Below are 54408 nucleotides of genomic sequence, written 5' to 3' on the forward strand. Positions count from 1 at the left end.
AAATTGGCGGCATGAAAACCAACCCGGATACACCTTAGATCAGCCGCTGAGCTGTCCGAAAAACCGGGACCACTTCATGATAGCCATTTGCCCAAATACCTTCGGAGATGAAGCGATCCAACTGATCCTCGCCATCCCACTGAGCACCTACAAACCAGTACGGACGGTCATTCTTAACTTCAGGCATGAATTTCCTCTTTTTTATTCAGTGGGCGCTAACGGCTGTTTGCCAAGAGGTTCTGACGTAACCGAAAGACGATCATAAACTTAAGCCAAACACTTTTAGACAGGAGCCGCAATCATCGGAGCCGCCGACCAACTCAGATTTCCCGCGCGAACCAGCGGATGCGACCGATGATGTGGATTTCTTCGGCGCTGCGCTCATAGGGACTGTAGAAGCCGTTGTCCGAGATCACCCGCACGGCAGGTGGATCGCTGTTCGGGATGTGCTCGAGCCGCTTGGCCACCAACCCAATGCCGTCATCCAGCACGAAGATCCCGGGCGGGTTCGGCGCGCGGCGGGTCATGTCGACCAGCACCGTGTCGCCGTCTAGCAGGGTCGGTGCCATGCTGTCGCCCTCCACATGCATGATCCGCAGCTGCGACGGGCTGGCCTTGAGGCTGCCCTTTATCCAGGACCGGCGGAAGTGGTATGCGCGGCCGGGTGTGTCGTGATCCTCGGTCACCACCGCACCCCCGCCCATCGACGGACGCGGGCTGGCATGTGCGATCGCAACGAAGGTTTCATCCGGGTTCTCGATGAAGGGCGGCTCGCCTTCGACCTCGCCGATGCCGTGGATCAGCCATTCCCTCTCGACCTTCAGAACGCGGGCGACCTCCGCCAGCTTGTCGATGCCGGGCCGCGCTGAGCGACCGCGCAGGATGTCGTAGACGAAGGAGCGATTGACCCCGGCCATCTCTGCGACATGGGCGGGGCTGAGCCCGAGTTGTTGAGCGCGAGCGCGGAGGCGGTCTGAGAGCGTGTGGTGCTCGGTCATGTTTTCCCCAGAGAGCTGTGGATCAAATAGGATAAAATAGGATTGATCCGAGGGCGTCAAGGATTTAGAACAAAACCTAAACATTCAATGGCGGGAATCGGGGGTCGGATGGAGATCGAGAAGGCGTACTTTACTCTGCCGGAGATCCTCGGTCGCTGGTCCATCTCCGAGGCCGACCTGATCTATCTGGCGGAGAACGACAAGCTGCGGCTGTCGGTGCGTGTCTTCGGCGTGCCCTTGGAACTGGGCGACTACGAGCAGACCCATGAGGGCGAGCACTTTCGGGTTCCGACCGAGCAGAGCTATTACAACGGCTTGCTCGAACTGCATGCGCGGGACGTTTTTCAGCTGTTTCGTGCTGCCGAGTTGACAGTGAGCGACTTCCGCACGCCCGGGTCAGACTATGCGTCGATCTGGGGTGATCGCGATGGCGTGCCTCTGAGCATTGAGGATTTGCTGCTAAGGCGCGAGGAACGTGATCGTTTTGAAGCGGAGACCGGGTTCTCCGGCGCAGAGGCCGGACCGCAGTTGCCAATCTTCAGCGCATCGTCTGACTATCACGAGGTGCGTTGCGGCGGGCACCAGTTTCGTCTGGGCCCGATCCAGGCGCAGGTTGTCCGTGCGCTGCATGAGGCTGCGCGGCGTGGCGAGGCCTGGCAGAGTGGCAAGGCGATCCTGTCGGCTGCGGGCTCCAAGAGCCTGAAGATGTCCGACGTGTTCAAATCCCAGAAGCAGTGGCGGTCGCTGATCGAATCGAACGGTCGCGGCAACTATCGTCTGAACTGCGACTGATTCCGACTCATCCTGTTCCGGCGCGCGTGTCCCTCCGGCTCCACAGTGGGATGCGCTGGGGGATGAGAGTGGGATGGCAATCCCCCGCCAGAGCGTTCGCCGTTGAGTTGCATAGCTCAAACTGATCCCCCTCCGCATCCCACTTCGATCCTGACGACATCCCACAGCAGGATTTCGCATCTTCCTCCCAACGCAGCGAGCGACAGGAGACGAAGATGCAGCTCAAACACCTCAATCAGAAAGAACTGGCCCGGCGCTGGAACATCTCGCACCGCACGCTGGAGCGGTGGCGGTGGGCCGGTGAAGGCCCGCAATTCATGAAGCTGGGCGGCCGTGTGGTTTACCGCATGGAGGATATTATCGCGTTCGAGCAGGACCAGCTGCGCCACGGCACCGGCGCGGATGCCCGTGCGGGTGCCGCATGATGGTCCGGCTTGATGATTTCGCGGCCGACCGGGTGGTGCCGTTCTGCGCCGCTGGCGGTCTGGACGAGGTCGGTCTCTGCGCTTGGATCGCGCAGGCCGAGCCCGGCGAGACGCTGATCTATCACCGCGGGTTTCTGGCGGTCGATGCCACGGCCGTCTTGTCGAAGCTGCCTGCGGACCGTCAGCGGGCCTTGCGCCAGGTCGCGGCCGCCGCCCTTCGCGCGGCCGAGCAGAACCTCGTCCATCTCGTCCAGGCGCGGATCGGCCCCGACCACTTCGCCTACATCGCCGTCGCCCGGCCTAAACCCCGATCCAGCGGTGCCGCCCTGTCGGTCCGCCTGCTCGAGGCCGCGTGATGCCCGCATTCCAATCCCTTTTCACCGATCACGGAAACCCTTTCATGCCATTCCCCGAGAACACCCCCACGCCCGACGATCTGCCGTCCCTTAGTGCAGCGGAAATCGCGGCGCTACCGGCCGAGTTGCTGGCAATCCTGCAGCGCGAGATCGACGAGCGCCTTAAGCGCGACAAGGCGGCCAAGACCCGCTTCGATGCTGGACTGGCCGTTCGCTACGCCACTCGCGCTACCGAGGAACGCCAAGCCGCAGGCAAAGACACCGGCACTGTCCGGTTCGACGACGGCGATTTCACCGTGGTCGCTGATCTGCCGAAGCGGGTGGATTGGGATCAGGACCGACTGGCCGATATGGTCTCGCGGATCCGCGATGCCGGGGACGATCCCGCGGAATATGTCGATCTATCCTACAAGGTTCCCGAGCGCAAATACGTCGCCTGGCCTGAAGCGATCCGCGCCGGTTTCGAGCCCGCGCGCACAGTGCGGCCCGGCACGCTGAAGGTCGAGATCCTCGCGCAGGAGGCCGACCAGTGAGCCTTCCCATCATCAGCGCCGATCAAAGGCTTGCCGAGCCGCGCGGGATCAAGGGCTGCATCTTCGGGAAATCCGGCATTGGGAAAACCTCGCTGCTCTGGACGCTCGATCCTGATCGCACCTTGTTCATAGATCTCGAAGCGGGCGATCTTGCCATTGAAGGCTGGGCGGGCGACAGCATCCGGCCGCGCATCTGGACGGAATGCCGGGATTTTGCGGTGTTCATCGGCGGGCCCAACCCGGCTTTGCGCGATGAGCAGCCCTATAGCCCGGCGCATTATGCCGCCGTCTGCGAGCGCTTCGGCGATCCGGCAGCCCTAGACCGTTACGACACCATCTTCGTCGACTCGATCACGGTCGCCGGGCGGCTGTGCTTCGGCTGGTGCAAGGGCCAGCCCGAAGCGCTATCGGAGAAGACCGGCAAGCCGGATGTGCGCGGGGCCTACAGTCTGCACGGGCGCGAGATGATCGGCTGGCTCACCCATCTCCAGCACACGCGCGCCAAGAGCGTCTGGTTCGTCGGGATCCTCGACGAGAAGCTCGACGACTTCAATCGCAAGGTGTTCCAGCCGCAGATCGACGGCTCGAAGACCGGGTTGGAGCTGCCGGGGATCGTCGACGAGGTGATCACCATGGCGGAGTTGAAGGCCGATGGCGGCGATCCCTATCGCGCCTTCGTCTGCCAGACGATCAACCCCTGGGGCTTCCCGGCCAAGGACCGCTCCGGTCGGCTGGCTCAGGTCGAGGAGCCTCACCTCGGCCACCTGATGGCGAAGATCCGAACGCCTGCCGCCCCCGTGACAGATCGCCTGACCTACGCCCCGCCACCCGCCGAACCGGCGGCGCCCGACCAATCCCAACCGCAATCCTGATCAGAAAAGGAGGTTCCCCATGGGTTCCTGGAACAATTTTAACGACGCGCAGAGCAACACCAACCTTATCCCCAAGGGCACGCTGGCCAAGGTGCGCCTGACCATCCGTCCCGGCGGTTTCGACGACGCCTCACAGGGCTGGACCGGCGGCTACGCCACGCGCGGATCGACTGGCGCGGTATATCTCAACGGTGAGTTCACCGTGACCGAGGGTCCGTATGCCCGGCGCAAGATCTTCACCCTGATCGGGCTCTACAGCCCCAAGGGGCCGGACTGGACCAACATGGGTCGCAGCCTGGTGCGCGGCATGCTCAACTCGGCGCGGGGGATTTCCGACAAAGACATGTCGGCGGAGGCGCAGGCAGCGCGGCGCATCAGCGGCTTTGCCGATCTTGACGGGATCGAGTTCATCGCCCGCATCGATGTCGGCACCGACGCCAGCGGCGACGACAAGAACGAGATCCGCAGCGCGGTCACGCCCGATCATCGCGACTATGCGCAGGTCATGGGGGCGGCGCCGTCGCTGGGTCAACAGTCGCCAGCTGCCAATAGCGCACCCGTGTCGCAATCCGCCGCCGCACCTGTGCCGGGTCGCCCGGCATGGGCGCAGTAAGGGGCTGCGCCATGCGCCTTCGTCCGCGCCAGAGTCTTTTCGTGGAGCGCAGCCTCGCTGCGCTCTGCGATCACGGCAACACGCTCAGCATCGCCTCGACCGGCTTCGGCAAGACGATCGCGCTGTCCACAGTGGTCGCGGGCTCCATTGAGGGCAGCGAGGCCAAGGCCTGCATTCTCGCCCATCGCGACGAGCTGACGTCGCAGAACCGCACCAAGTTCGGCCGGGTCGCGCCTGAGATTACCACTTCGGTGGTCGATGCCGGGAGCAAGGACTGGGCCGGTCAGGCGACCTTCGCCATGGTGCCAACGCTGACGCGTCCCGGCAATCTGGCCGCAATGCCCGCTCTTGATCTGCTGGTGATCGACGAAGCGCACCACGCGGTCGCCGACAGCTATCGCCGGATCATCGACCACGCGCGCAGCGCCAATCCCGACTGCCGGATCTTCGGCGTCACTGCCACGCCGAACCGGGGTGACCGCAAAGGCCTGCGCGAGATTTTCGACAATGTGGGCGACCAGGTCCGGCTGGGTGAGCTGATCGCCTCGGGCCATCTCGTCCCGCCTCGCACCTTCATCATCGACGTCGGCGTGCAGGATCAGTTGCGCGCGTTCCGCAAGACCGCCTCGGATTTCGACATGAACGAGGTGGCGGGCATCATGAACCGCGCCCCGGTCACCGACGAGGTGATCCGGCATTGGCGCGAGAAGGCCAGCGATCGTCCCACGGTCGTCTTCTGCTCCAACGTTGCTCATGCCGAGAACGTCGCCGCAGCGTTCAACGACGCGGACATCGCGACGGCCGTCGTCCATGGCGACTTGGACGGGGCGACCCGGCGCAGGATCCTCGCCGCCTATGCCTCGGGCGAGATCCGGGTGATCGTTAACGTCGCCGTGCTCACGGAAGGCTGGGACAACCCGCCGACCTCTTGTGTCGTGCTGCTGCGACCCTCGTCCTACAAATCCACCATGATCCAGATGATCGGCCGCGGTCTGCGCACTGTCGATCCGGAGGAATATCCAGGCGTCGTCAAGGCCGACTGCATCGTGCTGGATTTCGGGACGTCGAGCCTGACCCACGGCACGCTGGAACAGGATGTCGACCTGGACGGCCGCGATCCGGTGCCCGGTCCAGCCCCGAGCAAGACTTGCCCTGAATGTGAGGCGGAGATCCCGCTCAACGTCACCGAATGCCCATTCTGCGGAGCGGACCTGTCGCAGGAAGGCTCGGCCCCGATCGACAGTTTCATCATGTCCGAGATTGATCTGCTAAAACGCTCCAGTTTCGCATGGGTCGACCTCTTCGATGATGATGCGGCCCTGATGGCCAACGGGTTCAACGCCTGGGGCGGCGTCTTCTTCCTTGAGGGCCGCTGGCACGCTGTCGGCGGCGGCAAAGGTCAGGCGTCCCGGCTGCTTGGCGTGGGCGAACGTACGGTTTGTCTCGCGCAGGCCGATGACTGGCTCAACACCCATGAAACGGACGAGAGCGCATTCAAATCGAAGGGATGGCTGAAACAGGCCGCGACCGAGAAGCAGCTGCAATATCTGCCGACGGAATTTCGCAGCGACTATGGCCTCACCCGTTATCGCGCCTCGGCGCTGATGACCTTCAAATTCAACAAGCGCGATATTCGACAGTTGGTCGGCCGGGCTGCTCCATCCCTCGGTAGGGCCGCGTGAGCCATGTCGCGCAAATCCCATCCCCGGCCGAACCGGCTTCGGATCGACCGAGCATTGATCGCTTCTGGCATCCGCGCCCGCTGCTCTGTGGCGTCTGCACATCCCGCGCACAGGGTTTTGGCTGGTTCGATCCCCACCGGCCGCGCCCGCACCGTACCCGCCGCTGGTTCTGCTCAATGGGCTGCCAGGCGGCTTTCACTCTCAAAGCTCGGAAAGGATTGAGCATGGTCGATTTTACAGAAGAGGAAACGCAGGCGCTGCCCGCCGTGATGCGCGCACTCGGCCCCGAGATGGAACGGATCGGCTGGGACCGGTCGCTGGGCCAGCTGACCCAGAACGACATGCACCGTCTGATCGTGATCACGGTCGAGGCGTTCCGTGCCGAAATGGCCGAGGTTGCAGCCCAGTCGGAGATCCCGTTCTGATGCTGGATTTCAATCACCGCGCATCCACGGCCGAGCGGATCAACGCATTGGTCGACGCAGCCCTCATCGCTGAGCGCGAGGCCACGCCACCCCGGACCTATCTCGGCGCGTCCCGCTTGGGGCATGCCTGCGAACGCGCGCTGCAATTCGAGTTTGTCGGCGCGCCCAAGGATGAGGGGGCTGATTTCAGCGGCCAGACGCTGCGGATCTTCGCGATTGGTCATCAGCTCGAAGACCTGGCGATCCGCTGGCTGCGCGCGGCCGGGATCGATCTGGTGACCCAAAAACGCGATGGCGGCCAGTTCGGCTTCTCCGTCGCGGGTGGTCGTGTCCGGGGCCATGTCGACGGGATTATCGCCGATGCCCCGGCAGCGCTCGGCATGCGCGCCCCTGCGCTCTGGGAATGCAAAACGATGAACGCGAAGAACTGGCGCGCCTGCGTCAAGGATGGGGTGACTGTCTCCAAACCCGTCTATGCCGCCCAGATCGCGATCTACCAGGCCTACATGGAACCTTCGGTGCCGGGGATATCGACGGCTCCTGCGCTGTTTACGGCGATCAACAAGGACACGGCCGAGCTGCACCACGAGCTCGTCCCCTTCGATGCCGATCTCGCGCAGCGCATGTCCGACCGCGCCGTTCGAATCCTGCAGGCGACCGACGCGGGCGAGTTGCTGCCGCGCATCGCCGCCAATCGCGATTTCTTCGAATGCCGGTTCTGCGCCCACGCCGAGCGGTGTTGGAGCCTGGCTGCATGACCGACGAACCCACCGATCCATCAGACCCCAACCAGGACACACCCATGCGCGACGACACAACTCCAGATATGCCGACGGAAAACGTCGTCCATTTCAATCCCTGGCGCGACTTCAACGACGCGGCCCCGCAAATCGACGTGTTCGGCGACGAGCCGGACCCTGCGCAGATCGCGCAGTTCATGCAGGTGGTCTTTGGCTATTGCGACGAACTGGTCCCGGTCCGCAGTTTCATCGACAAGGGTCAAGGCATCGATGGCCGCCCGCACAACATCTGGCTCGAGGCGGATCAGGCCGCGCCCGAAAAGATGGCAACCTTCGCCACATGGGCGTCGCGGGAGGGTGCGGCGGTCTATGTGATCCCCGGCACAGTGGCCGCATCCGGCCAGGCCAAGGCCGCCGAGATCTTGCAGATGCAAACCGTGGTCGTCGACCTCGACACCGGCGACATTGCCGCAAAGCGTGCCCATCTCGAGCGCCATCTCGGTGCGCCAACCATGGTTGTGGAGAGCGGTGGCGTGACACCCGAAGGGCAGCGGAAAGCGCACGTCTGGTGGGCGCTGACCGAGCCCGCCGAGGGAGATGACATTCGACGCGTCTGCCGACTGCGCGGTGACATTGCCGCCAAGGTCGGTGGGGACATGCATTTCCGCTCCGCCCACCAGCCGATCCGGGTCGCAGGTTCGGTCTATTACAAGAACAGTCTGAAAACGCAGGTGCGTATTGTCGAGGTGAACGCCGGCCTGGAACGCGATCTGGCCGAGTTCATCGAAGCAGTCGCCGACATGCCGCCCGCGCCGGGCATCTCGCTGCAACCCGAGTTCACGCACTCCGACAAACCCGACACGGACGATGTGCTGGTGACCCCGGTGCGCGAGGGCGCGCAGGACGACTGGTCCCGCTTCGAGGGCGCATCTGCTGCGATCGGGCATTTCATCCGCATGGTCCACGAGGGCCGGATGACAAAAGACGAGGGCTGGGAAGGCATCTGCGGCTACAACGCCGCGATGCTGCGCCCGCAATGGCCGGTTGAACGGCTCAAGCGCGAGTCCGAGCGGCTCTGGGAACGCCATGTCGTGAAATACGGGCCGCCGCTGATCCGACTGGATTCCGGCGCACCGGGGCCGGTAGAAATGCCAGCATTCACGCTCGGCGCACTTCTGGACGACCAGAGTCTGATGCCTGAGGACATCATCGCACCGCGGGTGCTGACGCCGGGCGGGCTGCTGGTGCTGGGTGGCGCGCCCAAGGTGGGCAAAAGCGATCTGCTGATCTCCTGGCTTGTCCACATGGCCGCCGGTGTGCCGTTTCTCGGCTTCACGCCGCCACGCCCACTGCGGATTTTCTATCTGCAGGCCGAGATCCAGTATCATTATCTGCGGGAACGGTTGAAGCAGATCGCCCTGCCGCCAGAGGTGCTGGTTGCCGCGCGCGACACCTTCGTCGCCACGCCAAAGCTGAAGATGCTGCTCGACGACGAGGGCAGCGTGCGAGTGGCCCGCGCCGTGCAGACGGCCTTCCCGTATGCGCCAGTGGACATCCTCTGCGTCGACCCGATCCGGAACCTCTTTGACGGCGGGCCCGATGGCGGCGGCGAGAATGACAACACCGCCATGATGTTCTTCCTGAAAGAACGGGTGGAGGTGCTGCGCGATCATATCGACCCCGACTGCGGGGTCATCCTGATCCATCACACCAAGAAGCTCAGCAAGCAGCAGGTGAAGGACGATCCTTTCCTCGCGTTCTCCGGCGCCAGCGCGCTGCGCGGGTTCTATACCTCCGGCCTGATCCTGCATCGGCCGGACGAGGATTGCTCGCAGCGCAAACTGGAGATCGAGCTGCGCAATGGACCCGCGCTGCCGCCCAAGGTGATCGATAAAGTTGGCGGCCAATGGGTCGAGATCAACCCGATGAACGAGCGCCTCGTCCGCCAGGAAGTCGGCGCGAAGCATGACGCCGAACGGGATCGCAAGCGCGATGTGATCCTGTCGATCCTGATCGACGAGGCGGCTGAGGGCAAACTCTACACCTCCACCCAGTTCCGCGAGGCGTTCGAAAATCAGCGCGGCCTCGGGAGCCAGTTCACCATCCGCGACCGCATCAACGTGCTGGCCACCAAAGGCGACATCCGCTTCCTGCGGGACGGCACAAAATTCGGCCACTCAGTGGTCCGGTCGCGCTTCGGCTACCTCTGTGCCGAAGGTATGGTGTTCGGCCGCAAGGGCCGGATCGATCCGGAGACCGGAGAGGTCTTGGACAGCGTCATTCCGGTCGTCCCAAGCCACTACAAATCGCCCTCCAACGGGCAGTGCATGGACCTCGCAGACCCCTCCGATTGGTCGATCTGGGAGGATGAAAATGCCTGATTTTGGCTTGTACGTCCTCTGTTCGACCTCAGGACAAACATGTTCGACCTCCGCCGTTGTTCGTCCTCAATCCAATGAACTCAATCACTTGGAGCCAAAAGAGGTCGAACAAGTTCGTCCTCTTGTACGTCCTCTGCACGTCCTCGAAACCCAAATGAATTCAGCACCTTACGCTGATTAAAGGACGAACAATGAAAGCCCCCATACTACGTATGGGGAGGCCAACCGGCAGGTTTGGCCTCTCTTCCCATACGTCGAGGGGTATCCGCGCGCACGGGCTCTGACGCTCCCTGCACATCCCGATCCGACGACGGCGGCCCGTGCCGCCAAGCACATGACCGCCGTCGTCTTCCACCCCCGCAGCCAACCCGAAAAGGAGACCACGATGGCTGAAGCGACTCTGACCACCAGGATGCGGGAGGCAATCCCCGATCTGCCGCCTGCTTTCCGCGCCGACCGCACATTGCTTGCGCTCGATCTCGGTACGACGACAGGCTGGGCCCTGCATGGATCCGACGGGCTGATCACCAGCGGCACCGTGTCCTTCCGTCCCGGCCGCTTTGACGGCGGCGGCATGCGCTACCTGCGCTTCAGCAACTGGCTGGGCGAGTTGGACCGGCTGTCCGGGCCCATCGCCGCCATCTGGTTCGAGGAAGTCCGCCGCCACGCGGGCACCGACGCAGCCCATGTCTATGGAGGTCTGATGGCCACCCTGACCGCATGGGCCGAGTTGCGCGGCGTGCCCTACGAGGGCGTGCCCGTCGGCACCATCAAGCGGTTCGCCACCGGCAAGGGCAACGCCAACAAGGAGGCCATGATCGCCGCTGCCCGGTCGCGCGGGTTCAGCCCAGCTGACGACAATGAGGCCGATGCTATCGCGATCCTGTTCTGGGCGCTGGAAGCCATGGGGGGGATGCAATGAACGGAATGCGGTTTGTGCCCAAGGGCTATGGCGGGCATCGCCGCTGCCCCGAAGATGTGAAGCGGGATGGCTGGCAGGAGCAAGGCCTGCTGGCCGTGGCCATCGACGACCACCGCCTGACCTGGCCGGAACGGGAGTTGGTTCGGCAACTCGGTGAAAAGCTATACGGGCAGTGCCCACGAGTTCGGGAGGTGTCGCAATGACGGACTGGACACCTGACCTGGTGGAAGAACGGCTGGCCGAGGCTGCCTTCGTCCTGAAGCGACTGCCTGAACCGCGCAGGCAGGGGTATTTCAGCACATGGCCCGAGATGGTCTACAGCTTCGCCGACAAGGTGGGCCAGGAGCCGAAGCCCATGCGCGTGTTGCCCTCGCCGCAGGCGATCAGCCGGATGGAGGAGACGCTGACCTGGACCGCCTGCCTCGAACCCATCGACGGCAAGATCGTCTGGATGAAGGCGCACGGCGAACGCTGGAAGGAGATCTGCTGGGTGGTCGGTTTGCAGCGCTCTGCCGCCCACCAGCACTGGCAATTCGGAATTTCTGTCATCGCGCTGACCCTCAATAGGCGACGGTTCAACCGCAACATGTCGAAGCGCCGCGTGATCGAACTGGCCGCTGGCGCGTAAGCGCTCGCAGCCACTAGGAAAGTGTCCGGCGGACAGTTTTCGATGAGACAGAAAGCCCGGATGAGGGTTAGAAAAGGGATATACTCGGGAGAGGCGCGCGCGGGACGGCCCGCGCCGCTGGACCCCGGGGTCCAGAAAGGGATCCAGCCGGGGTCCAATCCGCTAACCCACTGAATTCTTGGTTTCTTCTGGGCCACTTTCGTATACGGGCGGGCGAAGCGCGCAATATCGCTAGCGACAGGGCCGGTTTTTTGGGAAGCCACCCCGCGCAGGCATCCACCCGCGATCCGCTGAAAAACACAACAAAACAAACTCTTGGAACCGGACGCGTCCGGTGGCCGCTGGACCCCTCGCGGAGTCCAGGCTGGTTGCCGGTGTCCGGAGTCCACCCGATTGAGGCGAACCGACCCGCATGACCCTGAGCTTTGCCCCGGACGCGATCGAGACCTGGCCGCTGGCCAAGCTCCAGCCCTATGCAAAAAACGCGAAGGCGCATGGCGCGGACCAAGTCACGAAGATCGCTGCTAGCATGGCGGAGTTCGGCTGGACCGTGCCTTGCCTGGTTGCCGACGACGGCGAGCTGATCGCGGGCCATGGCCGGGTGCTGGCCGCCACGCAGCTTGGGTTGACCGATGCGCCGGTGATCGTGCTGGGGCATCTGACCGACGCGCAACGCCGGGCCTATCGCATCGCTGACAACAAGCTGACGGAACTCGGGACCTGGGATGAGGCGCTGCTGTCGGCCGAACTGAACGACCTGCTGGCTGAGGACTACGACCTGTCACTCATTGGCTTCGATGACGCTGAACTCGAGGCGCTGTTGGCCGGAGATGTCGATCCTGAGGCCGCGTCCCGAGAGGGCGAGGATGATGTTCCGGAGGCCCCCGAGACCCCGATAAGCCGTCCCGGCGACCTCTGGGTTCTGGGCAAGCATCGGTTGCTCTGCGGTGACGCGACCGTTGCCACCGATGTCGAGCGTTTGCTCGGCGATGTGAAGCCGCTCCTGATGGTGACCGATCCGCCCTATGGCGTCGAATACGATCCGGGCTGGCGAAACAAGGCAGGCGCTGCCGCCACCAAGCGCACCGGCAAGGTGCTGAATGACGACCGCGCTGACTGGCGCGAGGCCTGGGGGCTGTTCCCCGGCGATGTCGCCTATGTCTGGCACGGCGCGCTGCATGCGACGACCGTTGCCGACAGCCTCGAGGCCTCCGGCTTCAACATCCGCTCGCAAATCATCTGGGCCAAGGATCGCCTCGTGTTGAGCCGCGGTGATTATCACTGGCAGCACGAGCCCTGCCTCTATGCTGTGAAGAAGACCGGCAAGGGCCATTGGGCGGGTGACCGCAAGCAAACCACGCTCTGGCAGATCGCCAACAAGGATCAGGACGCGGAGACGGTTCACGGGACCCAGAAGCCCGTCGAATGCATGCGCCGTCCGATCCTGAACAATTCCAGCCCGGGCCAGGCGGTCTACGAGCCCTTCATGGGGTCCGGCACCACGCTGATCGCGGGCGAGACCACCGGTCGCGTGTGCCTCGGGATCGAACTCAATCCGGCCTATGTCGATGTCGCCATTCAGAGGTGGCAGCAGTTCACCGGCCAGTCGGCCCTGCTGGACGGGACCGGCGACACCTTCGCTGATCTGACGGCCAACCCGCGCTGAGGCGATGCATGACCTGGCTTTACCTTCCTCCGGAGACGCTTCCGGAGCCACAGACGCGTGCCTCTTCGGCCTCTCGCTCTGTTCCGGCGCAGGCGGGCTCGACCTCGGGCTCACCATTGCCATCCCCGGATATCGAACTGTGGGCCATGTCGAACGGGAAACCTACGCCGCGGCCATCCTCGTGGCACGGATGGAAGAGACGGCCCTGGATCCAGCGCCTGTCTGGGACGATGTTGCCAGCTTCGACGGCCGCCCGTGGCGCGGTGCGGTGGACATCGTTACTGCGGGATATCCGTGCCAGCCGTTCTCTGTCGCGGGCAAGCGCCGGGGTGCCGACGACCCGCGCCACCTCTGGCCGCATGTCGCGCGGATCATCAACGAGGTCGAGCCGCCCTTCGTCTTCCTCGAGAATGTCGCCCATCATCTCCGCCTCGGCTTCCCCGAAGTCGCCAGCGGACTGGTCTGCATGGGCTACCGCCTTGCGGCGGGCCTCTTTACAGCGGCGGAAGTCGGCGCGCCCCACAAGCGCGAACGCCTGTTCATCCTCGCCATTCGCGAAGGCGACGACTTGGCCGACCCCACGCGCCTGCTCTGGGACTCGTTCGAGTGGCGGAAACCGGACGGAGATGCTGCGCCTCTGGCCGACGCCGAGAGCCAGCGCCAACGAGAACCGGCAGACGAAACCGACGCCCTCACAAGAAGCGGGCAAGCACGGGATGAACCTGGCGACCTCGGCCGCGATGTGGCCGACCCCGCAGACCGACAGCTTCCGCAGCCGGGGCGGAACCCGGAAACACGAGAAGGGTCTGGATGGGATGGCGCGGGAATGGCCGACGCCGATGGCGACGGACGGGAACAAACCGAGCGCGGGCAACCGCAAGACAGCGGATCTGACCCATGCCAGCCAGATGTGGATGACACCGACCGCGCGCGATCACAAGGATGGGGCGACGACACTGGCGAACACGCCGGTGAACGGCCTGCTTGGCCGCCAGGTCCTGGTGACGCCGATGGCTGGGAGCAATACCTTCGAGCAGCGCCGGACCTTGAACCCGCTGTTCGTCGAGGCGCTGATGGGCGGGCCCACCGGGTGGACCGGCTTCGGCTCTGTGGCAACGGCGTGGTCCCCTTGGTTGCAGCGCATGCGCTGCGAACTCTCGCGGCTCAATTGCTGGCCGATGGATGAGGCAGTGGTATGAAGCAGTCGCGCCTCATGTCGCTGGTGGAGTCCGTTGCCAATGTGGTTGTGGGATACGGCGTCGCCGTGGTCACGCAGATCCTGATCTTCCCGATCTTCGGGTTGCACACGACGCTGGCGCAGAACCTGAAAATGGGGGCTGTGTTCACCGTGGTGAGCATCGCCCGATCCTTCGCATTGCGGAGGGTTTTCGAGGCGATCCGCATGCGAGCAGCAAAAAAAAGCTCTCCTCATACGAGTTCACAACATGAAGCGAGGCACGATCCATTCTGAATAGCCATTTGACGCAGTGTTGAACTCTTCAACTAGGACGTCCCGTTCCGGACCAGGGATTTTGTCCAACTCACCTTGGATTGCGGCAGCATGATCGTTGCGGCAAGTCCATGCGCCAATAATTTGGTCGGCCGAAACGGATCCAATAATCTGAACTTCCGCATCGGGATCTGTTGGTAAGAAAGACGGGATGACGGTTTCTGCGCGATATGCCTGTCCCTTGAAGCGAGTGGGAGCCATTTCGTCTGAAAACATCTGCTCGAAAGCCCATGGGCCGCCAAGGAACCCACGGTGATTGAGCATTTCACGGGTAGCGGCGTTCCGAAAACAGAAACGGCAGTTGTGCGTCCAGAGTATACTTGGGTCTATGAAGAGCATGACCCACTCAGCTTGCTTGGAATCACGCGACTTGGCGGAGAAGATTTTTTGACTGGCACCGGAGATGCTGAATGACACCGCCTGATCACTTGCATCCAAGCGATGTTGTGCACCGGTGTAGGCTGCAAACTCCGCGGGGTAGAGCATTTCTCGAGGCAGAATACCGTGCTGGACGATGTTGGACAGGTTCCTTGTCAAAGTGAAATGAAGCAGAAAGCGGATATCTCTGTGCCGTGCTGCATTCCTGATGCGCTGTGATACTGTTGCTCGAGATGACAATTTTTGCAGTCCTGTTTGTCTTCATTATTTGTAGGGCAGCTTTTCACCGGTCCCCAACGCCTGTTCTCGGCGACTCTTTCAGCAAGTATGAATAGCAGCAAGATACCACCGCCCCAAAGGGACGGCGGCAATCAGTTTGTTGAGGCCGTGAGCGTCAGGCGGCGGGCAGTTTGTAAACGCGCCCCCGATCCTCAACCTTCTCCGAGGTCACCTCGAGCCCGAGTTTCTTCTTCAGCGCTCCTGCTATCGCCCCGCGCACCGTGTGCGACTGCCAGTTCGTCGCGGCCATGATCTCCTCGATGGTTGCGCCTTCCGGCGCGCGCAGCATGACGATCAGCGTGGCCTGCTTGGTGCCCTCGCGCGGAGTGCGCGTCGTGGGCGCGGGTTTGGCCTCGCTGGCTGTGTTCGGCGTGGGCTCCTCAGTCGGAGCGTCCGTCGCGCCCACAGGCGGGGCGTTCCCGCCCTCCGGCTCGATGCCGATGGCGGCGAGTCCGGCGTCGGTCGCGACCAGCGAGGTGCCATGGCCGTCACCGGTTTCGTGCCAAAGGAGTTCGCCGTTGCGCAAGTTGGCGTCGACCTCTTCGAGGTAGCCCTTCGCGATCATCGCGCTGACCACCTTGGCGGCGGCCCCGCCGCGTAGGCTGTCGGGCAGCGGCAGGGCAACGCGGTCCTCGTTCTGGGCCGCGCGGGACAGGATGATCGTTTGCGTGTCGGAAAGCTTGGTCATGGGGTCGTCTCCGTTTTCGGACCGCGACCGTCGCGGTCTTCTACGACCCCAAGCCGCGCAGTTCGCGCGGCCGGAGTTTGGGCGACGGCCCGAGGTCAGATCAGCCCGAGGTCCCGCAGGAGTGCTGCGGCGTCAGGAAGTCGGTCGGTCGCAACATTGATGGCGATTGTCATGCTGTCGGCGGTGAGGCGCGCCCGAACGTTGGCTTCCTCGCGGAGCGATGCTTCGATCTCGTCGAGGATCGCCGGGATGCGGCTCGTGTCCCAAGGCTCGTTGAGGCCGCGAATGGCGATGCGGATGGTGCTGGTTTCCATGGCGTTTGCTCCGTTCATTCCGCGTGCTCGCCTTCGCTGAAGGCGCTGTCGGTGATGCGCTTCAGGAGGCTCGCGTAATGCTCAAGGGTGCCGACATCGCCCCAGTTGATCTCGTCGGGGTGGGCGTTGAAATGCTCGTCGCTGAGGCTTGCCAAGCGGGCGAGCATCTCGTCGATCTCGGCTTTCTTGCCCATGAAGGCGTTGAGCGCTGCTTCCTTGTTCCGCGCAACCTTCTCAGCGCGCAGTTGGTGGCGGGGTGTGGTGACCGAGTTCGGGCGGGTCATCGCGGTGGCTCCGTTGTGAGTTGCATCGTTTTCGTAGGATCACGTTCGCTCTGGCTGGGAGGCTTATCAACTACATAAGTACATGACTTTGAATGATAATCGGAGCGTTTCATGGAGGGTCTGAGCGAGCGCCAATACGCCGCCCGCGTTGGCCTTTCACGCGGGGCGATCCAGAAGGCCAAGGCGACGGGGCGGTTGGTTCTGCACGGCGATGGCAGCATCGACGCGGCGGCCAGCGATGCCCTGCGCGCCGAGGCGACCGACCCGTCCAAGACCCGCAAGCCGCCGCAGTCGAAGCTCAAACCTGTTCCGGAGGCGGCGGTCTCCGCCGTGGGAGAAACCCTGCGCGAACAGGGTCTGGCGGCACCGCCAATCGGTACCGGCACCACGTTTCTGCAGGCCAAGACGGCCAATGAAGTGCTGAAGGCGCAGGAACGCCGCCTCCGGCTACAGAAGCTGAAAGGCGAATTGATCGAACGGGCCCGCGCGCTGTCGTTGGTCTTTCGGCTGGCGCGGCAGGAGCGCGACGTCTGGGTCAATTGGCCCGCGCGGGCGGCGGCGCTGATGGCGGCTGATCTGGGCGTCGAGCCCGCCGCAATGCAGAAGGTTCTGGAGAAACATGTCCGTGCCCAGCTCGACGAACTTGCCGAGGTCAAACCCGATCTCCGGTGATGCGGACGATATGATGGTCTTCGACGGCGCTGCAGAAATCCTGCGCGCCTGGGGTGCGGGCCTCACGCCGGATGCGGACCTGACCGTTTCGGAATGGGCGGATCGTCACCGGATGCTCTCGGGCCGCGCTTCGGCCGAACCCGGGCGGTATCGCACAGCACGCACGCCCTACATGGGCGAGATCATGGACCGGCTGTCGCCCGGCGATCCGACACAAAGGATCGTGTTCATGAAGGCCGCGCAGGTCGGTGCGACCGAAGCGGGCAACAACTGGATCGGCTTTGCGATCCACCAAGCACCGGGGCCAATGCTCGCGGTCCAGCCGACGGTGGAACTGGCCAAGCGAAACTCGCGGCAGCGGATCGATCCGCTGATCGACGAAAGCCCGGAGCTGCGGGAGCGGGTGAAGCCCGCCCGGTCGCGCGACGCGGGCAACACGATGCTGTCGAAGGAGTTCGCGGGCGGCATCCTGATCCTGACGGGCGCGAACTCGGCGGTCGGCCTGCGCTCCACACCGGCGCGGTACATCTTCCTCGACGAGGTCGACGCCTATCCGGCCTCGGCCGACGAGGAAGGCGACCCGGTCACGCTGGCCGAGGCCCGGTCGCTGACCTTCGCCCACCGGCGCAAGGTGCTACTGGTCTCGACACCGACAATTCGGGGGATGAGCCGGATCGAACGGGACTATGAGGCCAGCGATCAGCGCCGGTTCTTTGTGCCCTGTCCGCATTGCGGCGCGATGCAGTGGCTGAAATTCGAACGGCTGCGCTGGGAAAAAGGGCAACCAGAAACAGCGGAATATCACTGCGAGGGCTGCGACACGCCCATCGCGGAGCATCACAAGACGGTGATGCTGGAATCTGGCGAATGGCGGGCGACCGCTACGGCAGCAGATCCGACCACGGTCGGGTATCACCTTTCAGCGCTTTATTCGCCGATCGGCTGGCTGAGCTGGGAGCAGATCGTGCGGGCTTGGGACGCGGCGCAGGGGTCGGACGAGGCGATCAAGGCGTTCCGCAACACCATCCTCGGCGAGACCTGGGTCGAGACCGGGGAAGCGCCCGACTGGCAGCGGCTCTACGACCGGCGTGAGCGCTGGACATCCGGCACGGTGCCCGCGGGCGGGCTGTTCCTGACCGCAGGAGCCGACGTGCAGAAGGACCGGATCGAGGTCGATGTCTGGGCCTGGGGGCGTGGGCTGGAAAGCTGGCTTGTCGATCACATTGTCATCGAGGGCGGGCCCGACCGGCATGAGGCGTGGGGCGACCTGACCGGGTTGCTCGGTCGAACCTGGCCGCATGAGCGTGGCGCACACTTGAAGATCGCGCGACTTGCCATCGATACCGGCTACGAGGCCCCAGCGGTCTATAGCTGGTCGCGGGCCCAAGGGTTCGCACAGGTGGCCCCTGTAAAAGGTATCGAAGGGTTCAACCGCGCAAGCCCGGTGTCTGGGCCGACTTTCGTGGACGCGACCGAGGGCGGGAAACGCCTGCGCCGGGGCGCACGGCTCTGGACCGTGGCGGTGTCGACCTTCAAGGCCGAGACCTATCGCTTCCTGCGGCTCGAACGGCCGACCGAGGAGGACATGGCCGCCGGGGCGGCGTTCTCACCAGGCACGGTCCACCTGCCGCATTGGGTCGAAAACGAATGGCTGAAGCAGTTCGTCGCCGAGCAGCTGGTCACGGTGCGGACCAAACGCGGCTTCGCGCGGCTGGAATGGCAGAAACTACGCGAGCGCAACGAGGCGCTGGATTGCCGGGTCTACGCGCGCGCCGCCGCCTAGATCGCGGGCGCGGATCGCTGGACCGATGAGAAATGGCGCGATCTCGAGGATCAGCTCGGGGTCGCCGACGCCTCTGCGGATCCCGCGGGGCAGATCAACAGGCAAGCGCAGGCTTCACAGGGCAAACGCCAATCCGACTGGCTCGGACGGCGTGGAGGATGGTTTTGATGACCGATTGGACAGAAACCGAGCTGTCGGCCCTGCGCCGCGCTTATGCCAGCGGCACGACCCGGGTCAGCTATGACGGCAAGTCTGTCGACTATGGCTCGGCCGAAGATCTTCTGGCCCGGATTCGCACCATCGAACGCGCTATCGCCGGGACGGCAAGACCACTGCCGATCGCCGGCCTCGCGAGCTTCTCGCGTGGAGACCGCTGATGTCGGCGAACTGGTTTGACCACGCCATAGCCTCGGTGGCACCGCGCACGGCGGCCCGTCGAGTCCTTGCCAGGCAAGCCTTCGAAACCCTGACGCGGGGATATGACGGTGCCGCAAAGGGGCGGCGCACCGAAGGCTGGCGCACGCCAGGAACTTCCGCCGACACTGAGGTCGGCGTGGCCAGGGCGCTCTTGAGGGACCGGATGCGCGATCTGGTGCGCAACAACCCGCATGCGGCAAAGGCCGTGGCAGTGCTGGTGAACAACATTGTTGGTGCGGGCATCATGCCCCGGGCGGCCAGCGGTAACGACAAGCTGGACCGCAAGGTCGATGCACTCTTCGCACGATGGTCAGATACGGCTGACGCCGACGGCCAGCTCGACTTCTACGGGCTGCAAACGCTGATCTGCCGCGAGATGGTCGAAGCGGGCGAAGTGCTGGTGCGTCGTCGCCTGCGTCGATCCTCGGACGGTCTGTCGGTGCCGCTCCAATTGCAGGTGCTGGAGGCCGACTTTCTGGATGCCACGAAATCCGGCGCGGTCGGTGCTGGTCGCCTCGTCCAGGGGATCGAGTTCGACCCGGTCGGCAAGCGCCGGGCCTATTGGCTACACGCCGAACACCCCGGTGACGCTTATGGCGCATTTCAGAACGGCCTGCAGAGCCGCCCAATCCCGGCGACTGAGATCGCCCATGTTTATGAGAAACAGCGCACGCAGGCACGCGGCGTTCCCTGGGGCGCGCCAGTCATCCGCAGCTTGCGCGATCTCGACGACTACGAGGTGGCCGAACTGGTCCGCAAGAAGACCGAGGCCTGCGTTACCGCCATCGTCTTTGGAGATGATGAGGCGCAGCAGGGTATCGCGCCCTCCGTGGTCGACGCCGACGGCAACCGGGTCGAGCAGTTCGAGCCGGGGCTGATCGCCTATGCGCGGGGCGGCAAGGATATCCGCTTTAACCAGCCCTCGGCAACGGGCGGCTACGGCGAGTACAAGCGGGCCAGCCTGCAAACGATCTCGGCCGGGTTCCGGATGCCCTACGAATTGCTGACCGGGGATCTCAGCCAGGTGAACTATTCCTCGATCCGCGCCGGACTTGTGGAGTTCCGACGGCAGATCGACGCAGTGCAGTGGCAGCTTTTCATCCCGATGTTCTGTGCACCAGTCTGGCGCTGGTTCACCGAGGCCGCATGGGCGGCGGGCCAGATCCCGACGCCGGACGTGCCCGTCGAATGGTCGCCGCCGAAGTTCGAGGCGGTCGATCCGCAAAAGGACGCAATGGCCAACCTGCTGTCGATCCGATCCGGCACCATGACGCTGGCCGAGGTAATCGCCCGGCAGGGGCGCAACCCTGACGCCGTGCTGACGGAAATCGCTGCCACAAATGCCAAACTCGATGCGCTTGGGCTGGTGCTCGACAGTGATCCGCGCCGCGTCACCAAGACCGGCAGCGCCCAGACAAGCGATCCGGCGAACGATCCCGCCGACGACGGGCCGACCAATGACCCGGCCGACGATGATCCAAACGCCGACGCGGAAACCGACTCGGCGCAGGCCGACCAACAGGACTGACCCTATGGACACGATGATCGAAATCCCGGCCTTGCGCCGGTCGGCGGAGCTTGCGCCAAACTCGGCTGATATCGACGCCCGCACCGTCGAGGTGATCTGGTCAGCAGGGGCGCGGGTTCGCCGTTCGACCCTGTTCGGCGAGCCCTATGACGAAGAGCTCAGCCTAGATCCAACCCATGTGCGGCTGTATCGTCTGAATGCGGGCGCGCCGTTTCTGAAGGTGCATGAAATCGACACGCTGGATGCTGTGATCGGTTCGGTCGTCCCGGGCTCGGCGCGTATCGAAAACGGCCGTGGCATCGCCCTCGTGCGGATCAGTGAACGTGCCGATGTAGAACCGATTTGGCGCGACATTCAGGCCGGGCACATCCGTGCGGTGTCCATCGGCTACCAAGTTCATCGCTTCGAGGTCTCGAAACCCGAAGCAGCCCGCGAACTTTGGCGCGCGGTGGACTGGACGCCCTTTGAGGTGTCCGCCGTGCCCGTTGGCGCGGACCCTGCCGCGGGGTTCCGCGCCCAATCCCCACTTCACGACTGCGTCCTCCATCGCCGGGACGTCCCACCCACAACCACAGGAGCCATCCCGATGACGGACAAACCCAATGCCCCGGCCGCAGAGGCCGAAGACCAGCACAGCGACACTCTCGCGACCGAGGACACCACCATGACTGAACCGAAGACTTCCGCGACTGAGCCGAAGGCCGCCGCAAGTGAAACCCGCACCCCACCAAAGGCGCAGAAGCCCGATGCCCCCGTTGTGCCTGACACTGAAGCCGTCGCAACCCGCGCCCGCGAAACCGAGCGCGACCGCGTGTCCACCATCTACGATCTGGCAGGACGGCTTAACCTCGAGCGCAGCTTTGCCGAGGATCTGGTGAAGCGCGGCACCGATATCGGCGAAGCCCGCCGTCTGATCCTCGATCAGGTGGCCGCCAAATCCGAAGAAACCCGCACCTTCAGCCAAGTCTCGATCCCTCTCGGCGGACGCGATGAACAGGTCACCCGTCGCGAAGCCGTCGCAAATGCGCTGCTCCACCGCTACAGCCCGACGCTGTTCACTCTGGAGGAAGCCGCCCGCCAGTATCGCGGCATGACGCTGATGGAACTGGCCCGGGAAAGCCTCGGCAATGCAGGGGTCAACACGCGCGGCCTGTCGCGCGACGAGGTGGCGACGCGCGCGCTGCATTCGACCTCGGACTTCCCTGAGATCCTGTCGGCGGTCACCAACAAGACCCTGCGGCAGGCCTACGAGGCCTATCCCCGCACCTTCATGCTGTTCTGCCGCCAGGTGCTGGCCACCGACTTCAAGGCGATGCACCGGGTCCAGCTCGGCGAAGCGCCGCAGCTGCTGGAGGTCGGCGAAAGTGGTGAGTTCAAGCGCGGCACGCTTGGCGAGAGCAAGGAGAGCTACAAGGTCAAGACCTATGGCCGAGTGGTCGCGATCACCCGCCAGACGCTGATCAACGACGACCTCGACGCCTTTACCCGCATCCCGGCGATGTATGGCAACTCCATTGCGCAGCTGGAAAGCGATGTGGTCTGGGGCATCATCACCGCCAACCCGGCGATGGCTGACGGCAATGCGCTGTTCCACACCACCCACAAGAACCTTGCGGGCACCGGCGCGGCGCTGGCCGTCGATGCGGTGGGGGCGGCCCGTGCGGCGATGGCGCTGCAGACTGGGCTCGACAAGAAGACGGTGCTGAATGTGCGGCCCGCCTTCCTGATCGTGCCCGCCTCGCTGGAACTGAAGGCCGAGCAAATGGTCGCTCAGAACCTGGTGCCCGCCGCGACGTCCGGCGTGGTGCCGCAGTCGATTCGCACGCTCGCGCCGATCAGCGAGCCCCGGCTCGATGCGGCGAGCGAGACCGCATGGTATCTGGCGGCCAGCCCGAACCAGATCGACACCATCGAATACGCCTATCTCGAGGGCCAGCAGGGTGCCTATATCGAGACGCGCAACGGCTTCGACGTCGACGGCGTCGAGATCAAGTGCCGCCTCGACTTCGGCGCCAAGGCCATCGACTGGCGGGGTCTCTACAAGAACCCGGGCGCATAACCGGGCAATTCCTGAAATCCCACCTCTGACGGGCGGTCCCATCAGGCCGCCCGTTCGCTTTTGCAAAGGATCCCGCAATGAAAAACTACGTCCAACCCGGCAACACCATCACCCTGACCGCGCCCTATGCCGTGACATCCGGCGACGGCCTGCTTGTTGGCTCCATTTTCGGCGTGGCCGCCGGGGATGCCGCTAATGCCGAAACGGTCGAGGCCGCGCTCGTCGGCATTTTCGATCTGAAAAAGGTCGCGTCCCAAGCCTGGTCTGCCGGTGACAAGGTCTATTGGGACAACACCAACAAGGAAGCCACCAAGACCGCCACGGCGAATACGCTGATTGGCGTAGCCACCGAAGCTGTTGCGGGCGGCGCGGGCGACGTGATCGGCCGCGTGCGCCTGAACGCGAGCTTCTGATGACGGCGTTTGCCGCCATTCTGGATGCGCTGTTCGCGGATCCCAACATCGGGCGCGAGGCCGTCTATACTTCCGATGGTGGCGCGCCGGTGCTAGTGCGCGTCGTCTCCCGGCAGGCTGATGCGATCACCGACTTTGGCAATGCGCGGCTCTGGTCGGAAACGACCCGGATCGATTTACGCGTCGCAGAGGTTCCGACCCCGCGTCCCGGCGACCGCTTGGAAATCGACGGCGATGCCTTCCTCATTCAGGGCGAGCCTGTTCGCGACCGCGAGCGGCTGGTCTGGACCGTGGATCTGAGACCTGCGTGAAACTGAAGCTCGACATCGATCCGGACATCGTCGCCATGATGGCAGCGGAGGTTGCGGCCGGGGAGCGCGCGGTGACAGCCGCCATGCGCGAGGCCGGGACTAGGCTGAAGACTGCATGGCGCACGCAGATCACTGGCGCGGGACTGGGGCGGCGGCTTGCGAATTCGATCCGCAACCAGAACTTCCCGAAGTCGGGCGAGAGCCTCGACGCCGCCGCGCTGGTCTGGTCCAAGGCACCGGTTATTGTCGGAGCCCACGACACCGGCCCGTTGATCCGCTCGAAGAATGGGTTCTGGCTGGCGATCCCGCTGCCCGCTGCTGGCAAGTCCCTGCGCGGCGGCCGGATCACACCCGGCGAATGGGAGTGGCGGCGCGGGTTGCGCCTGCGCTTCGTCTATCGCCGCACCGGCCCGAGCCTGCTTGTGGCGGAGGGACGGCTGAACACGAAGGGTCAGGCGGTAGTGTCCCGCTCAAAGACCGGGCGCGGCAAGGTCACCGCGCCGATCTTCCTTCTGGTCCCGCAGGTCAAACTGCCGAAGCGGCTGAACCTCGACCGGGATGCAGAGCGGGTGCTCGACAGCGTGCCGGGGCTGATCGTGGCGAATTGGGTGGAGGGAATGTTGTGAGCGTACGGTGTATTGCCAAAGAATTAACCCCTTTATGTGAAGTTGGCGAAAACTCTGTCCAGGGGCTTCTGCATGCACATCGACCCACATCTTTATCGCAAGGCGTTCCAAGCCTACCTGCGCAAAGGGACGCCTATCGAGTGGTCGATCAAGCAGGAGCGGCCAGCCACGCATTACATCTGGCGTACGCGCGGAGATGATAAAGTCCGCCCAAGCCATGCTGCCAACAACGGTCGGGTTTTTGCATGGAATGATCCGCCTGAGACGGGCCATCCCGGCGAAGACTACGGCTGCCGCTGCACGGCTGAGCCCTTCATGCCGTCGGTCGATGAGTCTATTGAAATCGAAGTGGCCGACGCAGAGGACACCGGAGCCGCTTGGAGCAGCCGTGATTTCGTCCGCCACTACTACAATGGTGGTGGCCGTGGTGTTACCGTTCGCGAAACCGGACATCTGAGCGGAATCGTGGCGAAGTACATGACCTCCACTGTGACCAAGAGCCTTCAGGACAACATCGCGGAGGTAGCCAGGGAACACCCGAACGGTGCCTTTTCGGATGTCTTCGAGAACACGTACGATATGACCGGGATCGTATTCAGCATCGGTGACACCACAATAGGCGGTCGCTTCACGGGAAACGGTGTTGCGGAGTTCGGTATTCTCACGGTCACGGGGCAAATTGATTTCTACCTGGAGGATGAATTCGCCGATCCGGCCGATGTCGGTATGGAGGTCATCGACTTAGGCGAGACAATCTACGAAAATATCCACAGGCCGATGGAAGATTACCTTCGCGGACGCGTCGGGCTCCCTCCCACAGGGCCACAGCGTCTGGGCATTCACACTGGAGAACCATATCCGATCACGGATCGGTGGACTGGAAGCTTCTCGGGTCAGATCTTTGCGGATCCAGCACGCAGCAGGTTCGGGTGAAACATTCGGGGAGGGACAATGGCAATGACGGGGCGCTTGGTGCCCTGTTGGGTGTCCTGCTGATCCCGATCGTTCTTGTGGCGCTCTGGGTCGTAATCGTCTTCAACAACACATATCGCACCTGCGTACGGCTCGCGAACGGCGCAAACCTCGGCTATGAAGCAGTTTTCGACCTTGGCAGGCCGTACCTGAAGCCAATTGCGGTTCCGCGATTGGAGGATGGGACGCCGATTGTCCGCGACAGTCTTTGGTCTATCAAAATCACGCCGACTACCATTTACGGACTTTCAATGGCACCGGCTATAGACGAGCGTGGTTATCGCTTTGCTTGGCGCAACGACGTGGGTTTGGTCCTGGAAACCGATAATCCCACCGTATACGAGCATCTTGTCGCCGAAGCAGGGCACGCGAATTGGGACATTGATATCAATAACGTCGGCACCCAATGGCTGCTGAATGAATTGGCCGAGCGACCGGATTTCGAAGTTGGTCGATGTCCGACGTCTCTCATCACTTGGTGATCCATTGCCCACCCCACGCGAAACCATCCTCACCGCGCTGCACGCGCGGCTCTCGGCTTTGCCAGCCACCGCCCTGCGCGGTGACGTGCTACCCGAGCGTGTCCCGGCCGATGGTCTGCTGATCCTGCGCGATGGCGAGCCGGGGGAGCCCGAGGTTACTTTGTCGCCGTTGCGCTACCACTACCAACACCGCGCCGAGATCGAGGCGGTCGTTCAGGGCACCGCCCGTGACGTCGCATTCGACACGCTGACCGCCAGCATCGGCACAGCCATCGCCGCCGACCGCACGCTAGGCGGCCTCTGCGACTGGGTCGAGGCAGAAGCGCCACGCCCGGTCGATCTGCCGGTCGAAGGCGCGGCAAGCCTGAAGGCTGCCGTGATCCCAGTGGTGCTGCACTATTCAACAGCCGATCCGCTCGGCTGACCCCGAAAACCTGAGGAGAACACGATGGCACGAGCCCAAGGGGCGCGGGCGCAGATGGCGCTTGCGTTCGAGACGACCTATGGAACGCCGCCCGTGGGCGGCTTCACCAAGATGCCCTTCACCAGCACATCGCTTGGCGCAGAGCAGCCGCTGCTTAATTCGGAACTTCTGGGCTACGGCCGTGATCCGCTGGCGCCGATCAAGGATGCAGTGACGGCGGATGGCGATGTCGTCGTGCCGCTCGATGCCGAGGCCTTCGGTTTCTGGCTGAAGGCGGCCTTTGGCGACCCAATCACGACCGGCACCGGCCCCTGGACGCATGAGTTCCAGTCGGGCTCCTGGACGTTGCCCAGCATGTCCATCGAGACCGGCATGCCCGAGGTGCCGCGCTATGCGATGTATTCCGGATGCGTGCTCGACCAGATCACCTGGCAGATGCAGCGTTCAGGGCTGTTGACCGCAACGGCCCGGCTGGTGGCACAAGGCGAGACCGTCGGCACGACGACCAGCGCCGGGACGCCAGCTGCTCTTGAATTGCAGCGCTTCGGCCATTTCAACGGAGCCATCACGCGCAACGGGTCTGCCCTCGGCAATGTGGTCTCGGCCGACATCACCTACGCCAACAACCTCGACCGGATCGAGACCATCCGCTCGGACGGCCGCATTGATGGGGCGGACCCGTCCATTGCGGCGCTGACCGGCTCCATTGAGGTGCGCTTCGCCGACCAGACGTTGGTGACACAGGCGATCAATGGCGATCCCTGCGAGTTGGAATTCGCCTACGTCCTGCCCTCTGGCGAGAGCTTCACCTTTAGTGTGCACGCCGTCTACCTGCCGCGCCCGCGCATCGAGATTTCTGGACCACAGGGCGTGCAGGCCACCTTCGACTGGCAGGCCGCCCGCGACAGCGTCGTCGGCCGGATGTGCACGGCAACCCTTGTGAACGATGTGGAGACCTATTGATGCTGACGCTCGACCTGACGAACGCCCCCCGCTGGCACGACCTCGCCCCTGGCGTCCGGGTGCAACTCCGCCCGCTGACCACCGCGCTGATGGTGGCGACGCGCAGCGATCCGGCCGTCGAGGCCGTTCCCGAGGAGGCCTCTGACGAGGAGCGCGCCGTCGCCTTCGCCAAGGCGCTGGCTCGCCGTGCGGTGCTCGCCTGGGAGGGCATCGGAGATGCGGACGGCAATCCCATCGACCCGAGCCCGGACGCCATCGACGCGCTTCTCGATATCTGGCCGATCTTCGAGGCGTTCCAGCTGACCTATGTGTCCAAAGGCTTGCTGCTGGAACAGGAAAAAAACGCCTCCGCGCTCTCGCCGAATGGTCCTTCGGCGGGGGCGAGCGCTACTGCGACGCCTGCCAAACGGCGTGCGAAGACTGCCCGGCGCGACTGAACCGTCCGGAAACTCCGGAGGGTTGGCAGGTCTGGGACCTGGTCGGTCGTCTCGGCGGCCAACTGCGCGTCCTGCCCGGTGCTGTGATCGGCTGGGACATGTCGGCCGCGCTCGCGCTCGGTGACGCCCTCGGCGTGCCGCAGATCGCCATGGCCGAACTGCTGCCCGTGATCGAAGCGGTGATGGTCGCCAAGCTCAACGAACAGATGGATCACTCCCATGGCTGAGAAGAGGGTCAGCGTCCGCCTCGCCGCGGTCGGCGGGCGACAGGTGCGCGCCGAGCTGGAAGGCGTCGGCGAGGCAGGGGCGCGCGGCTTCGGTCGGCTCAGCCAGGAGATGGAGGCCGCGAATACCCGGCTTGCCGCCTTTTCGCGCCGGGTTGCCGTAGCCGCCGCAGCGGCAGTGGCAGCCGCTGCCGCTGCTGGTGTGGCGATGATCCGCTCCGGCCTGCAGACGGTGGATGCGCAGGCGAAGCTCGCGCAGTCCCTCGGCACCACCGTCGCCTCGATCCAGACCCTCGAGCGGGCGGGCGAGCTGGCGGGCGTGTCGATGTCCGGCATCGAACAGGCCACCAAGGATCTGACGCGTCGTCTCAGCCAGGCGGCCGCCGGGACCGGACCTGCTGCCGACGCGCTGGATCGGCTCGGGCTCTCGGCCACCGAGCTGATCGCCCTGCCGCTTGACCAACGTGTGGGCGCGATCAACGCGGCAATCGAAAGTTTCGTGCCCGCCGCAGAACGCGCCGCCGTCGCGGGCCAGCTTTTCGGCGAGGAAGGCTCCATAGCGATGTCGCGGATCGACACCGCGACGCTGCGCCAGGCGACAGAGGATGTTCTGGCCTTCGGCGTCGTCGTATCGGAGCAGGATGCCGACCAGATCGAGCGGACGAACGACGCCATCTCAAGGCTGGGGCTGATCTGGCGCGGGCTGTCGAACCAGCTGGCGGTCGCTGCGGCACCCGCGCTGGAAGCGGTCGCGAATGCCATGGCGGCCGTGGCCAGCCGCACCGGGCCTCTCGGCATCGCGATCCGAGGCCTTTTCGACAACATCGGCCGTCTAACCACCTATGCCGCCACGTTTGTGGCTTTTCTTGCAGGGCGTTGGGTCGCCGGGATGGCGGTTGCTGCCCTGTCGGTCCGTGGGCTCGCCACGGCGCTGGTCCTGTTGCGCGGCGCGCTGATCCGCACCGGCATCGGGGCGTTGATCGTTGGCGCGGGCGAGCTTGTCTACCAGTTCACCCGCCTTGTTTCCGGCGCGGGTGGGTTTGGCGAAGCGATGTCGCTCCTGAAAGACCTCGCCGTCGAGGTCTGGGATCGCATCAAGATGGGCGCTGCAGCGGCGGGCGCTGCGGCCACGGCGATGTTCTTCGACCTGAAGGCCGATGCCGCGGCGGGCATGCAGAACGCCATCGAGAGCGTCGTGGCTTTTGGCAACACGGCCGCGAACACGTTTGAGGGGGCATATGAGGCGATCAAGGCAATCTGGGGCATGCTCCCGACCGCCATCGGCGATCTGGCGTTTCAGGCGGCCAACAGCCTGATCGACGGTGTCGAGGCAATGCTGAATGGCGTCGTTTCGCGCATCAACACATTCATCGGCGGGATCAATCAGGGGCTGGAAGCGCTCGGCTCCGAGCGGCGCATCTCGATCATCCCCGATCTTGAGTTGGGCCAGATCGAGAACCGCTTCGAGGGTGCCGCGACCGCCGCAACCACCGCCGCACAATCCGCGTTTGACCGGGCGTTCGAGAACAACCCGCTCACAGCCCCCGATCTGGGGCTCACCCAGGCGGCCAATACTGCGCTCGCCACCGCAAATACCTATCGCGGTGCCGCGCGCGATCTGGCCGAGGGGGCACGCGCGCCGCTCGCCAGTTGGCAGGCGTTGCGCGATGCGGTGCGGGGCAGCGATGAAGGTGGCGCGGACGCGCTGACCGAGGCGACCAACGCAGCTGACCGCTTTGAGACAGCCCTTGGTGATGCCGGACGCGCCGCTGCCGGTGCGGGCGCAGCGGCCGGGGCTGCTGCCGCTGCAGCCGAACCTGACACCGACGCCGCAGTTTCCGGCTGGCAGGCGGTCACCGCAGCGCTCAGCGACTATGCCAGCAAGGCGCGCGAAATTGGCGGGGACATCGGTCAGAGCCTCGTCAGCGCATTTCAGTCCGCTGAAAACGCAGTCGGCAATTTCGTGAAGACCGGCAAGCTGGATTTTCGCGATCTGGTCACCTCACTGCTGGCCGATCTCGCCAAGCTGGCGGCGCGCCGGTTCATCCTCGGGCCAATCGCAAATGCGCTGTCCGGCGTGCTCGGCGGCGCGGGTGGGATCTTCGCGAACATCCTGCATGCGGGCGGCATGGTCGGCTCGGCGGGCCCCTCGCGGATAGTTCCGGCAATGGCCTTTGCGGCCGCGCCCCGGATGCATTCTGGCGGTGTGGCGGGGCTGCGCCACGATGAAGTTCCGGCCATCTTGCAACGCGGCGAGCGCGTGCTGTCTCGCCGCGAAGCTCAGAGCTACGGCGCAGCCGGTGGCGTGAATGTCACCATCATGGCGCGCGACGCCGAAAGCTTCCGACAGTCGCGGACACAGGTCGCGGCCGACATCGCTCGCGCGGTGTCGCTCGGGCGGAGGGGCATGTAATGGCATTTCACGAGGTCCGGTTTCCCGACAACATCAGCCGGGGCGCACGCGGAGGTCCGGAACGCCGCACGCAGATCGTCGAGCTCGCCTCGGGCGACGAGGAGCGCAACGCCAGCTGGGCCAACTCGCGCCGCCGCTACGATGTCGCCTACGGCATCCGTCGCGCGGACGATCTGGCGGCGGTCGTCGCGTTCTTTGAAGCTCGCAACGGACGGCTCCATGGCTTCCGGTTCAAGGACTGGGGCGACCACAAGTCCTGCCTGCCGTCCCAGACGCCAACCCCGACCGATCAGGCCATCGGCACCGGCGATGACACGACGACCGCCTTCCAGCTGGTGAAGCGCTACGCCTCGGGCAGCCAGACATGGGTACGCACGATCACCAAGCCGGTCGCCGGTACGGTCCGCGTCGCCCTCGATGGCGCAGAGCAGCTCGTCGGCTGGTCCGTCGACACCACGACCGGCGTTGTCACCTTCAGCGCCGCGCCGGTCTCCGGTGTCGCAATCACCGCGGGGTTCCAGTTCGACGTGCCAGTCCGCTTCGACACTGACGCGCTCGACGTGACGCTTGATCTCGAGCGGCTCGGCTCGATCACCTCCATCCCGCTTCTGGAGATCCGGCGATGAATGAAGAGACCGGATTCCTGGCAGCGGTTCTCCGAGAACTCGGAGCCTCCACGGCCGTGATCCTTGCCATCTGGCGCGCGCTCGGCGGCGCAACGAACGCACTGACGACGAAGATGCGGCTGCGCGACGCGCTGCGGCACATCCTGCTCGGCGGGCTGATCGCGGCCGGGATGGGCAGCCTGTCGATGGCCGTCATCACGGCGCGGCTGGGGCTCCAGCCCGAGGCCATTCCGGCTGGCGGAGCAGCCGGGTCAGCCGCCTATCTCGTCGGGGTCTTCGGCCCGGCCTTCATCGAGATGCTGCTCGCCCGCCTACGCCGCGCCAAACTGGGCGACGGCGATGAATGAGCTCGTTCGCCTCGCGCGCTCCCTCCGCTGCGACCCGGCCGACCCTCGAGCGGCTTTTGCCCACCGTCTGCGCATCGGCCTCGCTGTCGCCGCGCTCATCCTCGTTCTCTCGCTCCTGAGGTAATCTCATGCAAATGACTGACCGGGGCCTCCTGGCCCTTGTCCGGCACGAAGGTATCGTGCCCGGACCTTATCTCGATGTGAAACAGGTCTGGACCTTCGGCATCGGCCACACGGCCGCGGCCGGGCCGCCCGATCCGGCCACCATGCCGCGCGGCATGCCCGCCGATCTCGATGGCGGGATCCGTGAGGCGTTCCGGGTATTCCGCGCCGACCTCGCGCGCTACGAGGCGGCCGTCCTGCGCGCCGTGAAGGTGCCATTGGCGCCTCACGAGTTAGATGCGCTGGTCAGCTTCCACTACAACACCGGCGGGATCGCCAAGGCCGCGCTGACCCGACACCTCAATGACGGCAATCGCGTTGCAGCCGCCGACGCGTTTCTGAACTGGCGGAGACCGGCCTCGATCATTCCCCGCCGGGAGGCTGAGCGCGACCTGTTCCGCCATGGCCGCTATCCCGGCGGCACGATCCCGGTCTGGTCTGTGGATCGCAGCGGCCGCGTCGACTTCTCCCGACCGATCCGTCGCCTGACGGAGGATGAGGCGCTGACCCTGCTACGGCGACCTCCAACACCGCAGCCGCAGGACCGCGATCCTGAACCCGATACGCCGACCGGCTGGCTCGCCCGGCTGGTCGCCTTCTTCTCCACTCTGATCCGGAGGGCCTGATCCCATGCGCTACGTTCGCCCCAACTCCTTGACCTGGTGGGCGGGACTGCTCGCCATGCTCACTGGAATCGCCTCTCTCGCGCTGCCCGCCACCGGGCCGCTCGGGGAAGTGTCCCGCCTTGTCGCGCTGCTCGCCGGCTCGGGCGATGCCTCGCCGGCGGGCCTGATGTTCCTCGGTCTGGGCCTGATCGGTCTGCGCGATCGGATCGAGCGCGGGTTCCGCGGCGATGCTTGAGTTTCTCGTCGGTCTGGTCGTGGGCGGCTGCCTCGGCGTCTTCGTCGCAGCCCTCTGCGTCGCCGCCGCGCGCGGGGAGCGGGACGATGGCTGATCTCCTGATCTGGCTGGTCGCGGCTCTGGGCGCGGTCGGCGGCGTCGTCCTCGGCCGCATCTGGGGGCGTGCGGAAGGCGAACGCCAAGGCAAACGGGAGGCCGAACGCGATGCTACAGAAGAAAAGAGCAAGCGCGTCGAGAGGGGTCGCGACGCGGTTCGCAATGGCCGCGGCGCTGGCGATCCTGCTGACCGGCTGCGCCGCAACGATGGGCGTTGGTGATGCGGGATGTGCCTCCTATGCCGAGGCGCGGCTCGCCCGGCCGGCTGCCGAGACCGTCGCAGAGGTTCCGCCGGACTGGGCGGACTGGATTGCTGATCTTAATGACAGGATGACGGGAACCTGCCGATGAAATCCCTCTCGCCCGCCTTGCAGGACCATCTCGACGAGGGCACGACCACGCTTGCCTGGTGCTGGCGGATCAGCCGCCCCGACGACGTCACCTTCGGCTTTACCGATCACGACCGGACGCTCAGCTTCGACGGCACTAGCTTCGAGCCCGAGAGCGGGCTGACGGCGTCCGAGGTGCGCTCGGGCTCGGACCTGTCGGTCGATGCGCAGGACGCCGAGGGCGTGCTGACCTCGGACCGGATCACTGAGACCGACATTCTCGACGGCCGCTGGGACAATGCCGAGGTCGAGGTCTGGCGAGTTAATTGGGCGGACACCGGCCAGCGCGTCCTGATGCGCCGCGGCGCCATCGGCCAGATCCGGCGCGGGCGGCTCGCCTTTGTGGCAGAGGTCCGTTCGCTCGCCCATGTCCTCGGCCAGACGGTCGGGCGGACCTTCCAGGCGCCCTGTGATGCGGCCCTTGGTGACGGACGCTGTGGGGTCGATCTCGAGGGGTCCACCTTCAAGGGCACAGGCGGCGTTATCGATCTATTGCGAGACCGGGCGTTCACTGCGTCGGGCCTCGGCGGCTTTACCTCGGGCTGGTTTACGTTTGGCACCGTTGAATGGACCAGCGGGGCAAATGTCGGGCGGAGAGCTGAGGTCATTTCACATGATTTGACGGATGCCATCGCGGTGATGACGCTGCTCGAAGCGCCTGTGCGGTCCATCACTGGCGGTGACGCCTTCATTGTCCGCGCAGGCTGCGACAAGCGCCTGGAGACCTGCGGCGCGAAGTTCGCAAATACCGTCAACTTTCGTGGCTTCCCGCACATCCCCGGCCAAGACGCGGTTCTCCGCTATGCCACCAAGGATGGTGGGCACGAGGGGGCGGTGCTTTGAATGCTGCCAAACCACAGCGGGTTATCAAGGTAGCGCGGTCCTGGCTGGGCACGCCGTATCACGACCAGGCCAGCCTTCGGGGCGTTGGCTGCGACTGCCTCGGGTTGGCGCGCGGCGTCTGGCGCGAGGTCGTCGGCCCCGAGCCGTTCCCGATCCCGCCCTACAGCCGGGATTGGGGCGAGACCGTACCGCGCGAGGTACTGGCCGAGGGCGCGCGGCGCATGATGCTGGAGATCGCACCTGCTGACGTCGTTCCGGGCGCGCTGGTCCTGTTCCGCATGATGCCCCGCGCCATTGCCAAGCATGTCGGGATCCTCACCGGGCCTGATGCCTTCCTCCACGCCTACGAGCGGCTCGGCGTGATTGAGGAGCCGCTCACCCCGTCCTGGCGGCGGCGCATCGCCTTCGCCTTTATGTTTCCGCAACGCTGAGATTATCCCATGGCTACCCTCGTCCTCGGTGCCGCTGGTGCTGCCATTGGCGGCAGCATTGGTGGCGCTATCCTCGGCGTCAGTGCAGCCACCATCGGCGGTTTCATCGGCTCCACCATCGGATCGGTCGTCGACAGCTGGATCATCTCGTCGCTCGCGCCGACCCAGCGCATCGAAGGCGCGCGGATGGACAATCTGCGCATCACCTCGGCCACCGAAGGGGCGGTGATCCCGCGCCTTTACGGCCGCATGCGGATCGGCGGCAATATCGTCTGGGCGACGGATTTCCGCGAGGAGACCAAGACGACCACGCAGGGCGGCGGCAAGGGCGGCGGGGGTGGCGGCAAGGTCAAGACAACTGAATACTTCTACTATGCGAGCTTCGCCGTCGCGCTCTGCGAGGGTCCGATCACCGGCATTGGCCGCATCTGGGCCGATGGCAAACTGCTGGACACCGCCGGGGTCACATGGCGCTGGTATCCTGGCGACGAGAGCCAGGCGGCCGATCCGTTCATTTCGGCGAAGATGGGCGCGGCAAATACGCCCGCCTATCGCGGTACCGCCTATGTCGTTTTCGAGGACCTGCCGCTCGGGAATTACGGCAACCGCATCCCGCAACTGAGTTTCGAGGTGTTCCGCCCGCTGGCCGATCCCGACACGGCGGAGGGTCTCACGCAAGCTGTCACTATGATCCCGGCATCCGGCGAGTTCGCCTATGCCACGCAGGGCATCCGGAAGGGCAGCGGCGGTTCGTCCGAGCCCGAGAACCTCAACGCGCTGACCGATACCGCCGACATGGTGGTGGCGCTGGACCGGCTGCAGGCCATGGCTCCCAAGGTCGAGAGCGTGTCGCTGGTGGTCGCCTGGTTCGGCGACGATCTGCGGGCAGGTCATTGCAAGGTGCGGCCGGGTGTCGAGGTCACCGCGAAGAACACCACACCGTCGGCCTGGTCCGTGAATGGCGTCAACCGCGCCAATGCCTTTCTGGTCAGCCGCGACGATCAGGATCGCCCCGTCTATGGCGGCACGCCGGCCGATTTCGCGGTGGTGCAGGCGATCCAGGAGATGAAGGCGCGCGGGCTGCGCGTCACCTTCTATCCCTTCATCCTGATGGACGTGCCGCCCGGCAACGCGCTGCAGAACCCGTATTCCGACAACGCCGCGGAGACGGGTCAGCCAGTCTTCCCTTGGCGCGGCCGGATCACCTGTTCTCCGGCCGCGGGATTCGCCGGGACCGTGGACAAGACGGCGACGGCGGAAAGCCAGGTCGCGGCGCTGTTCGGCGCGGCGGCGCCCGCGAGCTTCAGCGTCTCGGGTCAGTCGGTTTCGTGGACGGGCACGCCCGGCGATTGGGGCCTGCGCCGCATGGTGCTGCACTACGCCCATCTCTGCGCCGCCGCGGGCGGCGTCGACGCCTTCCTGATCGGCACCGAGATGCCGGGGCTGACCACGATCCGCTCGGGCGCCAGCACCTATCCCGCCGTGCAGGCCTATCGGGACCTGCTCGCGGATGTGCGCTCGATCCTCGGGTCGGGGACGAAGATTGGCTATGCGGCGGACTGGAGCGAGTATTTCGGGCACCAGCTGGGCGATGGTTCGGGGGACGTGTTCTTCCACCTCGATCCGCTCTGTGCCGATCCGGAGATCGATTTCATCGGCATCGACAATTACATGCCGCTCTCCGACTGGCGGGACGGCTTCGAGCACGCCGACGCGGCCGAGGGTTGGCCCGCGATCTACGACCGGGCCTACCTGCAGGGGAACCTCGCGGGCGGGGAAGGCTTCGACTGGTTCTATGCCAGCGCGGCGGATCGCACCGCTCAGGTCCGCACCGCGATTACCGATGGCGCGGCCAGCAAGCCATGGGTGTTCCGCTACAAGGATTTGCGCGCCTGGTGGTCGCGACCACATCACGACCGCCAGGGCGGTCTGCGCACCAATCCCATCCCCGACGGCGACGCACCCGCGACCTGGTCACCGACGACAGCCACCGTGTCGCCCAGCCCGGAAGGTTTCGGCCTGTTCACCTCGGCCGCTAGGATCGCGGCCATCGACGGGTCCAACGATTTCGCGCAATCGGCCTCGGCGCAGGATCTGGTGGTGGCGGGCGAGACCTATGAGACCGGCGTGCTCCTCAAGCCGGGAACGTCGGGCAGGGCCCGGATCTATGTCAACCTGACCGGGGCGCCGAACAAGGAAGTCCGGATCGACGATTTCTCCGGCGCGGCGCCATATACCTCGGATCCGGACATCTTCGATCTCGCCCTTACCGACATCGGCGGCGGGATCTGGCGGCTGACATTCAGCTGGGTCGCGCCGATCACCGACACGACCGTGCAACTGCGCGTCGGCCCCTATTCGTCCGTGCCGGGGGAGGACGTGCATGGGCTGGCTGGCTGGATCACCTCCCGCGACCGTGGCACCACCCCGTGGCTTCCGCAGTCCAAACCGATCCGCTTCACGGAACTCGGCTGCCCTGCCATCGACCGCGGCACAAACCAGCCTAACGTCTTCTTCGACCCGAAATCCTCGGAAGGCTTGACGCCGCATTTCTCACGGGGTTGGCGGGATGACGCGATTCAGAGAGCCTATCTGGAGGCGACATATCTGTTCTGGGACGTGGCCGCCAACAACCCGATGTCGTCAGTTTATGGGGACCGTATGGTGCATGTTCCCGAATGCGCCGCCTGGACCTGGGACGCACGGCCCTATCCGTTCTTTCCCGAACTCACCGATGTCTGGACAGACGGGCCGAACTGGCGGCTTGGCCACTGGCTGACCGGACGCCTGGGGGCTGTATCGCTCGCTGCTCTGGTCCGGCACCTTTGCCTGCGGGCCGGAATGCCCGAGGCCTGGATTGACGTCACCGGCCTCTGGGGCGCGGTCGAGGGATACGCGATTGGTGCGCTCGAAAGCCCGCGGGCCTCGATCACCACGCTTTCGCGGCATTTCGGGTTCGACGCGGTCGAGACCGAAGGCGTGATCCGTTTCATCATGCGGGGGCGGGCATCAGCCCTAATCATTGCACCCGACGACCTAGTGGCGGCTCGTGACGGCGATGTGCTGGAACTGACCCGGGCGCAGGAAACCGAACTGCCCCAGGCGCTCAAATGGCAGGTGGCACGCGCGGACCAGGATTACGACGCCGCCCTTGTCGAGGCGCGCCGCATCACCGTGGACACTTCCCGGATCGCCTCGGAGAGCTTCCCCATGGCCGTCCCGCCCGAAGAAGCCGAACGCCGTTGTCGCCGGGCGCTGATGGAAGCCTGGACCGGGCGCGAGACAGCTGCCTTTCGCCTGCCACCGTCGCGACTGGCGCTCGATCCGGCGGATGTCGTGACGCTGGAGCATGATGGGCGACAGGTGCCGCTGCGGCTGGTTTCCATCGCCGATGCTGATGCACGCGGCATAGAAGCCGTGCGCCAGGACCGGGATGCCCACGACCTCCCGCCGGGATCACCACAACCGTCATCGCTTTCGCAAACCGTGGTGTTCGGCGCGCCCGAGGTTGTGCTGATGGATCTGCCGCAACTGACCGAGGATCAATCCGCGCATCGCCCGTTCATTGCCGCCCATGCCGTGCCATGGCCGGGGGAGATGGCGGTGTTTCGCAGCCCGTCGAGCGATGGGTTCGAGCTGCTGACAAGCTTTGGCAGCCGCGCCCGGATCGGCACGCTGGTCTCGGATCTTCATTCCGGCCCCACCTCGCGCTTCGATCTCGGCAATGCGCTGGTGGTCGATCTGCTGTCCGGCACGCTGGAAAGCGTCACCGACCTTATACTGTTCGGCGGCGCCAATGCGCTGGCGGTGGAAACTGGCACTGGCAGCTGGGAAATCGTCCAGGCAGGCGAGGCCGAGCTGATCGCGCCGGGTCGGTATCGGCTGACGCGCCTGTTGCGCGGGCAACGTGGGACCGAAAGCGCGATGGTCAACCCGGCCCCTGCGGGCGCGCGGGTCGTGGTGCTGGATGAGGCGTTGGCGTCATTGCCGGTGACGGAGGCCGACCTCGGGCTTCCCTGGAACTGGCGCATCGGCCCCGCCAGCCGGTCTGTCAGCGACGAGACCTATGTCGCAGCCAGTTTCACGCCGTTGGGTGCGGGGCTGCGACCGTTTTCGGTCGCGCATGTCGAGCAACCCTGGCGTAAGCCGCGAACGCCCGGCGATCTGACAATCCGCTGGACACGCCGGTCCAGGGCCCTCGCGGCTGACAATTGGGGCGCGGTGGAGGTCCCGCTCGTTGAAGAAACCGAGGCCTATGAGGTCGAGATACTCGATGGGGCTGACGTGAAACGTACGCTGATCACCTCTTCGACCAGCGCAATCTACTCGGCCGCTCAGCAAACGGCCGATTGGGGCGGGCTGCTCGCTCCGGGCGACACGCTGACCATCCACATTTTCCAGCTTTCCGCGCTAACTGGGCGAGGCGCGGCCAAAACAGTCACGCTCACATTCTGAGGGACCACAATGTCCGACACCACAACCAACCTGCTGCTGCCCTACATCCTCGCGGCGCAGGCCCAGAAGCATGTCACCCACAACGACGCCCTGCGGCTGCTCGACGGGCTCGTACAACTTTCAGTGCTCGACCGTGATCTCACCGCGCCGCCAGGCAGCCCGGCCGACGGCGACCGCTACATCGTCGGCTCGGGCGCGACGGGCGACTGGGCGGGCTGGGACCTGAACGTCGCACTCTGGACCGATGGCGCCTGGCTGCGCCTTCCACCGCGCACGGGATGGCGAGCGTGGATGGAGGACGAGGGACTGCTGCTGGTCTACGACGGGTCAGGTTGGGTCAGTACCACGCCGCCCGCGCTGCAGAACCTTGCGCTGCTTGGGCTCGGCACTACGGCGGACGCAGCCAACCCGTTCTCGGCCAAACTCAATGCGGCGCTCTGGACGGCGAAGACCGTGGCCGAGGGCGGCACCGGCGATCTGTTCTACACCATGAACAAGGAGGCTGCGGGTGACGATCTCGGCCTCACGCTGCAGACGGGCTTCACAACCAAGGCGCTTCTCGGTCTTTTTGGCTCCGACCAGTTCCGCCTCGCGGTCTCGGCCGACGGCAGCACCTTCTTCGATGGACTGTTCATCGACAACGCGAGCGGGATCGTCGACCAGCCCCGGCTCCCGCGCTTCAAGGCCTACACCAACTACGACAACTACGTCGGCGTCGGGACCTGGACGAAGATCGGGCTGAACAACACCGACTACAACGACCAAGGCGGGTTTGATGCCGGGGCCAACCTGTTCACGGCGCCCGTGGACGGCACCTACCTCTTCGGCGCGACGCTGCTCTTCAAGGTCAACGCCAGCACCGCGGCCCGCATGAGCGGGCGGCTCGTGCTGAATGGCACGACCGAAATCCGAGGATCGCGCGGCGAGATCAGCGGGGCGCATGTCTCGGAAGCCACCGCGCTCTGGTTGCAGACTATGGCACCGCTGATCGCAGGCGATACCGTTGAATTGCAGGGCTATTTCCGGGCGCAGGATGGGTATTTCGCCGCCGATCACACGTCCTTCTGGGGCACGAAGATCGGTTGAGCGAGGCTCCCCATGGATCCACAACAACCCGAAAAAGGTTTCTTCCTCAAACTGGTCTATCTGCGTCCGAGATTGGTCGTCGAAAACTCGGCAAGCCTGTTACCAGCGGCCTCTTGCGTGATGTTCGGCCTGAGACTGACGGAACTCGGTCGGGGATTGTCCGGTAATTTCCCGGAACGCGCGGTTAAACGGCCCGATCGAGGCAAAGCCGACATCGTAGGCGATGGACAGGACCGGCATATCTGCACGAACCGGATCCGAGAGCATATTTCGAGCCGCTTCGATCCTCCGTTCGTTGATGAAACTGGCGAAGTTCCTGTATCCGAGGCCTTTGTTTATCGCACGCCGAACACGGTGCTCCGGAGCATTCACCGCTGTCGCAAGTTTGCCTATCGTCAGCCCCTCCTGGCGCCAGACGCCTTCCGACATCGCCCCCTCGATTCTCTTCATGACCGCTGCATCGGCAGCAGAAGGCTGTGTCCCAGGTAACTCGATGTGCTGCCGACGCTGGGGCCAGAGATCAGGTGCAAGCTGTGTCGCCCAGGACAGAAACAAGAGCGTCAGCAGCAGAAAAACCAGAGCGTGGAGCGGGTATACCACGGAAGGCAGATTGGCATCGAGCTTCAGAAGCTCGACGATCGAGATCCCGATACCGGTCAGGGCCATGAGGGCCACGAACGATCTGCGGAAACGGCGGCGGGTTTCGACCAGGTCATCCGTTGCGGTCGACAACGCTATGAACAGCAAAGCCGCGTACAACACGACGACAAGGATGCCCCTGATCAAGCCAGCGAATGGCAACAGCGGAGCTACCCATGCTCCCAGAACAATCGCGACTGCCGGCAATCCGTGCCAGGGCCGGAATACAGGTCGGTCGAAGAATATCTCGGCTGCCGCCCAGACCGCCAGAACCGGCACCGCCCCTGCGAACAGAACGAGCGAGACCTCCGCCCCTGACCCTTGAAGGCCGGTGTTAGGCGTCGATACCAGCAAATAGGCGCCCAGACCGAGGCACAGCGCTGGCACTGACAGACCGCGTGGCCAAAGCCTGCGCTCGCCAAGAAACACAAGCGCACAGAAGACGAGCGCGGTTGCCGCACCGCCCCTCAAGAAAAGGTCAAGTCTCGTCGCAATGTCCTCCATGTTTTGAAAGAAGACCGATGGCACCTGCCAGTCAACAGGAACGGACCCGCCGATTTCGAACGATCGACGCCGATCTCTCGATTTTCGTTGCATCTTTCAAATTCGGCGAGAGCGATTCGAAAACCTGTTCCAGTTGGATTCCAGAACCCGCCATCAGGATATCCACATGACAGACCAATGCCTTTTCTCTCACCTCGCCGAAATCTTCTCCGGTGTCTTTGCCACGGACCTGCTGCGCTACGTCGTCGGTGCCGGCGGAGTTTACCTGGCCGTCAATCTGGTTCTTGCTGCCCGGCTGCGCTCGCGGAAGATCCGGGCTTCCCATCCGCCACGAGGCCAAATCCGCCGCGAAATCCTCGCGAGTCTGCGAACCGTTCTTGTCTTTGCGCTGAACGGCACGCTGATCGTTTTTGGAGCCGAGGCCGGTATCGTGCCGATCTACACCGAGATCGGCGCATATGGCTGGATCTATCTTGGTCTCAGCACGGCGGTTCTGATCGTCGCGCATGACGCCTGGTTCTACTGGTCGCACCGGCTGTTGCACTATCCTCCGCTCTTCCGGCGGTTTCACCGGCTGCATCACAAGTCGCACAATCCGACGCCGTTCACATCCTACAGCTTCGATCTGGGCGAGGCGGTTGTGAACGCCGTCTACCTTCCGCTCATCCTGCTGGTTCTGCCGGCGCACCCGGTGGCGATCCTGATCTTTGTCACGCACATGATGTTGCGCAATGCCATCGGGCATTCCGGCTATGAACTCTTTCCGGCCAACCGGCACGGCAAACCGCTGTTCGACTGGATGACAACCGTCACCCATCATGATCTGCACCACGCCCATGCAGGATACAACCTCGGCCTTTACTTCACCTGGTGGGACCGTCTGATGGGAACGGAGCATCCGGGTTACCACGCAGAGTTTCACCGCGCAGCGTGTCAGAGGCCGATGCGTTCACGGTCTCGAAGTTCGGCCTCCCACCTTGCCACGGAAGGACGGATCAAATGACCAAACCCGAGTTCATCGCGCGTCAGAGCCGTTGCCCGACCGGGCTTCTTGGTGGTGTCGTCGCCCGTGTCATGGCGCGGGAAACGCGGGCCGAGAACCGACGGGCGCTTGATCTGCTGGACCTTGAAGATGGCGACAGTCTGCTCGACATCGGATGCGGGCATGGTGAGACGCTGCGATACGCAGATCGCATGGTGCGGCTGTCGCGTGGCGTGGGTGTCGATTTTTCCGGCGTCATGGTGCGACTTGCGCGAAAACGAAACCGCGCGGCGGTCTGGGATACGCGCTTGTCGTTTCATTGTGCCGACAGTGCGAACCTGCCTTCGCCGAACAACCGTTTCTCCAAGGCGCTGTCGGTGCACACGGTGTATTTCTGGTCCGGCCCGGCCGCCCATCTGGCCGAAGCGTTTCGCATCCTCATCCACGGGGGGCGGTTCCTGCTGTGCTATCGCTCGTCTGCGGACGCGCGCGCGCTGAAGGATTATCCGGACACGATCTATCGCTTCCCCTCGGTCGCCGAGGTCGAAAAAGAACTGGCGAAGGCCGGGTTCGCCAGCATCCAGACCGAGACAGCAGACATTTCCGGACGGCTGACGCATTGGACGATCTCAAGGAGGATCTGAGACGCGACATGCGCCGGATATGTCCGTCATTTCCTGCCGAGCAATGTCAAGAGCGGGGCGGCCTGGGACGCATATCCGTTGGCCGTCACCCGGCCTCCTTGCATTGGTCTGGTCTTTCGAGGGTTTCTGTCCACGCGCGGAAATCCTCGAGAAGCTCCAGAAGTTTCTGGTTGGGCAGACAATAGTACACGAACGGCCCGCGCTTCTCCGGGCGGACCAACCCCGCTTCGCGCAACAGCCGCAGGTGGAACGAGACATTGGTTTGGCTGAGCCCGGTTTCCTCGACAATCGATCCGACGGACTGGCACTCCAGCCCCAGCCCGCACAGGATGCGCAGGCGGTTCGGCTCCGACAGGAGCTTGAAAATCTCGCTCAGGGACTTGACGCCGCCGCAATCGATCATGATATCCGCCATATGCGTGATCACTTATATGAATAGTCTCTCACATAATGTGGGGACTCGGGCGCGATGTCAAACCAGAATGGAGAACGGCGATGATGGGAAACATGAAAGAGATGATGGGCAGGATGGACGCCGACATGAAGGCGAAGGGCCAGAGCATGATGGAGCAGTGCAAATCCATGATGGCGCGGATGGAGCCGGACATGCGGGCCGAATGCCAGTCGATGATGCAGCGGGCGAAGTCCATGATGGGGGAAAGCGAAAAGGCAGGCCCGGGTGACCTGGTCTTCACCCACACCGCCGCCGGCACATTCGATGAGATCGAAGCGCGCGTCGAGGCGGACGGTGAAGCCATCGGGCTCGAACTGAAAAAGCATTACCCGTTCTCGAAGAACCTGCCCGCTCAGAAAGGGCTGGAGATCAAGGAGGATGCCTCCGTTTTCGAGCTGTGCAACGCGCCGCTGGCCGCAGAACTGCTCAACACCCAGCCGGAACTGAACGTGCTGATGCCTTGCCGGATCAGCATCTATGCCAAGGATGGCGAGGTGTTCGTGACCATCCCAAATCTCGAGACCCAGCTTGCAGCGCTCGGTGCCGAGGGTGAACTGAAGGCCAACATCCTCGATCTCTACGCCAAGATGGTCGAGATGATCAAAGCCTGGTAGGCCCGCTTCGGGGGCAGGGAAATGAACGACTACATCCTGTATTTTTCCCTGACGCTGGGGTTTTCCACGCTGTTTTCCATGGGTGGCATCGGCGCGGCCATTGCGCTGGTGCCGCTGTTCAACGTGGCGGGGTTGCCGATCAACCTCGCCAAGGCAATCGGGCTGTTCGTCAACACCTCCAGCACCATTACCGCCAGCGTGATGAACTTCAGGCGCGGGGTGCTGAATGTGAAGGCGACCCTGCCGCTGATCATTGCCATTCTGCTGGCCACGCCGCTGGGCGCCTGGCTGAGCCAGCATGTCAACGAGGTCTGGGTGAAATGGCTGCTTGTGGCCTTCCTCGTGACCAGCGGCACACTCCTGCTGTTTCAAAAACGCGAGGCGCGGTTCCGGTTTCGCAGCCCCGCGCTGCTGGCGGCTTTGGGCGGCGGTGTCGGCATCGTCTCGGGCCTTCTGGGCGTTGGCGGCGGCTCGCTCCTGATCCCGATGCTGATCTTGCTCGGCTATAACGCCAAGGAGGCGGGGATTGCGGTAGGCATGGTGATCCCGTTTTCATCCTTCGGGGCCTTCACCACCTATCTGGGCTTCACCGAAATGGACTGGCGGCTTTTGGGAGTCGTGACCGTCGCGGCAATCCTCGGCGGCTATTTCGGCAACCGGATCATGCATTTCAGGCTTTCACCGGCGCAGGTCAAGAAACTGATCGGTGTCGTGCTTTATCTGCTCGCGGCCAAAGTTGCGTTTGGTCTGCTGGTCTAAGAATGCTCGAGTGGCAGCCCCGCCGCGCGCCATTCCGGCAGCCCGTCCTCCAACCGGCGCGCGGCAATCCCCTTTTTGCGCAGCGCCGCGACCGCTTCGAAAGAGAGGACGCAGTAAGGGCCGCGGCAATAGGCAATTACCTCTTTGCCGGGGTCGATTTCCGCCAGGCGGCTTTCCAGTTCTTCGAGCTGCATGTTGACCGCGCCGGGCAGATGCCCGGCCCGAAACTCGTCCTCGGGACGCACGTCCAGCACCGTGACCAGACCGTCGCGCGACCGCTCGATCAGGTCCTCGTGCGAAACCGGTTCCATCGCGTCACGTTCATGGAAATAGCCGCGCAGCACCTTGTCCACTTCGGCGAGATTGTGCTCTCCGACGTCAAACAGGGCCGCAATGAGGCCAAGCACCCTGTCGCCGCTCAGACGGTACAGGATGAATTTTCCGTCCCGGCGTGATTCCACCAGTCCGGCGTGTTTCAGCAATTGCAGATGCTGAGAGGTGTTTCCGGTGGTCAGTCCGACCTTCGCCGCGAGGGCCTCGACCCCGCGCTCGCCTTGCGCGAGATGTTCAAGAATATCAAGGCGGTGCGCATGCCCCAGCGCCCGACCGATGCCTGCAAAGGCCTCATAGAGCTTCAGTTTCGGACTGATTGACATGCCTTGACCTCATCATTATATCATTCCAGCGATTACTAGAATGTAATGCCGTTACACACGATCGGCAAGGGATGTAGACATGACAGACCTGCTTTTGACAAATGAAGGTGCCATACGTCTGGCCGTTTTCCTCGGCATTCTGGTTGTCATGGCGGTCTGGGAGGTTGCCGCACCACGCCGCCGGATCGAGATCCCTCGCGTCATCCGCTGGACCAACAATCTGGGTGTCGTTGTCATCGACACCATCCTTGTGCGCCTGACCTTTCCGGTTGTCGCCATGGGTCTTGCTCTGCTGGCGCAGGAAAACGGCTGGGGCCTGTTCAACATTGTCCAGGTGCCGGGATGGGTCGCCATCGTGGTATCCGTCGTGGTTCTGGATTTCGTGATCTACCTCCAGCATGTGCTGTTTCACGCGGTGCCCGCCCTGTGGCGGCTGCACCGGATGCATCACGCCGACCAGGCGTTTGACGTGACCACCGGGCTGCGGTTCCATCCCATCGAGATCTTGCTGTCGATGGGGATCAAGCTGGCCGCCGTTCTGGCGCTCGGTCCGCCCGCCGTGGCCGTTCTGATCTTCGAGGTGCTGCTGAACGGCACCGCGATGTTCAACCATTCCAACATTCGCCTGCCCGAAGGAGTGGACAGGGTGCTGCGGCTCTTCGTGGTCACGCCCGACATGCACCGCGTGCATCACTCGGTGATCCAGCGTGAGACCGACAGCAATTACGGCTTCAACCTGCCGTGGTGGGACCGCCTGCTGGGCACCTATATCGCCCAGCCATCCAAGGGCCACGAGGGCATGACAATCGGGTTCGAGCAGTTCCGCCGCGTGCGCGAGCAATGGCTCGACAAGATGCTGACCCAACCGTTTCGCGGCCCGGCCAGCGGCCCGGACCCGCGCGACCGGAAGGATGCCGAAGATGCTCAGTAGATCCACTTTCCCGCGCCTGGCTTTGCTGGTCGCGGTGGCGGCGGCGGTTGCTCTCGTTACCCTGAACCGCGACAAACTCGACCCGGCCCTCCTCGACGCATGGCTCTCCGGCTTTGGTATCTGGGCGCCGGTGGTCTATGTCGGTCTTTACGCGCTCGGCACCGTGGTCTTTGCCCCGGGCTCGCTCTTTGCCCTGGCAGGCGGCGCGATGTTCGGCCCGGTTCTGGGCACCTTCCTCAACCTGCTCGGTGCCACCATCGGCGCCAGCATCGCGTTTCTGATCGCCCGCTATCTGGCGGGCGACTGGGTGGCCCGAAAGGCTGGCGGGCGGCTCAAGCGCATGATTGCCGGTGTCGAAAACGAGGGCTGGCGTTTCGTCGCCTTCGTGCGCCTCGTGCCGGTCTTCCCGTTCAACCTCAGCAACTATGCGTTCGGCCTGACCCGCATCCCGCTGGTTTCCTACGTGGTGACATCCTTCATCACCATGACCCCCGGCGCGCTGGCCTATACGTGGCTCGGTTTCGCTGGACGCGAGGCGCTGGAGGGCAACGGTTCCGCCATCCGCTATGGCCTGCTGGCGCTTGGCCTGCTGGCGGCAATCGCCCTCCTTCCCCGGATCATCAAACGGATGCGCGGCGGCGACATTGCATGGATCGACGCCCCGACCACCCTGGCGCGGCTGGCCGAATCCGCGCCGCCGACCATCCTCGACGTACGCGGGGCAGACGAGTTCACCGGGCCGCACGGACATATCCCCGGCGCGCTCAACATTCCGCTGGAGGAACTGGAGGCGCGCATTGACGCGGTTGCGGCCAAGCTCAAGGGCGAGGTCATCACCGTTTGCCGCACCGAGCGGCGGTCGGCCGGTGCTGCCCGGCTCTTGCAGGATGTCGGCTTTGCGGACGTCAAGGTACTTAAATGCGGCATGGTCGATTGGAACGCGCGCGGATTGGCCACGAGCCTTGGTGAGCAAGTCGCATGAACGGGCAGGGATCGAAAGCTGTCTCTGCGTGGCTTGAAGCGCGTCCAGGGTTGCGGAGCGGGGCTTCCCGTCGCACCGGGGCCGCAAGGGGCGCCGCGCCCGCGCCTCGAGACCCGAAACATTTCACCGGGGAAACCGACGAATGACACCGAACGATTTGCAGCATGGTCTGTCCGCCAACCGGGCACAGGTCGTCCACCAACTGATCCAGGTATTGCTGGTGGGTTTTGCCATCGGCATGACCCGCACCGTGGTGCCGGCGCTCGCTGAGACCGAGTTCGGCCTGGCGCGCGGCTCATTTCTGCTGCTTGCGTCTTTCGTGGTGGCCTTCGGGGCAGTGAAGGCGGCGATGAACTTCGTTGCCGGGCGCTGGTCCGAGCGGGTCGGGCGCAAACGGGTGCTGATCTGGGGCTGGATTGCGGCGCTGCCGATCCCGGTGCTGATCTGGGCCGCGCCGGACTGGAACTGGATCATCGCCGCGACTGTGCTTCTGGGCATCAACCAGGGGCTTTGCTGGTCGATGACCCAGACCGCCAAGCTCGACATCACCAGGGCCGAGGAACGCGGGCTGACCATGGGGCTGAACGAATTCTCGGGCTATGTGGGCGTCGCGCTCGCAGGTGTCCTGACGGCCTATGCCGCGGAATGGCTGGGCGCGCGGACCGGGCTCCTTGTCTTCGGCATGACCGTGGTTGTTCTGGCGTTGATGCTGACCGTGGTCTGGGTCCAGGATACGCTCCCCTGGGCGCGGGCCGAGACGGCCGCGCACAAGGCCGCACCGCCCAGCTTCATGCCGCGCTACCCGAAGGGTGTCTCGCAGCATCCCGGCACGGGAGAGGTGTTTGCGCTGATGAGTTGGCGCGACAGGCGGCTTTTCGCAATCAGTCAGGCCGGGCTGGTGGAGAAATTCGTCGATGCGTTGGTCTGGGCGCTGTTTCCCGTGTTCCTCGTCCAACGCGGCGCGACGCTGACCGAGCTTGGCTGGATCGTGGGCACCTATGGCTTTGTCTGGGGTGGTTCGCAGCTCTTTACCGGGCGGCTTTCGGACCATGTGGGACGGTTCTGGCCCAATGTGCTGGGCATGTGGATCTCGGGCGCGGGGGTCGCGATGGTGGTCATGGGGTCCGGTGCGCTGTGGTGGTCGGTCTCGGTCGGGGTCGTGGGGATCGGCATGGCGCTGCTCTATCCCAACCTGTCGGCCGCCGTGGCCGACATCACGCCGCCCGCCTGGCGCGGCTCTGCCATCGGCATCTACCGCTTCTGGCGCGACCTTGGCTATGCCATCGGCGCTCTTGGCCTCGGCCTTGCCGCCAGCCTGACCGGCGCAGCAGAGGCCGCCTTCTGGTTCGTCGCGATCTCCATGTTCGTCTCCGGCGCCGTGCTCTTCTGGCTCGGTGAGGAAACCCACCCACGGCTTAATTCCGCCGTACAGCCGGAGACTGCCCATGCGTGACACGTCCGTCGCCCGCCTCGGATGGGGTGCAGTTCTCTTCGGGCTGGCTTCGATCCTGCTGCTCGCGGCCTCCGCGCTCGGCTACCGACAGGACTGGTGGCCCGTACTGCGGGCGCTGGACGTGGCGAGCTGGGGCGCTTGGGCCGCCATTGCGGGAGCAGCGCTGGCGATGGCGGCGTTGTGCCTCGGGCTCGCTCGCGGGCGGAGCGGCGGCGGCATCGCTGTGCTCGGCCTCGTGCTGTCGCTGCCGGTCCTGATCGCGGCCGGCGCCTGGCAGTATGCCACACTCACCACGCCGCCGATCAACGACATCTCGACCGACACCGAAGATCCGCCGGTCTTCTGGTTCACCGCAACGCCCAGCGATTACCCGGCGCAGAACGCCGAGCCGCAGCGTGCTGCCTATCCGGATGTGCGCCCGCTGGAGACGCCGGTCTCCGCAGACGAGGCTTTCGCGGCAGCGCTCGCGCTCGTTGAAGAGCGTGGCTGGGAGGTGCTCTCGGCCGACCCCGCGGAGAGCCAGATCGAGGCCATCGCCAGGAGCCGTGTGTTCGGCTTCGAGGACGAGGTGGCGATCCGTTTCAGCGAAACCGATACCGGCACCCGCATCGACATGCGCTCGCGCTCGCGCCTCGGTCAGATCGACCGCGGCGCCAATGCTCGGCGCATCGAGGCGTATCTCGCAGATCTCGAAACGCGCACCCCGAACTGAGGACCGACGATGAAGCACCTGATCCTTCTGAACGACCCGCCCTATGGCACCGAGCGCAGCTTCAACGGGCTGCGCATGGCCCACGCACTGGCAAAGAATGACCCTGAAGCGGACATCACTGTCTTCCTGATGGCCGACGCAGTGCTCTGCGCCAAGGCGGGGCAGAAGACCCCGGAAGGTTACTACCAACCTTGAACGGATGCTCCGCCGTGTCCTGTCCTCCACGGGGCGCGTCCTGATGTGCGGCACCTGCATGGACGCGCGCGGCCTAGCCGAGGGCGACATGATGGAGGGGGTGAACCGATCAACCATGGACGAGCTTGCCCAGGCGACGCTCGCCGTCGACAAGGTCCTGGTGTTCTGATGGCGGAGATGCTCACACTCACCGCCCTCGCGGCCGATCCGGGTCGGTTCCACCTGATCGACGTTCGAGGTGCCCAAGACTGCGTTGCCGCGCATGTCAATGGAGCCGCGCATACCTCGCTGGCCGACCTCGAAGCTCGGGCGAGCGAGATTCCCGCTGGCAAGACGCCGCTGACCATCTGCGGAAAAGGCGGCGGTCGCTCGGCAGAGGGTGCCGAGATTTTGCGACAAGCCGGCCATTCCGGTGCGCTCTGGCTCCAAGGTGGCACTATCGGCTGGAACGCAAGACAATATCTCACCGAAAGCAACTCAAACGGAGGACCCCACTCATGAACCTGAAACACTTATTCGCCGCGAGCACGATTGCGCTTTCCATGTCGGCACTGCCAGCTCTGGCACAGGAAAACGGCATCGAGGCGATGCAGGAATACATGATGTTCTCGGACTACGAGACTGGCATCAGCCTGCCCCGGCAGATCGACCAGACCGTCTTCGAGACCGCGCTTTTCGTCGATACTCGCGACGCGGGTCAGTTCGAGGAGGGCACGATCCCCGGCTCCGTCAACATCGAATGGCGCGAAGTGCTCGACCGGATCGACGAAATCCCCGAAGATCGGATGACGATCCTGTTCTGTAACACCGGTTCCCTTTCGGCACAGGCCACGTTCGCGCTGCGTGTAGCCGGGCGGTCGAACGTCGTCGTCATGCAGACCGGCTTCACCGGCTGGCAGCAGGACGCGGCCTACAAGCCCTGACCCGGGCAGAGCGACAACGGATGGGAGGCAGGGCCATGCGCGACATCTATCTGGATTTCAACGCCAGCACCCCGGTCGCCCCCGAGGTCGCCGAGATCCTGCGCCATGCCCTGGAAACGGGGCACGGCAATCCCTCCAGCGGCCACTGGGCCGGGGTTCCCGCACGCCAGATGGTGGAGGACGCCAGGACCCGTGTCGCGGGTCTTCTCGGCTGCGCGCCGCAGGAGATCGTGTTCACAAGCGGTGGCAGCGAGGCGAACAACCACGCGCTGAAGGGTGTGTTCTTCGCCAGCGGCAAGGAACGGCCGCATTTCGTCACGTCGAGCGCCGAGCATCCGGCCATCGTGGCGCCGCTTCGGTTCCTTGAAGGCCTCGGCGCGCGGGTGACATGGCTGCCGGTCGATGGCACGGGGCTCGTCGATCCCGACGACCTGCGGCGCGCGATCACGGACGATACCGTGCTCGTCACTATCATGCACGCCAACAACGAGACGGGAACGATCCAGCCCATCGCGGAGTGCGCGGCGATTGCGCGAGAGCACGGCGTTCGCTTTCACACTGACGCCGCGCAGTCGGTCGGCAAGATCGCGACCCGGGCGGACGACCTCGGCGTCGATCTGCTGACGATGGCCGGGCACAAGTTCCATGCCCCCAAGGGCGTCGGCGCGCTTTTCATCCGTGACGGGCTGCGGCCGGAGCCGTTCATCCATGGTGCCGGGCATGAGAGCGGTCGGCGCGCTGGCACCGAAAGTGCAATGCTCACGGCCGCGCTCGGGGTGGCCGCCAGTCTCTCCGCCGACTTGGGGCCGATGGAGCAAGTCAAGGCCCTCCGAGATCGTTTCTGGACCGCACTGCAGGATGCGTTCGGCGACGGTGTCGTTCTCAACGGCCATCCCGAGCGCCGCCTTCCCAACACGCTCAACGTCGCCTTCGTCGGCCGCGTAGGCGCGGAAATCCTCGCGGCCATGCCGGAGGTTGCGGCCTCGACCGGCTCTGCCTGCCATTCGGGGTGCGTCGAGCTGTCTCCGGTGCTGGAGGCGATGAGTGTCGCGCCGCCGGTCGGCATTGGCGCGATCCGGTTCAGCCTCGGCCGCAAGACCACCGTGGACGAGGTCGATCACGTCGTGGCCCGCTTGCGCCGGGTGCTGAGTTGACGGAAGCGGAGCGGCCCGTCTCGGATGCGAGCGCGGCCGACCCAGCGCTCGAGGGTCTCCCCGACGCTTATTCCGACTGGCGCCGCAGCACGCTCGGCCGGATCACGGACGCGCTCGAGTAGCGTCTCCTGATTGACCGGATCGGCCCGGTCCGCGGCGTGCGCATCCTCGATGTCGGCTGCGGTGACGGCGTGCTGGCCACCCGGCTCGCACAGGACGGCGCACGGGTCGCAGGCCTCGATACCTCGGCAGACATGATCGCCGCCGCACGCCGCCGGGCGGAAGCCGCGGGTGTCGAGATCGATCTGGTGGAAGGGGATGCTGGCGGCCTTCCATTCCCCGCAGGGCACTACGATTGCGTCGTGTCGGTCGCCACGCTCTGCTTCGTCGACGATCCGCGCTCGACGATCCGGGAAATGACGCGCGTGCTCAAACCCGGCGGTCGGCTGTTCCTCGGCGAGCTCGGTCGCTGGAACCTCTGGGCGGCGCAGCGCCGCGTCAAGGGCTGGCTCGGCTCGAAGCGCTGGAGTGGAGCGCATTTCCGGAGCCGGGGCAATCTGATCGACATAGCGACCGAGGCGAGGCTCACGGACGCCACCGTCACCGGCACCGTCTTCTACCCGCCGTTCGGATGGGCCGCGAAGGTCATGGCGCCGATCGATCCGTGGTTCGGACGCTGGACAACGCTGGGCGCGGCATTTCTGGTGGTGAGCGCGACCAAAATCCCAAAGATAACACCAGAAACGGAGCCGTCATGACCAAACGAGAAGGCCAGACGCCGCCGATCCTTGCCGACAAGCATCACGACTCGCCATCGGCCTTTACGCCCGAGAGTCTGTTGCGTGAGGCGCGCCGCCAGAAAGGTGCCGATGCCGTCGCAGTGCCTGAAGTTTGCCTGCTCGACCCCGACGGCGACATCGTGCGCCAGATCCGCGCTGAGGGTCGCGCGCGGCGGCATGAAGGATGGGTCTGTTACCACACCGACATGTGGGTGTTCGACCTGAATGGCCACGAGATCGGCGTGGTCGGCTGCGCCGTCGGCGCTTCCTTCGCCGTGCTCGTCGCCGAGGAGATGTTCGCCTCGGGATGCGAACTCCTGATCAGCGTCACCTCGTCGGGGCAGATCATGCCGCAAGGCGCGCCGCCGTATTTCATCCTGATCGACCGGGCGCTCCGCGATGAGGGCACGAGCTACCATTACCTTGCGCCATCTGACTGGAGCGCGGCACCCGAAGAAATCCTTGCGCGACTCGATGGCGCGTTCGCGGACGGCCCCCGCGTGCTGACCGGCGCGACTTGGACAACCGATGCCCCGTTCCGCGAGACCGAAACCGCCATCGCCGCGGCGCGGGCACGTGGCATCCTCGCCGTCGAAATGGAGGCGGCCGGGCTCTATGCCTTCGCAATAGCGCGAGGTCGGGCGGTCATCTGCCTCGCCCATGTGACCAACCAGATGGGGACTATCGAGGGCGACTTCGAAAAGGGCGAGGCGAACGGGACAGCCGATGCCTTCGCGGTCGTGTCGCTGATTGCTGCGCGGCTCAACTGATCGGCGCGATCATCAACTGCCAACCGCAGCGGTGATTTCAAACTACTTTAAAAACAATGACTTCGGGTGGAGAAGGTTCGACACCAGTCGCGTTCCCTCCGCCACTTGCCCTCGCGAAAGCGTTCTCCCGATCCGGCTCCGGCCGGATTTTTCCGTTGTTTTCGAGGGTTATGCGGGAGGGGCTGTTAACCGGGCTGCGCCCCGAAGGGCGCGCATGCGTTCTCTCCGGGCCGATATTCTCCGGACCTGTTAACCGCGCGCGGTCCGGTTTAGCCGATCAAGGTCGTGATAATTAGTGGTTTTGGGTCGCAAATCATGCGTAACCGTTGTGGAAGCCGTATCCGTGCCGCAAGGAACTGGCGTCGAACTCTGTGATGGTTAGGGCAAGTAATCGAATGCATTCGCGCTTTCATACAGAGCCTTGATGGTTGTCGCGGTAGAGACCGACGCGCGCGTCGCGGCTTCCTTCAGGTCCAGAACACGGAACTTGTCGCCGATCTTTGCAACGGCCTCGATCCGACGATACTGATCGCCGAAGCGTTCTGCGTACTGCGCCAGCCCCTTGAGCTTCGGCATCGCGTCGCCGAACTGAATGCCGTGCGGATCGACGATATCGGCGACGGCGGTCCCATCGTCCTGCTGAACGAAAAATACGAAGTCGGGCCGGACGATCTTTGGTTCGCCACCATCCTCGTAAATGATGCCAAGCGAGTCCTGGCTGGCGCGCGACGGGTTCCGGTACCACGCGATGGCCCCCGCCCGCGCGAGTTCGGATTTCACGACTTCACCTTCCCATGAATTGAAGTCCTCGGGGAACATCCCATGCTCATCGCACAGCATGTGCCGCTCGAACGATGGCAGCGGCGTCTCTGAGCCGTTCGCCTCCCGGATCGTCGTCGGCTGCATCCAAGACGTCGGACGAGCCAGGTCCACATCCATGGGGTTCGCGCTCATCTCCCGGATCTGGCGATACACGTCCTGACGCTCGTCGGAGAGATTCTTGATGTCGACCCGGAAGCGAGTGAGCCATTGGTTCGCGAGTTTCTCGGCCTCAGCCTCAAGTGTCTCTCGGATGCCGGGAACCAATCCCAGAGCGCCAATCGTGACGTGCGCATCGATGAGAGCGGCCTCCATGTCGTCCGCATCGCCTTCGCTCCGCGCCAGGTAGTCGCTGTACGACGTCGCGAGATCCGGACTGATCGCACGGCCCGCCCTGCGATATGCGTCTTCGATCACGGCGTAGTCCGCTTCCTCGAGGAAGTCGTCGAACGACATGCCGCCGCCTTTCAGGTCGGCCTTCAGGCTCTTGCCTTCGACTGTCAGGACCGATTTGCGGGCAGTCTCGATTTCCGCCTTGTAGCGCGCTCTGGCGCCATCGAGCACTTTGTGCATTTCGGCATGAGCAGCCTTGCCAGCGTCCTCGAGCAGGCCATCCACGGCCAGCTCATGCGCCAGCGATGTCAGCCGCTTGACGGGACGGGCATGCCGCTTCGGCAGGGATTGGGATGGCAGCGAGAGCAGCTTGTCCCAAACCGCCTCCGGGATCGCAGGATTGGGCTTCAACTCGACGGGGTTGATCAGCACGCGGCGACCCGGCAGGTCATCGCCGCCGTCCCCACCGGACATCAGCGCCTTGGCGACGTCCTTGACCGAGGCTTCGTCGAAGAACGGGAGCAGGCAATCGACCGAGTTCAGTCGTTCATTGCCCGGGATCCGCCGCGCCAGTGGTGTGCGCACCATGCGCCCCAGCA

General features: G+C 64.5%; 63 protein-coding genes and 4 pseudogenes (1 of these 67 only partly in view). 57 read left to right on the forward strand and 10 right to left on the reverse strand.

Annotated features, from left to right (window positions below):
- Window positions 1-34 precede the first annotated feature (34 nt).
- Window positions 35-187 (reverse strand): hypothetical protein, encoded by a 153-nt coding sequence (locus I3253_RS17270; protein WP_197919070.1) that lies wholly within the window; start codon window positions 185-187, stop codon window positions 35-37.
- A gap of 133 nt (window positions 188-320) precedes the next feature.
- Window positions 321-998, reverse strand: coding sequence for a LexA family transcriptional regulator (locus tag I3253_RS17275; protein WP_197919071.1), 678 nt, complete (start codon window positions 996-998; stop codon window positions 321-323).
- Between the two features lie 108 nt (window positions 999-1106).
- On the opposite strand from I3253_RS17275, the gene I3253_RS17280 reads away from it, so the two are divergent.
- The 17 genes and pseudogenes from I3253_RS17280 to I3253_RS17360 all read left to right on the forward strand — a co-directional run bounded on the left by I3253_RS17280 (window position 1107) and on the right by I3253_RS17360 (window position 14504).
- Window positions 1107-1790 (forward strand): hypothetical protein, encoded by a 684-nt coding sequence (locus I3253_RS17280; protein ID WP_197919140.1) that lies wholly within the window; start codon window positions 1107-1109, stop codon window positions 1788-1790.
- A 215-nt stretch (window positions 1791-2005) separates the two neighbouring features.
- Window positions 2006-2215 carry a helix-turn-helix transcriptional regulator gene (locus tag I3253_RS17285; protein ID WP_197919072.1) on the forward strand — a complete coding sequence of 70 codons (210 nt, stop codon included), beginning with the start codon at window positions 2006-2008 and terminating at the stop codon, window positions 2213-2215.
- On the forward strand, window positions 2212-2571 hold the full coding sequence (locus I3253_RS17290) for a hypothetical protein (RefSeq protein WP_232272185.1): 360 nt from the start codon (window positions 2212-2214) through the stop codon (window positions 2569-2571). Before I3253_RS17285 ends, I3253_RS17290 begins: the two co-directional genes overlap by 4 nt.
- 44 nt (window positions 2572-2615) lie before the next feature.
- Entirely contained in the window at window positions 2616-3104 is a 489-nt protein-coding gene (locus I3253_RS17295) for a hypothetical protein (protein WP_232237183.1), read from the forward strand.
- Window positions 3101-3976, forward strand: a complete 876-nt coding sequence (locus I3253_RS17300; protein WP_197919075.1) for an ATP-binding protein — start codon at window positions 3101-3103, stop codon at window positions 3974-3976. Before I3253_RS17295 ends, I3253_RS17300 begins: the two co-directional genes overlap by 4 nt.
- A gap of 19 nt (window positions 3977-3995) precedes the next feature.
- A complete protein-coding gene (locus tag I3253_RS17305; protein ID WP_197919076.1) occupies window positions 3996-4589 on the forward strand; it encodes a hypothetical protein in 594 nt (197 codons plus the stop codon).
- An 11-nt stretch (window positions 4590-4600) separates the two neighbouring features.
- The gene (locus I3253_RS17310; RefSeq protein WP_197919077.1) at window positions 4601-6271 is read left to right on the forward strand and encodes a DEAD/DEAH box helicase; all 1671 of its coding nucleotides are present in this window, start codon (window positions 4601-4603) and stop codon (window positions 6269-6271) included.
- Between the two features lie 224 nt (window positions 6272-6495).
- Window positions 6496-6696, forward strand: coding sequence for a DUF6511 domain-containing protein (locus I3253_RS17315; RefSeq protein WP_197919078.1), 201 nt, complete (start codon window positions 6496-6498; stop codon window positions 6694-6696).
- The gene (locus tag I3253_RS17320; RefSeq protein WP_197919079.1) at window positions 6696-7454 is read left to right on the forward strand and encodes a hypothetical protein; all 759 of its coding nucleotides are present in this window, start codon (window positions 6696-6698) and stop codon (window positions 7452-7454) included. Before I3253_RS17315 ends, I3253_RS17320 begins: the two co-directional genes overlap by 1 nt.
- Window positions 7451-9817 carry an AAA family ATPase gene (locus I3253_RS17325; RefSeq protein WP_197919080.1) on the forward strand — a complete coding sequence of 789 codons (2367 nt, stop codon included), beginning with the start codon at window positions 7451-7453 and terminating at the stop codon, window positions 9815-9817. Before I3253_RS17320 ends, I3253_RS17325 begins: the two co-directional genes overlap by 4 nt.
- Window positions 9818-10202: 385 nt before the next feature.
- Complete coding sequence (locus I3253_RS17330) at window positions 10203-10739, forward strand: crossover junction endodeoxyribonuclease RuvC (protein ID WP_456300822.1); 537 nt, start codon at window positions 10203-10205, stop codon at window positions 10737-10739.
- Window positions 10736-10942, forward strand: coding sequence for a hypothetical protein (locus I3253_RS17335; protein WP_456300823.1), 207 nt, complete (start codon window positions 10736-10738; stop codon window positions 10940-10942). Before I3253_RS17330 ends, I3253_RS17335 begins: the two co-directional genes overlap by 4 nt.
- Window positions 10939-11367 (forward strand): DUF6362 family protein, encoded by a 429-nt coding sequence (locus tag I3253_RS17340; protein WP_197919081.1) that lies wholly within the window; start codon window positions 10939-10941, stop codon window positions 11365-11367. Before I3253_RS17335 ends, I3253_RS17340 begins: the two co-directional genes overlap by 4 nt.
- Before the next feature lie 412 nt (window positions 11368-11779).
- Complete coding sequence (locus I3253_RS17345; protein ID WP_197919082.1) at window positions 11780-13033, forward strand: site-specific DNA-methyltransferase; 1254 nt, start codon at window positions 11780-11782, stop codon at window positions 13031-13033.
- A gap of 4 nt (window positions 13034-13037) precedes the next feature.
- Window positions 13038-13589 (forward strand): annotated as a pseudogene (locus I3253_RS17350) (DNA cytosine methyltransferase); the annotation flags it as partial.
- A 160-nt stretch (window positions 13590-13749) separates the two neighbouring features.
- Window positions 13750-14232 carry a hypothetical protein gene (locus I3253_RS17355; protein ID WP_197919141.1) on the forward strand — a complete coding sequence of 161 codons (483 nt, stop codon included), beginning with the start codon at window positions 13750-13752 and terminating at the stop codon, window positions 14230-14232.
- On the forward strand, window positions 14229-14504 hold the full coding sequence (locus I3253_RS17360) for a DUF7220 family protein (RefSeq protein ID WP_197919083.1): 276 nt from the start codon (window positions 14229-14231) through the stop codon (window positions 14502-14504). The genes I3253_RS17355 and I3253_RS17360 overlap by 4 nt, the downstream gene beginning before the upstream one ends.
- Here the strand turns inward: I3253_RS17360 and I3253_RS17365 are convergent.
- From I3253_RS17365 to I3253_RS17380, 4 genes are all read right to left on the reverse strand, one after another.
- On the reverse strand, window positions 14472-15161 hold the full coding sequence (locus tag I3253_RS17365) for a DarT ssDNA thymidine ADP-ribosyltransferase family protein (RefSeq protein ID WP_197919084.1): 690 nt from the start codon (window positions 15159-15161) through the stop codon (window positions 14472-14474). The genes I3253_RS17360 and I3253_RS17365 overlap by 33 nt on opposite strands.
- 154 nt (window positions 15162-15315) lie before the next feature.
- The gene (locus I3253_RS17370; RefSeq protein ID WP_197919085.1) at window positions 15316-15888 is read right to left on the reverse strand and encodes a DUF3489 domain-containing protein; all 573 of its coding nucleotides are present in this window, start codon (window positions 15886-15888) and stop codon (window positions 15316-15318) included.
- Between the two features lie 95 nt (window positions 15889-15983).
- Window positions 15984-16202 carry a hypothetical protein gene (locus tag I3253_RS17375; protein WP_197919086.1) on the reverse strand — a complete coding sequence of 73 codons (219 nt, stop codon included), beginning with the start codon at window positions 16200-16202 and terminating at the stop codon, window positions 15984-15986.
- Window positions 16203-16216: 14 nt separating this feature from the next.
- Window positions 16217-16486 (reverse strand): hypothetical protein, encoded by a 270-nt coding sequence (locus tag I3253_RS17380; RefSeq protein WP_197919087.1) that lies wholly within the window; start codon window positions 16484-16486, stop codon window positions 16217-16219.
- A gap of 111 nt (window positions 16487-16597) precedes the next feature.
- Here I3253_RS17380 and I3253_RS17385 point away from each other — a divergent pair, with 111 nt between their 5' ends.
- The 25 genes and pseudogenes from I3253_RS17385 (at window position 16598) to I3253_RS17505 (ending at window position 39506) form a co-directional block, all read left to right on the forward strand.
- Window positions 16598-17158, forward strand: a complete 561-nt coding sequence (locus I3253_RS17385; protein WP_197919088.1) for a hypothetical protein — start codon at window positions 16598-16600, stop codon at window positions 17156-17158.
- Window positions 17106-19109, forward strand: a pseudogene (locus I3253_RS17390) (phage terminase large subunit family protein). The gene I3253_RS17385 and the pseudogene I3253_RS17390 overlap by 53 nt, the downstream one beginning before the upstream one ends.
- Window positions 19109-19318, forward strand: coding sequence for a phage head-tail joining protein (locus tag I3253_RS17395; RefSeq protein WP_197919089.1), 210 nt, complete (start codon window positions 19109-19111; stop codon window positions 19316-19318). The pseudogene I3253_RS17390 and the gene I3253_RS17395 overlap by 1 nt, the downstream one beginning before the upstream one ends.
- The gene (locus I3253_RS17400; protein WP_197919090.1) at window positions 19318-20886 is read left to right on the forward strand and encodes a phage portal protein; all 1569 of its coding nucleotides are present in this window, start codon (window positions 19318-19320) and stop codon (window positions 20884-20886) included. Before I3253_RS17395 ends, I3253_RS17400 begins: the two co-directional genes overlap by 1 nt.
- 4 nt (window positions 20887-20890) lie before the next feature.
- Window positions 20891-22945, forward strand: coding sequence for a prohead protease/major capsid protein fusion protein (locus I3253_RS17405; RefSeq protein ID WP_197919091.1), 2055 nt, complete (start codon window positions 20891-20893; stop codon window positions 22943-22945).
- A 77-nt stretch (window positions 22946-23022) separates the two neighbouring features.
- The gene (locus I3253_RS17410) at window positions 23023-23358 is read left to right on the forward strand and encodes a DUF2190 family protein (RefSeq protein ID WP_197919092.1); all 336 of its coding nucleotides are present in this window, start codon (window positions 23023-23025) and stop codon (window positions 23356-23358) included.
- Entirely contained in the window at window positions 23358-23669 is a 312-nt protein-coding gene (locus I3253_RS17415; RefSeq protein WP_197919093.1) for a head-tail joining protein, read from the forward strand. Before I3253_RS17410 ends, I3253_RS17415 begins: the two co-directional genes overlap by 1 nt.
- The gene (locus I3253_RS17420) at window positions 23666-24295 is read left to right on the forward strand and encodes a DUF6441 family protein (RefSeq protein ID WP_197919094.1); all 630 of its coding nucleotides are present in this window, start codon (window positions 23666-23668) and stop codon (window positions 24293-24295) included. Before I3253_RS17415 ends, I3253_RS17420 begins: the two co-directional genes overlap by 4 nt.
- 72 nt (window positions 24296-24367) lie before the next feature.
- Entirely contained in the window at window positions 24368-25228 is an 861-nt protein-coding gene (locus tag I3253_RS17425; RefSeq protein ID WP_197919095.1) for a minor capsid protein, read from the forward strand.
- Window positions 25225-25749, forward strand: coding sequence for a hypothetical protein (locus tag I3253_RS17430; RefSeq protein WP_197919096.1), 525 nt, complete (start codon window positions 25225-25227; stop codon window positions 25747-25749). The genes I3253_RS17425 and I3253_RS17430 overlap by 4 nt, the downstream gene beginning before the upstream one ends.
- A gap of 4 nt (window positions 25750-25753) precedes the next feature.
- Entirely contained in the window at window positions 25754-26173 is a 420-nt protein-coding gene (locus I3253_RS17435; RefSeq protein ID WP_197919097.1) for an acyl-CoA transferase, read from the forward strand.
- A gap of 24 nt (window positions 26174-26197) precedes the next feature.
- Window positions 26198-27136 carry a phage tail tube protein gene (locus tag I3253_RS17440; RefSeq protein WP_197919098.1) on the forward strand — a complete coding sequence of 313 codons (939 nt, stop codon included), beginning with the start codon at window positions 26198-26200 and terminating at the stop codon, window positions 27134-27136.
- Entirely contained in the window at window positions 27136-27573 is a 438-nt protein-coding gene (locus I3253_RS17445) for a hypothetical protein (protein ID WP_197919099.1), read from the forward strand. Before I3253_RS17440 ends, I3253_RS17445 begins: the two co-directional genes overlap by 1 nt.
- Before the next feature lie 98 nt (window positions 27574-27671).
- Window positions 27672-27800 carry a DUF7697 family protein gene (locus I3253_RS20660; RefSeq protein WP_269649240.1) on the forward strand — a complete coding sequence of 43 codons (129 nt, stop codon included), beginning with the start codon at window positions 27672-27674 and terminating at the stop codon, window positions 27798-27800.
- A complete protein-coding gene (locus I3253_RS17455) occupies window positions 27793-30210 on the forward strand; it encodes a phage tail tape measure C-terminal domain-containing protein (protein WP_197919100.1) in 2418 nt (805 codons plus the stop codon). The genes I3253_RS20660 and I3253_RS17455 overlap by 8 nt, the downstream gene beginning before the upstream one ends.
- On the forward strand, window positions 30210-30836 hold the full coding sequence (locus I3253_RS17460; RefSeq protein ID WP_197919101.1) for a DUF2460 domain-containing protein: 627 nt from the start codon (window positions 30210-30212) through the stop codon (window positions 30834-30836). The genes I3253_RS17455 and I3253_RS17460 overlap by 1 nt, the downstream gene beginning before the upstream one ends.
- Window positions 30833-31183 (forward strand): hypothetical protein, encoded by a 351-nt coding sequence (locus I3253_RS17465; protein WP_197919102.1) that lies wholly within the window; start codon window positions 30833-30835, stop codon window positions 31181-31183. The genes I3253_RS17460 and I3253_RS17465 overlap by 4 nt, the downstream gene beginning before the upstream one ends.
- Window positions 31184-31311: 128 nt before the next feature.
- Window positions 31312-31971 (forward strand): lysozyme, encoded by a 660-nt coding sequence (locus tag I3253_RS17470; RefSeq protein WP_197919103.1) that lies wholly within the window; start codon window positions 31312-31314, stop codon window positions 31969-31971.
- Between the two features lie 4 nt (window positions 31972-31975).
- A complete protein-coding gene (locus tag I3253_RS17475) occupies window positions 31976-32206 on the forward strand; it encodes a hypothetical protein (protein WP_197919104.1) in 231 nt (76 codons plus the stop codon).
- 86 nt (window positions 32207-32292) lie between these two features.
- Window positions 32293-32523, forward strand: a complete 231-nt coding sequence (locus I3253_RS17480) for a hypothetical protein (protein ID WP_197919105.1) — start codon at window positions 32293-32295, stop codon at window positions 32521-32523.
- A gap of 126 nt (window positions 32524-32649) precedes the next feature.
- The gene (locus I3253_RS17485; protein WP_197919106.1) at window positions 32650-33534 is read left to right on the forward strand and encodes a DUF2163 domain-containing protein; all 885 of its coding nucleotides are present in this window, start codon (window positions 32650-32652) and stop codon (window positions 33532-33534) included.
- Window positions 33531-33965 carry an NlpC/P60 family protein gene (locus I3253_RS17490; RefSeq protein ID WP_197919107.1) on the forward strand — a complete coding sequence of 145 codons (435 nt, stop codon included), beginning with the start codon at window positions 33531-33533 and terminating at the stop codon, window positions 33963-33965. Before I3253_RS17485 ends, I3253_RS17490 begins: the two co-directional genes overlap by 4 nt.
- Window positions 33966-33974: 9 nt before the next feature.
- Window positions 33975-36329 (forward strand): annotated as a pseudogene (locus I3253_RS20760) (baseplate multidomain protein megatron); the annotation flags it as partial.
- A 54-nt stretch (window positions 36330-36383) separates the two neighbouring features.
- Window positions 36384-38420 (forward strand): annotated as a pseudogene (locus I3253_RS20765) (baseplate megatron protein TIM-barrel domain-containing protein); the annotation flags it as partial.
- A 9-nt stretch (window positions 38421-38429) separates the two neighbouring features.
- Window positions 38430-39506: a DUF2793 domain-containing protein gene (locus I3253_RS17505; protein ID WP_197919108.1), complete on the forward strand. Its 1077-nt coding sequence runs from the start codon at window positions 38430-38432 to the stop codon at window positions 39504-39506.
- Between the two features lie 99 nt (window positions 39507-39605).
- On the opposite strand, the gene I3253_RS17510 is transcribed toward I3253_RS17505, so the two are convergent.
- Window positions 39606-40742 (reverse strand): AraC family transcriptional regulator, encoded by a 1137-nt coding sequence (locus I3253_RS17510; RefSeq protein ID WP_197919109.1) that lies wholly within the window; start codon window positions 40740-40742, stop codon window positions 39606-39608.
- A 73-nt stretch (window positions 40743-40815) separates the two neighbouring features.
- Here I3253_RS17510 and I3253_RS17515 point away from each other — a divergent pair, with 73 nt between their 5' ends.
- Together I3253_RS17515 and I3253_RS17520 are read left to right on the forward strand one after the other, a co-directional pair.
- A complete protein-coding gene (locus I3253_RS17515; protein ID WP_197919110.1) occupies window positions 40816-41652 on the forward strand; it encodes a sterol desaturase family protein in 837 nt (278 codons plus the stop codon).
- Window positions 41649-42275 (forward strand): class I SAM-dependent methyltransferase, encoded by a 627-nt coding sequence (locus tag I3253_RS17520; RefSeq protein ID WP_197919111.1) that lies wholly within the window; start codon window positions 41649-41651, stop codon window positions 42273-42275. Before I3253_RS17515 ends, I3253_RS17520 begins: the two co-directional genes overlap by 4 nt.
- Window positions 42276-42360: 85 nt before the next feature.
- Here the strand turns inward: I3253_RS17520 and I3253_RS17525 are convergent, their stop codons facing one another.
- Window positions 42361-42690, reverse strand: a complete 330-nt coding sequence (locus I3253_RS17525) for an ArsR/SmtB family transcription factor (protein WP_197919112.1) — start codon at window positions 42688-42690, stop codon at window positions 42361-42363.
- A 92-nt stretch (window positions 42691-42782) separates the two neighbouring features.
- Between I3253_RS17525 and I3253_RS17530 the strand changes: the two genes are divergently transcribed.
- Together I3253_RS17530 and I3253_RS17535 are read left to right on the forward strand one after the other, a co-directional pair.
- Window positions 42783-43343: a DUF302 domain-containing protein gene (locus tag I3253_RS17530; protein WP_197919113.1), complete on the forward strand. Its 561-nt coding sequence runs from the start codon at window positions 42783-42785 to the stop codon at window positions 43341-43343.
- A gap of 21 nt (window positions 43344-43364) precedes the next feature.
- Window positions 43365-44102, forward strand: a complete 738-nt coding sequence (locus I3253_RS17535; RefSeq protein ID WP_197919114.1) for a sulfite exporter TauE/SafE family protein — start codon at window positions 43365-43367, stop codon at window positions 44100-44102.
- Here the strand turns inward: I3253_RS17535 and I3253_RS17540 are convergent.
- Entirely contained in the window at window positions 44099-44758 is a 660-nt protein-coding gene (locus I3253_RS17540) for an ArsR/SmtB family transcription factor (protein ID WP_197919115.1), read from the reverse strand. The two genes, I3253_RS17535 and I3253_RS17540, sit on opposite strands and share 4 nt — an antisense overlap.
- A gap of 79 nt (window positions 44759-44837) precedes the next feature.
- Between I3253_RS17540 and I3253_RS17545 the strand changes: the two genes are divergently transcribed.
- The 11 genes from I3253_RS17545 to I3253_RS17595 all read left to right on the forward strand — a co-directional run bounded on the left by I3253_RS17545 (window position 44838) and on the right by I3253_RS17595 (window position 52657).
- Window positions 44838-45689 (forward strand): sterol desaturase family protein, encoded by an 852-nt coding sequence (locus tag I3253_RS17545; RefSeq protein ID WP_197919116.1) that lies wholly within the window; start codon window positions 44838-44840, stop codon window positions 45687-45689.
- The gene (locus tag I3253_RS17550) at window positions 45670-46671 is read left to right on the forward strand and encodes a VTT domain-containing protein (RefSeq protein ID WP_197922716.1); all 1002 of its coding nucleotides are present in this window, start codon (window positions 45670-45672) and stop codon (window positions 46669-46671) included. Before I3253_RS17545 ends, I3253_RS17550 begins: the two co-directional genes overlap by 20 nt.
- 142 nt (window positions 46672-46813) lie before the next feature.
- The gene (locus I3253_RS17555) at window positions 46814-48124 is read left to right on the forward strand and encodes an MFS transporter (protein WP_197919118.1); all 1311 of its coding nucleotides are present in this window, start codon (window positions 46814-46816) and stop codon (window positions 48122-48124) included.
- Window positions 48117-48836, forward strand: a complete 720-nt coding sequence (locus tag I3253_RS17560) for a DUF1499 domain-containing protein (protein ID WP_197919119.1) — start codon at window positions 48117-48119, stop codon at window positions 48834-48836. The genes I3253_RS17555 and I3253_RS17560 overlap by 8 nt, the downstream gene beginning before the upstream one ends.
- A gap of 9 nt (window positions 48837-48845) precedes the next feature.
- Window positions 48846-49031, forward strand: coding sequence for a DsrE/DsrF/TusD sulfur relay family protein (locus tag I3253_RS20665; RefSeq protein WP_197919120.1), 186 nt, complete (start codon window positions 48846-48848; stop codon window positions 49029-49031).
- A gap of 4 nt (window positions 49032-49035) precedes the next feature.
- Window positions 49036-49200: a DsrE family protein gene (locus tag I3253_RS20670; RefSeq protein ID WP_197919121.1), complete on the forward strand. Its 165-nt coding sequence runs from the start codon at window positions 49036-49038 to the stop codon at window positions 49198-49200.
- Window positions 49200-49532 (forward strand): rhodanese-like domain-containing protein, encoded by a 333-nt coding sequence (locus I3253_RS17575; protein WP_197919122.1) that lies wholly within the window; start codon window positions 49200-49202, stop codon window positions 49530-49532. Before I3253_RS20670 ends, I3253_RS17575 begins: the two co-directional genes overlap by 1 nt.
- Window positions 49529-49954: a rhodanese-like domain-containing protein gene (locus I3253_RS17580; protein WP_197919123.1), complete on the forward strand. Its 426-nt coding sequence runs from the start codon at window positions 49529-49531 to the stop codon at window positions 49952-49954. The genes I3253_RS17575 and I3253_RS17580 overlap by 4 nt, the downstream gene beginning before the upstream one ends.
- A gap of 35 nt (window positions 49955-49989) precedes the next feature.
- Window positions 49990-51108 (forward strand): cysteine desulfurase family protein, encoded by a 1119-nt coding sequence (locus I3253_RS17585; RefSeq protein ID WP_197919124.1) that lies wholly within the window; start codon window positions 49990-49992, stop codon window positions 51106-51108.
- A gap of 131 nt (window positions 51109-51239) precedes the next feature.
- Window positions 51240-51866: a class I SAM-dependent methyltransferase gene (locus I3253_RS17590; RefSeq protein ID WP_332255726.1), complete on the forward strand. Its 627-nt coding sequence runs from the start codon at window positions 51240-51242 to the stop codon at window positions 51864-51866.
- On the forward strand, window positions 51863-52657 hold the full coding sequence (locus tag I3253_RS17595; RefSeq protein WP_197919126.1) for a nucleoside phosphorylase: 795 nt from the start codon (window positions 51863-51865) through the stop codon (window positions 52655-52657). Before I3253_RS17590 ends, I3253_RS17595 begins: the two co-directional genes overlap by 4 nt.
- A gap of 378 nt (window positions 52658-53035) precedes the next feature.
- Here I3253_RS17595 and I3253_RS17600 read toward each other — a convergent pair whose 3' ends face one another.
- Window positions 53036-54408, reverse strand: partial view of a DNA methyltransferase gene (locus I3253_RS17600; protein ID WP_197919127.1) — the 3' portion only. The gene runs 1177 nt beyond the window's last position; only the last 1373 of its 2550 coding nucleotides appear in the window; its start codon lies off the right edge, out of view — the gene reads right to left on this strand; it ends in the stop codon at window positions 53036-53038.

This window comes from Thiosulfatihalobacter marinus (assembly GCF_016019955.1).
GTDB classification, from domain to species: Bacteria; Pseudomonadota; Alphaproteobacteria; order Rhodobacterales; family Rhodobacteraceae; genus Shimia; species Shimia marinus_A.

What these genes read in the sequence shown, in the direction of transcription:
- I3253_RS17580 (WP_197919123.1), top strand. Translation starts at nt 49,529, where the DNA reads ATGAACCTGAAACACTTATTCGCCGCGAGCACGATTGCGCTTTCCATG.
- I3253_RS17410 (WP_197919092.1), top strand. Translation starts at nt 23,023, where the DNA reads ATGAAAAACTACGTCCAACCCGGCAACACCATCACCCTGACCGCGCCC.
- I3253_RS17320 (WP_197919079.1), top strand. Translation starts at nt 6,696, where the DNA reads ATGCTGGATTTCAATCACCGCGCATCCACGGCCGAGCGGATCAACGCA.
- I3253_RS17465 (WP_197919102.1), top strand. Translation starts at nt 30,833, where the DNA reads ATGAATGAAGAGACCGGATTCCTGGCAGCGGTTCTCCGAGAACTCGGA.
- I3253_RS17385 (WP_197919088.1), top strand. Translation starts at nt 16,598, where the DNA reads ATGGAGGGTCTGAGCGAGCGCCAATACGCCGCCCGCGTTGGCCTTTCA.
- I3253_RS17330 (WP_456300822.1), top strand. Translation starts at nt 10,203, where the DNA reads ATGGCTGAAGCGACTCTGACCACCAGGATGCGGGAGGCAATCCCCGAT.
- I3253_RS17585 (WP_197919124.1), top strand. Translation starts at nt 49,990, where the DNA reads ATGCGCGACATCTATCTGGATTTCAACGCCAGCACCCCGGTCGCCCCC.
- I3253_RS17380 (WP_197919087.1), bottom strand. Translation starts at nt 16,486, where the DNA reads ATGACCCGCCCGAACTCGGTCACCACACCCCGCCACCAACTGCGCGCT.
- I3253_RS17335 (WP_456300823.1), top strand. Translation starts at nt 10,736, where the DNA reads ATGAACGGAATGCGGTTTGTGCCCAAGGGCTATGGCGGGCATCGCCGC.
- I3253_RS17415 (WP_197919093.1), top strand. Translation starts at nt 23,358, where the DNA reads ATGACGGCGTTTGCCGCCATTCTGGATGCGCTGTTCGCGGATCCCAAC.
- I3253_RS17315 (WP_197919078.1), top strand. Translation starts at nt 6,496, where the DNA reads ATGGTCGATTTTACAGAAGAGGAAACGCAGGCGCTGCCCGCCGTGATG.
- I3253_RS17475 (WP_197919104.1), top strand. Translation starts at nt 31,976, where the DNA reads ATGCGCTACGTTCGCCCCAACTCCTTGACCTGGTGGGCGGGACTGCTC.
- I3253_RS17505 (WP_197919108.1), top strand. Translation starts at nt 38,430, where the DNA reads ATGTCCGACACCACAACCAACCTGCTGCTGCCCTACATCCTCGCGGCG.
- I3253_RS17405 (WP_197919091.1), top strand. Translation starts at nt 20,891, where the DNA reads ATGGACACGATGATCGAAATCCCGGCCTTGCGCCGGTCGGCGGAGCTT.
- I3253_RS20660 (WP_269649240.1), top strand. Translation starts at nt 27,672, where the DNA reads ATGTCGGCCGCGCTCGCGCTCGGTGACGCCCTCGGCGTGCCGCAGATC.
- I3253_RS17525 (WP_197919112.1), bottom strand. Translation starts at nt 42,690, where the DNA reads ATGGCGGATATCATGATCGATTGCGGCGGCGTCAAGTCCCTGAGCGAG.
- I3253_RS17510 (WP_197919109.1), bottom strand. Translation starts at nt 40,742, where the DNA reads ATGCAACGAAAATCGAGAGATCGGCGTCGATCGTTCGAAATCGGCGGG.
- I3253_RS17550 (WP_197922716.1), top strand. Translation starts at nt 45,670, where the DNA reads ATGCCGAAGATGCTCAGTAGATCCACTTTCCCGCGCCTGGCTTTGCTG.
- I3253_RS17305 (WP_197919076.1), top strand. Translation starts at nt 3,996, where the DNA reads ATGGGTTCCTGGAACAATTTTAACGACGCGCAGAGCAACACCAACCTT.
- I3253_RS17285 (WP_197919072.1), top strand. Translation starts at nt 2,006, where the DNA reads ATGCAGCTCAAACACCTCAATCAGAAAGAACTGGCCCGGCGCTGGAAC.
- I3253_RS17455 (WP_197919100.1), top strand. Translation starts at nt 27,793, where the DNA reads ATGGCTGAGAAGAGGGTCAGCGTCCGCCTCGCCGCGGTCGGCGGGCGA.
- I3253_RS17425 (WP_197919095.1), top strand. Translation starts at nt 24,368, where the DNA reads ATGCACATCGACCCACATCTTTATCGCAAGGCGTTCCAAGCCTACCTG.
- I3253_RS17460 (WP_197919101.1), top strand. Translation starts at nt 30,210, where the DNA reads ATGGCATTTCACGAGGTCCGGTTTCCCGACAACATCAGCCGGGGCGCA.
- I3253_RS17375 (WP_197919086.1), bottom strand. Translation starts at nt 16,202, where the DNA reads ATGGAAACCAGCACCATCCGCATCGCCATTCGCGGCCTCAACGAGCCT.
- I3253_RS17515 (WP_197919110.1), top strand. Translation starts at nt 40,816, where the DNA reads ATGACAGACCAATGCCTTTTCTCTCACCTCGCCGAAATCTTCTCCGGT.
- I3253_RS17530 (WP_197919113.1), top strand. Translation starts at nt 42,783, where the DNA reads ATGAAAGAGATGATGGGCAGGATGGACGCCGACATGAAGGCGAAGGGC.
- I3253_RS17290 (WP_232272185.1), top strand. Translation starts at nt 2,212, where the DNA reads ATGATGGTCCGGCTTGATGATTTCGCGGCCGACCGGGTGGTGCCGTTC.
- I3253_RS17310 (WP_197919077.1), top strand. Translation starts at nt 4,601, where the DNA reads ATGCGCCTTCGTCCGCGCCAGAGTCTTTTCGTGGAGCGCAGCCTCGCT.
- I3253_RS17555 (WP_197919118.1), top strand. Translation starts at nt 46,814, where the DNA reads ATGACACCGAACGATTTGCAGCATGGTCTGTCCGCCAACCGGGCACAG.
- I3253_RS20665 (WP_197919120.1), top strand. Translation starts at nt 48,846, where the DNA reads ATGAAGCACCTGATCCTTCTGAACGACCCGCCCTATGGCACCGAGCGC.
- I3253_RS17480 (WP_197919105.1), top strand. Translation starts at nt 32,293, where the DNA reads ATGGCTGATCTCCTGATCTGGCTGGTCGCGGCTCTGGGCGCGGTCGGC.
- I3253_RS17355 (WP_197919141.1), top strand. Translation starts at nt 13,750, where the DNA reads ATGAACCTGGCGACCTCGGCCGCGATGTGGCCGACCCCGCAGACCGAC.
- I3253_RS17370 (WP_197919085.1), bottom strand. Translation starts at nt 15,888, where the DNA reads ATGACCAAGCTTTCCGACACGCAAACGATCATCCTGTCCCGCGCGGCC.
- I3253_RS17440 (WP_197919098.1), top strand. Translation starts at nt 26,198, where the DNA reads ATGGCACGAGCCCAAGGGGCGCGGGCGCAGATGGCGCTTGCGTTCGAG.
- I3253_RS17270 (WP_197919070.1), bottom strand. Translation starts at nt 187, where the DNA reads ATGCCTGAAGTTAAGAATGACCGTCCGTACTGGTTTGTAGGTGCTCAG.
- I3253_RS17470 (WP_197919103.1), top strand. Translation starts at nt 31,312, where the DNA reads ATGCAAATGACTGACCGGGGCCTCCTGGCCCTTGTCCGGCACGAAGGT.
- I3253_RS17340 (WP_197919081.1), top strand. Translation starts at nt 10,939, where the DNA reads ATGACGGACTGGACACCTGACCTGGTGGAAGAACGGCTGGCCGAGGCT.
- I3253_RS17540 (WP_197919115.1), bottom strand. Translation starts at nt 44,758, where the DNA reads ATGTCAATCAGTCCGAAACTGAAGCTCTATGAGGCCTTTGCAGGCATC.
- I3253_RS17535 (WP_197919114.1), top strand. Translation starts at nt 43,365, where the DNA reads ATGAACGACTACATCCTGTATTTTTCCCTGACGCTGGGGTTTTCCACG.
- I3253_RS20670 (WP_197919121.1), top strand. Translation starts at nt 49,036, where the DNA reads ATGCTCCGCCGTGTCCTGTCCTCCACGGGGCGCGTCCTGATGTGCGGC.
- I3253_RS17560 (WP_197919119.1), top strand. Translation starts at nt 48,117, where the DNA reads ATGCGTGACACGTCCGTCGCCCGCCTCGGATGGGGTGCAGTTCTCTTC.
- I3253_RS17400 (WP_197919090.1), top strand. Translation starts at nt 19,318, where the DNA reads ATGTCGGCGAACTGGTTTGACCACGCCATAGCCTCGGTGGCACCGCGC.
- I3253_RS17445 (WP_197919099.1), top strand. Translation starts at nt 27,136, where the DNA reads ATGCTGACGCTCGACCTGACGAACGCCCCCCGCTGGCACGACCTCGCC.
- I3253_RS17520 (WP_197919111.1), top strand. Translation starts at nt 41,649, where the DNA reads ATGACCAAACCCGAGTTCATCGCGCGTCAGAGCCGTTGCCCGACCGGG.
- I3253_RS17575 (WP_197919122.1), top strand. Translation starts at nt 49,200, where the DNA reads ATGGCGGAGATGCTCACACTCACCGCCCTCGCGGCCGATCCGGGTCGG.
- I3253_RS17485 (WP_197919106.1), top strand. Translation starts at nt 32,650, where the DNA reads ATGAAATCCCTCTCGCCCGCCTTGCAGGACCATCTCGACGAGGGCACG.
- I3253_RS17275 (WP_197919071.1), bottom strand. Translation starts at nt 998, where the DNA reads ATGACCGAGCACCACACGCTCTCAGACCGCCTCCGCGCTCGCGCTCAA.
- I3253_RS17595 (WP_197919126.1), top strand. Translation starts at nt 51,863, where the DNA reads ATGACCAAACGAGAAGGCCAGACGCCGCCGATCCTTGCCGACAAGCAT.
- I3253_RS17280 (WP_197919140.1), top strand. Translation starts at nt 1,107, where the DNA reads ATGGAGATCGAGAAGGCGTACTTTACTCTGCCGGAGATCCTCGGTCGC.
- I3253_RS17360 (WP_197919083.1), top strand. Translation starts at nt 14,229, where the DNA reads ATGAAGCAGTCGCGCCTCATGTCGCTGGTGGAGTCCGTTGCCAATGTG.
- I3253_RS17295 (WP_232237183.1), top strand. Translation starts at nt 2,616, where the DNA reads ATGCCATTCCCCGAGAACACCCCCACGCCCGACGATCTGCCGTCCCTT.
- I3253_RS17345 (WP_197919082.1), top strand. Translation starts at nt 11,780, where the DNA reads ATGACCCTGAGCTTTGCCCCGGACGCGATCGAGACCTGGCCGCTGGCC.
- I3253_RS17325 (WP_197919080.1), top strand. Translation starts at nt 7,451, where the DNA reads ATGACCGACGAACCCACCGATCCATCAGACCCCAACCAGGACACACCC.
- I3253_RS17545 (WP_197919116.1), top strand. Translation starts at nt 44,838, where the DNA reads ATGACAGACCTGCTTTTGACAAATGAAGGTGCCATACGTCTGGCCGTT.
- I3253_RS17395 (WP_197919089.1), top strand. Translation starts at nt 19,109, where the DNA reads ATGACCGATTGGACAGAAACCGAGCTGTCGGCCCTGCGCCGCGCTTAT.